The sequence below is a fragment of the Vibrio sp. ZOR0018 genome (assembly GCF_963865925.1).
In the GTDB taxonomy this organism is placed as follows: Bacteria; Pseudomonadota; Gammaproteobacteria; order Enterobacterales; family Vibrionaceae; genus Vibrio; species Vibrio anguillarum.
In genome coordinates this window covers 37,481-95,151 of record NZ_CAWMCN010000123.1, presented here as the reverse complement: position 1 = coordinate 95,151, position 57,671 = coordinate 37,481, and the positions used below count along the sequence as shown (strand labels likewise).

General features: G+C 45.6%; 52 protein-coding genes (1 of these 52 cut by a window edge). 21 read left to right on the top strand and 31 right to left on the bottom strand.

What is annotated here, in order from left to right; all coding sequences use genetic code 11:
* The 5 genes from AACR75_RS14825 to AACR75_RS14805 form a co-directional block, all read right to left on the bottom strand.
* A protein-coding gene (locus AACR75_RS14825; protein WP_047690762.1) for an Ig-like domain-containing protein crosses the window boundary here: on the bottom strand, positions 1-1,949 show its 5' portion. The gene continues 589 nt to the left of window position 1, outside the view; the window shows 1,949 of its 2,538 coding nt (coding positions 1-1,949); its start codon is at positions 1,947-1,949; its stop codon lies beyond the left edge, outside the window.
* A gap of 378 nt (positions 1,950-2,327) precedes the next feature.
* On the bottom strand, positions 2,328-3,533 hold the full coding sequence (locus tag AACR75_RS14820) for a NupC/NupG family nucleoside CNT transporter (RefSeq protein WP_047690759.1): 1,206 nt from the start codon (positions 3,531-3,533) through the stop codon (positions 2,328-2,330).
* A 218-nt stretch (positions 3,534-3,751) separates the two neighbouring features.
* Positions 3,752-4,699: a LysR family transcriptional regulator gene (locus AACR75_RS14815; RefSeq protein ID WP_017044581.1), complete on the bottom strand. Its 948-nt coding sequence runs from the start codon at positions 4,697-4,699 to the stop codon at positions 3,752-3,754.
* Between the two features lie 61 nt (positions 4,700-4,760).
* On the bottom strand, positions 4,761-5,729 hold the full coding sequence (locus tag AACR75_RS14810) for a lytic murein transglycosylase (protein WP_017044580.1): 969 nt from the start codon (positions 5,727-5,729) through the stop codon (positions 4,761-4,763).
* A gap of 23 nt (positions 5,730-5,752) precedes the next feature.
* Entirely contained in the window at positions 5,753-6,034 is a 282-nt protein-coding gene (locus AACR75_RS14805; RefSeq protein WP_017044579.1) for a YcgL domain-containing protein, read from the bottom strand.
* A gap of 199 nt (positions 6,035-6,233) precedes the next feature.
* On the opposite strand from AACR75_RS14805, the gene minC reads away from it, so the two are divergent.
* The 3 genes from minC to minE are packed head-to-tail and all read left to right on the top strand — an operon-like array spanning position 6,234 to position 7,999.
* Positions 6,234-6,896, top strand: coding sequence for a septum site-determining protein MinC (minC, locus tag AACR75_RS14800; protein ID WP_013857213.1), 663 nt, complete (start codon positions 6,234-6,236; stop codon positions 6,894-6,896).
* A 19-nt stretch (positions 6,897-6,915) separates the two neighbouring features.
* The gene (minD, locus tag AACR75_RS14795) at positions 6,916-7,728 is read left to right on the top strand and encodes a septum site-determining protein MinD (protein WP_013857214.1); all 813 of its coding nucleotides are present in this window, start codon (positions 6,916-6,918) and stop codon (positions 7,726-7,728) included.
* A 4-nt stretch (positions 7,729-7,732) separates the two neighbouring features.
* Positions 7,733-7,999, top strand: coding sequence for a cell division topological specificity factor MinE (minE, locus tag AACR75_RS14790; RefSeq protein ID WP_010317176.1), 267 nt, complete (start codon positions 7,733-7,735; stop codon positions 7,997-7,999).
* Between the two features lie 56 nt (positions 8,000-8,055).
* On the opposite strand, the gene rnd is transcribed toward minE, so the two are convergent.
* From rnd to AACR75_RS14750, 8 genes are all read right to left on the bottom strand, one after another.
* A complete protein-coding gene (gene rnd, locus AACR75_RS14785; RefSeq protein WP_017044578.1) occupies positions 8,056-9,174 on the bottom strand; it encodes a ribonuclease D in 1,119 nt (372 codons plus the stop codon).
* 97 nt (positions 9,175-9,271) lie between these two features.
* Positions 9,272-10,966: a long-chain-fatty-acid--CoA ligase FadD gene (fadD, locus tag AACR75_RS14780; RefSeq protein ID WP_026028639.1), complete on the bottom strand. Its 1,695-nt coding sequence runs from the start codon at positions 10,964-10,966 to the stop codon at positions 9,272-9,274.
* A gap of 102 nt (positions 10,967-11,068) precedes the next feature.
* Entirely contained in the window at positions 11,069-11,923 is an 855-nt protein-coding gene (locus AACR75_RS14775; RefSeq protein WP_047690757.1) for an alpha/beta fold hydrolase, read from the bottom strand.
* Positions 11,924-11,925: 2 nt separating this feature from the next.
* On the bottom strand, positions 11,926-12,489 hold the full coding sequence (locus tag AACR75_RS14770) for a Slp family lipoprotein (protein ID WP_047690755.1): 564 nt from the start codon (positions 12,487-12,489) through the stop codon (positions 11,926-11,928).
* A gap of 15 nt (positions 12,490-12,504) precedes the next feature.
* Entirely contained in the window at positions 12,505-12,810 is a 306-nt protein-coding gene (locus AACR75_RS14765) for a hypothetical protein (RefSeq protein ID WP_047690753.1), read from the bottom strand.
* A gap of 53 nt (positions 12,811-12,863) precedes the next feature.
* Positions 12,864-13,565 carry a tRNA (adenosine(37)-N6)-threonylcarbamoyltransferase complex dimerization subunit type 1 TsaB gene (tsaB, locus tag AACR75_RS14760; RefSeq protein ID WP_047690751.1) on the bottom strand — a complete coding sequence of 234 codons (702 nt, stop codon included), beginning with the start codon at positions 13,563-13,565 and terminating at the stop codon, positions 12,864-12,866.
* Between the two features lie 8 nt (positions 13,566-13,573).
* Positions 13,574-15,517 (bottom strand): ATP-dependent DNA helicase, encoded by a 1,944-nt coding sequence (locus tag AACR75_RS14755; RefSeq protein WP_047690749.1) that lies wholly within the window; start codon positions 15,515-15,517, stop codon positions 13,574-13,576.
* Between the two features lie 94 nt (positions 15,518-15,611).
* The gene (locus tag AACR75_RS14750; protein WP_013857222.1) at positions 15,612-15,812 is read right to left on the bottom strand and encodes a hypothetical protein; all 201 of its coding nucleotides are present in this window, start codon (positions 15,810-15,812) and stop codon (positions 15,612-15,614) included.
* A 187-nt stretch (positions 15,813-15,999) separates the two neighbouring features.
* Between AACR75_RS14750 and purU the strand changes: the two genes are divergently transcribed.
* Complete coding sequence (gene purU / locus AACR75_RS14745; protein WP_010317194.1) at positions 16,000-16,833, top strand: formyltetrahydrofolate deformylase; 834 nt, start codon at positions 16,000-16,002, stop codon at positions 16,831-16,833.
* 125 nt (positions 16,834-16,958) lie between these two features.
* Here the strand turns inward: purU and AACR75_RS14740 are convergent, their stop codons facing one another.
* A complete protein-coding gene (locus tag AACR75_RS14740; RefSeq protein ID WP_047690747.1) occupies positions 16,959-18,962 on the bottom strand; it encodes an NADPH-dependent 2,4-dienoyl-CoA reductase in 2,004 nt (667 codons plus the stop codon).
* A 212-nt stretch (positions 18,963-19,174) separates the two neighbouring features.
* Here AACR75_RS14740 and sppA point away from each other — a divergent pair, with 212 nt between their 5' ends.
* A complete protein-coding gene (gene sppA / locus AACR75_RS14735) occupies positions 19,175-21,025 on the top strand; it encodes a signal peptide peptidase SppA (RefSeq protein WP_047690745.1) in 1,851 nt (616 codons plus the stop codon).
* 120 nt (positions 21,026-21,145) lie between these two features.
* Entirely contained in the window at positions 21,146-22,159 is a 1,014-nt protein-coding gene (ansA, locus tag AACR75_RS14730) for an asparaginase (protein WP_013857225.1), read from the top strand.
* 92 nt (positions 22,160-22,251) lie between these two features.
* Here the strand turns inward: ansA and AACR75_RS14725 are convergent, their stop codons facing one another.
* Positions 22,252-22,536, bottom strand: a complete 285-nt coding sequence (locus tag AACR75_RS14725) for a YeaC family protein (RefSeq protein ID WP_047690742.1) — start codon at positions 22,534-22,536, stop codon at positions 22,252-22,254.
* A gap of 101 nt (positions 22,537-22,637) precedes the next feature.
* Between AACR75_RS14725 and AACR75_RS14720 the strand changes: the two genes are divergently transcribed.
* Positions 22,638-23,462 (top strand): DUF2989 domain-containing protein, encoded by an 825-nt coding sequence (locus tag AACR75_RS14720; protein ID WP_013857227.1) that lies wholly within the window; start codon positions 22,638-22,640, stop codon positions 23,460-23,462.
* Positions 23,463-23,509: 47 nt separating this feature from the next.
* Here AACR75_RS14720 and msrB read toward each other — a convergent pair whose 3' ends face one another.
* A complete protein-coding gene (gene msrB / locus AACR75_RS14715; RefSeq protein WP_013857228.1) occupies positions 23,510-23,914 on the bottom strand; it encodes a peptide-methionine (R)-S-oxide reductase MsrB in 405 nt (134 codons plus the stop codon).
* Positions 23,915-24,251: 337 nt separating this feature from the next.
* Here msrB and gap point away from each other — a divergent pair, with 337 nt between their 5' ends.
* The 5 genes from gap to AACR75_RS14690 all read left to right on the top strand — a co-directional run bounded on the left by gap (position 24,252) and on the right by AACR75_RS14690 (position 28,723).
* The gene (gene gap, locus AACR75_RS14710; protein WP_010317219.1) at positions 24,252-25,247 is read left to right on the top strand and encodes a type I glyceraldehyde-3-phosphate dehydrogenase; all 996 of its coding nucleotides are present in this window, start codon (positions 24,252-24,254) and stop codon (positions 25,245-25,247) included.
* A 155-nt stretch (positions 25,248-25,402) separates the two neighbouring features.
* The gene (locus AACR75_RS14705) at positions 25,403-26,287 is read left to right on the top strand and encodes a D-hexose-6-phosphate mutarotase (RefSeq protein WP_047690738.1); all 885 of its coding nucleotides are present in this window, start codon (positions 25,403-25,405) and stop codon (positions 26,285-26,287) included.
* A gap of 119 nt (positions 26,288-26,406) precedes the next feature.
* Positions 26,407-27,228, top strand: coding sequence for a 23S rRNA (guanine(745)-N(1))-methyltransferase (gene rlmA / locus AACR75_RS14700; RefSeq protein ID WP_017050211.1), 822 nt, complete (start codon positions 26,407-26,409; stop codon positions 27,226-27,228).
* Between the two features lie 58 nt (positions 27,229-27,286).
* The gene (locus AACR75_RS14695; RefSeq protein WP_047690736.1) at positions 27,287-28,222 is read left to right on the top strand and encodes a ChaN family lipoprotein; all 936 of its coding nucleotides are present in this window, start codon (positions 27,287-27,289) and stop codon (positions 28,220-28,222) included.
* A 150-nt stretch (positions 28,223-28,372) separates the two neighbouring features.
* Positions 28,373-28,723 (top strand): hypothetical protein, encoded by a 351-nt coding sequence (locus AACR75_RS14690; protein ID WP_013857233.1) that lies wholly within the window; start codon positions 28,373-28,375, stop codon positions 28,721-28,723.
* Positions 28,724-28,745: 22 nt separating this feature from the next.
* On the opposite strand, the gene AACR75_RS14685 is transcribed toward AACR75_RS14690, so the two are convergent.
* Positions 28,746-29,186, bottom strand: a complete 441-nt coding sequence (locus AACR75_RS14685; protein ID WP_010317229.1) for a YcgN family cysteine cluster protein — start codon at positions 29,184-29,186, stop codon at positions 28,746-28,748.
* 158 nt (positions 29,187-29,344) lie between these two features.
* Here AACR75_RS14685 and AACR75_RS14680 point away from each other — a divergent pair, with 158 nt between their 5' ends.
* Positions 29,345-29,593, top strand: coding sequence for a YkgJ family cysteine cluster protein (locus tag AACR75_RS14680; RefSeq protein ID WP_047690734.1), 249 nt, complete (start codon positions 29,345-29,347; stop codon positions 29,591-29,593).
* A 77-nt stretch (positions 29,594-29,670) separates the two neighbouring features.
* On the opposite strand, the gene recR is transcribed toward AACR75_RS14680, so the two are convergent.
* The 6 genes from recR to AACR75_RS14650 form a co-directional block, all read right to left on the bottom strand.
* Positions 29,671-30,270 carry a recombination mediator RecR gene (gene recR, locus AACR75_RS14675; RefSeq protein ID WP_013857236.1) on the bottom strand — a complete coding sequence of 200 codons (600 nt, stop codon included), beginning with the start codon at positions 30,268-30,270 and terminating at the stop codon, positions 29,671-29,673.
* Positions 30,271-30,320: 50 nt separating this feature from the next.
* Positions 30,321-30,650 carry a YbaB/EbfC family nucleoid-associated protein gene (locus AACR75_RS14670; protein ID WP_013857237.1) on the bottom strand — a complete coding sequence of 110 codons (330 nt, stop codon included), beginning with the start codon at positions 30,648-30,650 and terminating at the stop codon, positions 30,321-30,323.
* An 82-nt stretch (positions 30,651-30,732) separates the two neighbouring features.
* A complete protein-coding gene (dnaX, locus tag AACR75_RS14665) occupies positions 30,733-32,877 on the bottom strand; it encodes a DNA polymerase III subunit gamma/tau (protein ID WP_047690732.1) in 2,145 nt (714 codons plus the stop codon).
* A 21-nt stretch (positions 32,878-32,898) separates the two neighbouring features.
* Positions 32,899-33,444, bottom strand: a complete 546-nt coding sequence (gene apt / locus AACR75_RS14660) for an adenine phosphoribosyltransferase (protein WP_013857239.1) — start codon at positions 33,442-33,444, stop codon at positions 32,899-32,901.
* A 157-nt stretch (positions 33,445-33,601) separates the two neighbouring features.
* A complete protein-coding gene (locus AACR75_RS14655; RefSeq protein ID WP_017044101.1) occupies positions 33,602-33,967 on the bottom strand; it encodes a YbaN family protein in 366 nt (121 codons plus the stop codon).
* Positions 33,968-34,299: 332 nt separating this feature from the next.
* Positions 34,300-35,418, bottom strand: a complete 1,119-nt coding sequence (locus tag AACR75_RS14650) for a response regulator (protein WP_017044561.1) — start codon at positions 35,416-35,418, stop codon at positions 34,300-34,302.
* 256 nt (positions 35,419-35,674) lie between these two features.
* Between AACR75_RS14650 and AACR75_RS14645 the strand changes: the two genes are divergently transcribed.
* Entirely contained in the window at positions 35,675-36,550 is an 876-nt protein-coding gene (locus tag AACR75_RS14645; RefSeq protein WP_026027659.1) for a LysR family transcriptional regulator, read from the top strand.
* A 61-nt stretch (positions 36,551-36,611) separates the two neighbouring features.
* Here the strand turns inward: AACR75_RS14645 and AACR75_RS14640 are convergent, their stop codons facing one another.
* The 3 genes from AACR75_RS14640 to fadI form a co-directional block, all read right to left on the bottom strand.
* Positions 36,612-37,160 carry an NAD(P)H nitroreductase gene (locus AACR75_RS14640; protein WP_047690730.1) on the bottom strand — a complete coding sequence of 183 codons (549 nt, stop codon included), beginning with the start codon at positions 37,158-37,160 and terminating at the stop codon, positions 36,612-36,614.
* Positions 37,161-37,311: 151 nt separating this feature from the next.
* Entirely contained in the window at positions 37,312-39,435 is a 2,124-nt protein-coding gene (gene fadJ, locus AACR75_RS14635) for a fatty acid oxidation complex subunit alpha FadJ (RefSeq protein WP_047690727.1), read from the bottom strand.
* Complete coding sequence (gene fadI / locus AACR75_RS14630) at positions 39,435-40,742, bottom strand: acetyl-CoA C-acyltransferase FadI (protein WP_047690725.1); 1,308 nt, start codon at positions 40,740-40,742, stop codon at positions 39,435-39,437. The genes fadJ and fadI overlap by 1 nt, the downstream gene beginning before the upstream one ends.
* A gap of 670 nt (positions 40,743-41,412) precedes the next feature.
* Here fadI and AACR75_RS14625 point away from each other — a divergent pair.
* From AACR75_RS14625 to cobO, 5 genes are all read left to right on the top strand, one after another.
* On the top strand, positions 41,413-41,961 hold the full coding sequence (locus tag AACR75_RS14625) for a sigma-70 family RNA polymerase sigma factor (RefSeq protein ID WP_088717986.1): 549 nt from the start codon (positions 41,413-41,415) through the stop codon (positions 41,959-41,961).
* A complete protein-coding gene (locus AACR75_RS14620; RefSeq protein ID WP_017044335.1) occupies positions 41,954-42,679 on the top strand; it encodes a DUF3379 domain-containing protein in 726 nt (241 codons plus the stop codon). The genes AACR75_RS14625 and AACR75_RS14620 overlap by 8 nt, the downstream gene beginning before the upstream one ends.
* A 245-nt stretch (positions 42,680-42,924) precedes the next feature.
* On the top strand, positions 42,925-44,208 hold the full coding sequence (locus AACR75_RS14615; RefSeq protein ID WP_026027727.1) for an outer membrane protein transport protein: 1,284 nt from the start codon (positions 42,925-42,927) through the stop codon (positions 44,206-44,208).
* Between the two features lie 301 nt (positions 44,209-44,509).
* Positions 44,510-45,784 carry an outer membrane protein transport protein gene (locus AACR75_RS14610; protein WP_047690723.1) on the top strand — a complete coding sequence of 425 codons (1,275 nt, stop codon included), beginning with the start codon at positions 44,510-44,512 and terminating at the stop codon, positions 45,782-45,784.
* 129 nt (positions 45,785-45,913) lie between these two features.
* Positions 45,914-46,519, top strand: a complete 606-nt coding sequence (gene cobO / locus AACR75_RS14605; RefSeq protein WP_047690721.1) for a cob(I)yrinic acid a,c-diamide adenosyltransferase — start codon at positions 45,914-45,916, stop codon at positions 46,517-46,519.
* A gap of 61 nt (positions 46,520-46,580) precedes the next feature.
* Here the strand turns inward: cobO and AACR75_RS14600 are convergent, their stop codons facing one another.
* The 3 genes from AACR75_RS14600 to apbC form a co-directional block, all read right to left on the bottom strand.
* Positions 46,581-48,707 carry an AsmA family protein gene (locus AACR75_RS14600; RefSeq protein WP_047690718.1) on the bottom strand — a complete coding sequence of 709 codons (2,127 nt, stop codon included), beginning with the start codon at positions 48,705-48,707 and terminating at the stop codon, positions 46,581-46,583.
* 81 nt (positions 48,708-48,788) lie between these two features.
* Complete coding sequence (gene udk / locus AACR75_RS14595) at positions 48,789-49,430, bottom strand: uridine kinase (RefSeq protein WP_010320672.1); 642 nt, start codon at positions 49,428-49,430, stop codon at positions 48,789-48,791.
* A gap of 192 nt (positions 49,431-49,622) precedes the next feature.
* On the bottom strand, positions 49,623-50,699 hold the full coding sequence (gene apbC / locus AACR75_RS14590) for an iron-sulfur cluster carrier protein ApbC (RefSeq protein ID WP_017048342.1): 1,077 nt from the start codon (positions 50,697-50,699) through the stop codon (positions 49,623-49,625).
* 155 nt (positions 50,700-50,854) lie between these two features.
* Here apbC and metG point away from each other — a divergent pair, with 155 nt between their 5' ends.
* Together metG and AACR75_RS14580 are read left to right on the top strand one after the other, a co-directional pair.
* Positions 50,855-52,921 carry a methionine--tRNA ligase gene (gene metG, locus AACR75_RS14585; protein WP_047690715.1) on the top strand — a complete coding sequence of 689 codons (2,067 nt, stop codon included), beginning with the start codon at positions 50,855-50,857 and terminating at the stop codon, positions 52,919-52,921.
* 216 nt (positions 52,922-53,137) lie between these two features.
* Positions 53,138-53,950 carry a hypothetical protein gene (locus AACR75_RS14580; RefSeq protein ID WP_013857254.1) on the top strand — a complete coding sequence of 271 codons (813 nt, stop codon included), beginning with the start codon at positions 53,138-53,140 and terminating at the stop codon, positions 53,948-53,950.
* A gap of 127 nt (positions 53,951-54,077) precedes the next feature.
* Here AACR75_RS14580 and udp read toward each other — a convergent pair whose 3' ends face one another.
* A complete protein-coding gene (gene udp / locus AACR75_RS14575) occupies positions 54,078-54,836 on the bottom strand; it encodes a uridine phosphorylase (RefSeq protein ID WP_047690713.1) in 759 nt (252 codons plus the stop codon).
* 348 nt (positions 54,837-55,184) lie between these two features.
* Positions 55,185-57,479: a zinc/cadmium/mercury/lead-transporting ATPase gene (locus tag AACR75_RS14570; RefSeq protein WP_047690710.1), complete on the bottom strand. Its 2,295-nt coding sequence runs from the start codon at positions 57,477-57,479 to the stop codon at positions 55,185-55,187.
* Positions 57,480-57,671 lie beyond the last annotated feature (192 nt).

Genomic DNA, 57,671 nt, shown 5'->3' with positions numbered 1-57,671 from the left:
TGCATTAAGTTAGAACCACTTTCTAAATCAACATCCAAACCATCAAAACCCCACCCTTTGATCAACGCCGTCAAACTATCAACAAAGTGCGCTTCATCACTGTCAGTATTGAGCGTAATGTTGCCTTCAGCGCCACCAAGTGACAAAACAAAAACTTTGCCTTTGGCTTGCAAAGCCGCCATATCTTGCTTGAACTGGGTAGCATCTAAGGCGGGACAGCTACTATGCGCATCGCCTGCGAAAAGATTGAAATGCACGGTTCCATTACTGTTGCGGTCATTATCGGCAAATGCAATATCGATCACATCCCACGCATCAGACATATCAGCGAGACGCATTGGGCAGCCAGCAGCATTGACAAAATTATGCCAGTAACCGATCAATTTGTGCTTTTTCTGTGTCTGTTCAACCACCTTCACGGCAGCTGCGTCTGACAATACACTACTGCCTGCATCATAAGCTTGCGCAGCCACTGTGTATTCGCCGATAGCCGTAGGTGTCCAAGTGTAGGCATAAGGCGCACTGGTATCAGTTGCGACCACCGCTCCATTCACTAAGAAATCGACTTTAGAAACAGCACCAGTGAGTGACGTCGCATTGGCAGCAATATTGACTGGTTTACCCAAACCGACGGTTTGCCCTGACGTTGGCGATGTTAACGACACCACTAACGCTTGATCGCTCACTGAAACGTTAATCTGACTTTCAGCGCTATTATTGTCATTATCGGTTGCGATGGCTTTTAGTGCGGTACTTCCGACCTTGCTCGCAACCCACTCAACCGAATAAGGCGCTTGGTTTACTACGCCAAGGCTCGTGCCATCAACAAGAAATTCCACTTGTACTGCACTGCCATCGGCATCATTAGCTTGTGCACTGAGCAGGATGGTAGAACCAGCCAGAATCACTTCATTATCAGCAGGGCTTGTCAATGAAACGGTAGGTGGCGTGGCGCACGCGCCCATTCCTGTCCACGCTTCTTGCCAATAACTTCCTTTGCCCGGCTCATAGGCCCACGCTGAGCTAGAAGAGCACCAACCTGCGATATCACAACGGAACTTTTGATTATTGTTTTGCACCAGTTCGCCTGCAGCGTAACTGCTACCCGCCACATAGGTTGCTAAACCTGCACAACCACCACTTGAGCCTCCAGATACAACTAAGGCGACCTCTTGGCTATGAGTCGTTTGGTTATCATTATCCGTCGCTTTGGCTTTAAAGGTGTGAGAACCTGAGACAGCAGTCCAATCGTGGGCATAAGGTTCTGAAGTATCTGAAGCGACGAGTTGTCCATCCACATAAAAATCAACTTGCGTGACGGTTCCATCCGAATCGGTGGCATTAGCGCTTAGAGTCAATGAGTCACCAGCCGCTAGCTGCTCAGCACCTGTTGGGCTGGTTAAGGAGATGGAAGGAGGCACTAAACCACCAACAGGCGTAACCGAGATAGTTGACGCGGTTGACGTAGTCGCACCCTGATTATCAGTGGCAATTGCAGTCACTTGGGTTGCGCCTAAAGCGGCAGTCCAATCGGTTTGGAAAGGCGCTTGTGTGATGACGGCGATCGACACGCCATTAATCAAAAATTCAACCTGTGCCACGCTACCATCGCTATCAGACGCGGTGGCTTGCAGCGTGATTAAGCTGCCTTGTGGGATTTGTGCATTATTGGCAGGAGAAACGAGATTTAGCGTGGGTGGAACATTGCCACCGCTGTCACACTGCCCGAGTGATAGCCAAAATGCCCAGGGGCCGTTATTGCTTGCAGGATCATTTCCCTGCGTCCAATAGTTAGCTTGATAGGCTGCGTTAGATTGCGTCACTTTATCGCCGGACGTATAAATGGCGGCCGTATCCCAAGAGCCCAAGCCATCACAGTTATAGGCTTGAGCTTGGTAGCTTATCCCTAACGTTGTAATAATGGCGGCTCTGAGTAGATAAGAACTCATTGTTCTCTCCTTTGCTTATGAATAATTAACCCGTTCCCAAGTAACTTGACGTGGTGGCCTGCAATACGCGAGATAAAAACAAGGCAACATCAAGTAGGCAGGGTATATAACTAATAAGCTAGAGGACGAGAATTGCACTCTAAATAACTGATAATTTTAATTATCTCAGCTCAAAATCACGGCATAATTTCAACATCAACACCGCTTGCAAATCTTTTTCGGCGGACTTCACGAACTTACCTAATCACACGTCGTTGAGAAATTGATATGGTCAATATTATTTTGGTGAGATGGATGGATAAAAATGCCGGCTCTGTTAGCCGGCATCGAAGATACAAAATGTATGGTGGGTTTTCGTAACCAATAGAAACGCTACGTTTATAGCGACAAAATAACCCCAGCAAGTGCAGCACTCATCAAGTTAGCCAGCACGCCAGCGCTGATCGCTCGAAAACCATATTGAGAGATGAAGCTGCGACGCTCTGGCACCAAACTGCCCAAACCACCGATCAATACTGCCATGGTCGAAATATTGGCAAAGCCGCACAGAGCAAAAGTTACAATCGCTTGAGAATGTTCACTGAGCGAATCTTTTACGTCCATCAATTGGATAAAAGCGACAAACTCGTTCACGACAATTTTATTACCAATCAGTGAGCCTGCCGTCATCGCTTCGCTCCATGGAATGCCCACCAGCCACGCAACTGGAGCAAATAGGTAGCCTAAAATCAATTCAAAACTAAGGGTTAAGCCAAACAGCCCCCCCACCCAGCCCAATAGGCCGTTGAGTAGCGCAATCACACTGATAAAGGCCAGTAACGTTGCCCCAACCGCAACCGCGATACGAAGCCCAGACATTGCACCATCAGCCACGGCTTCAACCACATTGGTTGCTTTTGGTATCTCAACCTCTTCATTGACCACCTGCTGACTTTGCGCTTCGGTTTCCGGCACCAAAATTTTCGCCATCAACAAACCGGCTGGAGCTGACATAAATGCCGCCGCAATAAGATAGTTAAGGTTAACGCCCAGTGAGGCATAGCCAACTAACGTTCCGCCCGCAACCGAGGCTAAGCCACACGTCATCACCGCAAAAAATTGCGAATCACTCATGTGCTTTAAATAGGGCTTAACGACTAACGGCGCTTCAATCATGCCGACAAAAATGTTCGCCGTGGCTGACAGTGACTCTGCACGCCCCGTACTCAATAATTTTTGCAAACCACCGCCAATCAAATTAATCACTTTAGGCATCAAACCAATGTGGTACAAACCGGAGATCAAAGCGGAGAAGAAAATGATGATGCCAAGCACATTAATCGCAAACACAAAACCAACGCTACCATTGGCTAAACCGCCAAAGAGAAAGCCAATTCCCTCTTGCCCATAATTGATCAAATTCGATACCGCACCCGTGACACTGTTGAGCACTTCTTTCCCCATAGGGACATACAGAACCAATAGTGCAAAGCCTACTTGCAATAAAAAAGCGAGCGACACGGTTCTAAGTTGGATGTTTTTTCTATTGGTAGAAAGTAGCCAAGCCGTAAATAAGATGGCGACGACGCCAAGTAATGAGTTCATTTGCTGTCAATCCAGATAACGGGGATAGGAAAGGCGCGCATTCTATCGTGCGAAAACGAATGCGCAAGTCGCAAATGTTACAGAGGTGTGCTTAAAAATAGCAGCCTTAACCCTCTTGTTTCAAGCTGTTGATTTGTAACAAGCTAAACGATTGCCTAGGCTTATATTTTCCATATAGAAAAGATGTTTCTGAGTTTGGAAATAATAATTCGTACTCATTACACTTTTGTCAAACGGATGTAAGGCTCTAACTGAGTATCCCAGTAGCAAGGTGTACCGATTAAAGCCTTGATAAATTCAATCACGGCTGAGGTTTTCTTCGGCATATGTTGTCGGCTCGGGTAAACCGCATAAAAAGGCATGCTTTGATTTGCGTGCCAATCTGGCAACAACTGGATCAGTTTACCAGTTCGAAATTCATCTCGAATTAAATAAGTCGCCAAGTAAGCAACACCCCACCCTGCCACGGCGGCGTCACGGACGGCTTCGGCTAAATCCACCGAATAGTTACCCGACACATTGATGTTGACCTTTTGCTCTGGATTGGCAAACGACCAACTGGTGTAATCTCGCTCCCAACTACGGTAGATAAGACAGTTGTGACCTAACAGATCACTGGGTGTCTGAGGGGGTGAATGGTTTAATAAGTATTCCGGTGACGCCGCCAGCACAAATTGGCAATCGGCGAGACGTTGCGCCACGTACCCTTCCGGCAAATGTTCGTTGTTGGTCACCCACAAATCAAGCCCTTCTTCGAGCATATCGACTCGATAATCGAACAAATGCACTTCCACTTGCAGTTTTGGATAACGCTGACGAAGCGCCTCCAGTGCTGGCAAAATGTGCAAAGAACCAAACGACTGTGAAAGACCAAGCTTAATTAGCCCAGACACCTCATCACGCTGGCTTTCCATTTCAGACTGCGCAGCATCCATCAACCCAACGACCGCAATACAATGGCGATAAAAAGCCTCTCCAGCCTCGGTTGTGGTGAAGCTGCGAGTGGTTCGCTGAACGAGCTTCACCCCGAGCGAGGCTTCCAGTAAGGCCAACTGCTTACTAACATGCGATACTGATACGCCTAAGCTTTTGGCCGCAGCGGTAAAGCCTTGATGTTTGATTAACGCAGCAAATATCACCATTTGCCCTGCACGTTCAACTAGCACACACTCTCCAGAAATAGCAAAGGGCTCATGATGAGCCCTTTGCGTTCAATTAAGGTTCAAATCAATAGGTAATTCTATCCGCCAAATGGCTCACCGCGAGGGCGAAATAATATGAACGGTTCCACTTCATCAACACATTATAGTTGTTGTATACCAAGTAAACGCGGCCATTTTCATCATCTGGCATGATAAGCCAAGCTTGAACGTTGTCTAAATTAGGCAGTGGTTTACCTTCGTAACGGGTAATACCGAGCTTGTTCCACTCTCTCAATGATTTCCCTTTTTCGGGCTGTCGCCCTTCTAAAGTGCGGTCAAACCCATGCGGAATTTTAACTTGACGGCCCCAAGTGTATTTATCATCCCATCCTGATTGGCTGAGATAATTGGCCGTCGACGCGAATACATCTTCCTTTGAGCGCCAAATGTCTTTTTTGCCATCGCCATTACCATCGGAAGCGAACGCCAAAAACGAACTCGGCATAAACTGGCATTGTCCCATCGCGCCAGCCCAAGACCCTTTCATCTCATCAGCTTGGATATGACCTTGCTGTAGAATTTGCAACGCGGCCATCGTCTCCTTGCGGAAAAACTCTTCTCGACGACCGTCATAAGCCATAGTCGTCAGCGCATCAATAACACTAAAACCACCGGTCAACGCACCAAAATTACTTTCTACGCCCCACAAAGCCACGATAAAGCGCGGCTGCACGCCATACTGCTCGCCAATGCGGCTAAGCTCTGCATAGTGCTTTTCATACAGCGCCTTTGCTTGGTTCACTTTCCATTCTGGAACCGCGCGTGGGATATATTCATCCAGCGTCAGTTTCTTTTCTGGTTGATTGCGATCGGCCGTCACAGCACGTGGCTTGTACTCCACATTTTTAAACGCATCGATTAAAATTTGCTCTGAAATGCCTTCATTTCGTGCTTGCTGCTTCAAGCCTTCGACATAGTGTTCAAAACTAACCTCATTCGCCATCAATGGCGTGGAGAGGCTTAATCCCAATACGACTGACAATAACTTTCTCAAATCGTCCTCCTTGAGCTGAAAACTTAGCTATCTTTTTGCTGAGCCTTTTGCTGCTTATATTGTTCTAATAAATTTTGTGGCGGTGGCGGTAACTGTAGGAAAAAGCCCTCATTTTCTAGAGACTCTTTTACTTTTTCAATGTTCACTTGGGCAAGTGTACGCCCTTCCAGTTTCACTACCATGACTAACGTAGGTTTACCGAACATCGCCATTAATGTGTCAGGAACCTGTGAAAAGTCATCCTTTTTGGGGATATAGAGATAGGTACCTTCTTTTTTAGAGCTTTTGTAGATAGAGCAAAGCATGACAAACCTTTTATTGTAATAAACTGGCTTTTCGAGCCAATTAAGTTAGAAACGTTAAACTTTTACCAAATTTGAGATTAAAACAAACATTTGACCGCAAGATAACTTGCTGAGCTAAGTCAGGGAATATAACATGACAACCCTAGTTTCAGGCAACGCCCTTTCTAGTGAAGCCATTAGTTATTGAGGTCAATATAAGATGTCGAATACTCCTGACCTAAAAGGTAGCAGTTTTACTTTGTCAGTGTTACACCTTTGCGACAGTGAAGTTGCCAATACCGTTGAGTTTCTCAAGGAAAAAGTCGCCCAAGCTCCTGCTTTTTTTGCCTCTGCACCTGTGGTGATCAATATTGCTAAAGTGATTGGCGATATTGATTTTGCGATACTTAAACAAGGCATCACTGAAGCGGGAATGATCCCGGTCGGTGTGACAGGTTGCCGTGATAAACGTAGCCAAAACTTAGCCTCAGAAGCTGGCTTTGCCGTGATGGCAGCAAGCAAGTCGCCTTCTCAAGCTCCCGCTCAAATAGCGCCAACCAAGGTGATTCGCACGCCCATTCGCTCTGGCCAGCAAGTGTATGCCAAAGATAGCGATTTAGTGATCCTCAATCACGTCAGCGCGGGGGCCGAAGTGATCGCCGATGGTTCAATTCACATTCATGGTTCACTGCGCGGAAGGGCCATTGCCGGTGCCAGCGGCCAAACGGAAGCAAAAATTATTTGTCACGATTTACAAGCAGAGCTGGTCTCCATTGCTGGAAATTATTGGCTTAGCGATCAAATTGAAAGTGAGTTTTGGCAGAAGAAAGTGATGCTCAGCATGGTTGATGATTCACTGCATTTTGAAACGCTCACGATTTAAAATTAACAAGGAAAACATAATGGCACGCATTATTGTTGTAACGTCAGGAAAAGGCGGCGTTGGTAAAACAACCTCAAGCGCAGCAATTGCTTCTGGCTTGGCTTTAAAAGGTAAAAAGACAGCGGTCATCGATTTTGATATCGGTCTGCGTAACCTTGACTTAATCATGGGTTGTGAGCGCCGCGTGGTGTACGACTTTGTTAACGTCATCAACGGTGAGGCGACACTTAACCAAGCGATGATCAAAGATAAACGCACCGAAAACTTGTTTATTCTGCCTGCCTCACAAACCCGTGATAAAGATGCGCTCACCAAAGAGGGCGTAAAGCGCGTTTTGGATGAACTCGATACGATGGGCTTTGATTTCGTCATTTGCGACTCACCAGCAGGTATTGAGCAAGGCGCGTTGATGGCTTTGTACTTTGCTGATGAAGCGATTGTAACGACGAACCCTGAAGTCTCTTCCGTGCGCGACTCGGACCGCATTTTAGGGATTTTGGATTCCAAATCAATGCGCTCAGAGCAAGGGTTAGAACCTGTTAAACAGCACCTTTTATTAACTCGTTATAACCCTACTCGCGTGACACAAGGTGAAATGTTGAGCGTGGAAGATGTTGAAGAGATTTTACATATCTCTTTACTTGGCGTGATCCCAGAAAGCCAAGCGGTGCTTAATGCCTCCAACAAAGGTGTTCCGGTTATTTTTGACGATCAATCAGACGCAGGCCAAGCTTATGCTGACGCTGTCGAGCGCTTATTAGGACAAGAAGTCGAGTTTCGTTTTCTAACGGAGCAGAAAAAGGGCATCTTTAAACGACTTTTCGGGGGTTAATATTATGTCTCTACTTGAGTTTTTCCGACCACAAAAGAAAACGACCTCAGCAAGCCTTGCCAAAGAGCGTTTGCAAATTATCGTCGCCGAACGTCGTAGTGAAAATGACCCTGCACCGACCTATTTGCCTCAATTGAAAGAAGACATTCTCAAGGTGATCGCCAAATACGTCGCGGTTGACCCTTCGATGGTTGAAGTCTCTTTTGAGCACAAAGATGATGATATCTCTGTGCTGGAATTGAACGTGAAACTGCCAGACGAAGAAAAGTAATCCTTATGATAAAAGAGCCTGCAAAATTGCAGGCTCTTTCTCTTTACTAACCAATTTTACTCAACCAATTTGTTGAGCCGTTCACCGAGAATAGGTAAGCGCCAACTCTGCATCACATCCGGCAATTGCGCGGGATCTCTCTCTTTCTTCCACACCCAACTCAATAGCTGGTTGAGCTGTTTTTTAGAGGCTAAAAATTCAGTCGCTAAACCCGTGGTTTGAGACACTGATTTAACTTCATCTTTCAACCGTTTAAACAACTGTTTATAGCCGGGATAGTCCATCAAAGGGTCGATTTTAGGTGGGTATTGATCAGCCGGAGTCTGCTGGCCCGCTTTCACCAATGCAATGATTTTGGCACTGTGACGTTGAATCGATCTCGGATCGGCCCCTTCATCAATCATACGGCTTGCACTCGTCAATCCCAAACGAGCGATAGTCAGCAAATCTGTTTCTTTGACCACAAAATTGAGCGCCAAATCACGGCGTACCGCCTCTTCGTAGCGCCAAGTAGCTAAGGGTTTGAGAATCGCTAATTCTTGCGGTGTTAGTTGCCATGCCCCTTTGATATCTAAATAGGCCAAATCGGGATTAGTCTGTTTAATGCGTTTGACGCTCAATAGTTCAGATTCTTGCTGCGCCGCTTGCCACCAGCCCGCCTGCGTCACTTTATCGAGTAATTTCTCGTAAATCGGCAGCAAATAAAACACATCGGCGGCAGCGTAATCCAACTGCTTTTGCGATAAAGGCCTTGCTAACCAATCAGTACGCGATTCACTTTTATCAATTTCAATCCCTAAGAATTCATTGACCAATGCGGCAAATCCGGTAGACAGTCCATGACCGAGAAAGGCCGCCATTACTTGTGTGTCGACCATTGGAAACGGTGTGCAGCCAAATGCATTATGAAACACTTCGAGATCTTCACCACACGCATGCAGCACTTTGAGCACGGAGGTGTCTTGCAATAGCTCGACAAAAGGGGCCATGTCATCAAAGGCAAGTGGGTCGATTAAAGAAAGGTTTTCACCATCATAAAGCTGGATCAATCCGAGCTGTGGGTAAAAGGTACGCACTCGGACAAACTCGGTATCGAGCATCACCACATCGGCATCTCGCGCGGCAAGGCATACACGTTGTAGGTCGTTAGGCTGGGTAATTATTTGGTAGTTCACTAATGGCTCACTTTGGGCAACCCTACTAGAGGGGACATAAAAATGCCGACGGTTTGAGTCGGCATTCTAGCACTATTTTTTCATACTGACTTGATGCTTAGGCACGTTTTGTTTGTTCAATTGCCGCATCATTTTCTTCACGAAGTACGCGGCGTAAAATTTTACCCACATTACTTTTTGGTAAATCTTCCCTAAACTCAATCAACTTAGGCACTTTATAGCCAGTCAAATGTTTACGGCAATGGGCAATGATTTCATCTTTGGTTAAGCTCGGATCACGCTTAACCACATAAATCTTGACGATTTCACCAGACACTTCATGAGGCTGGCCGATAGCGGCCACTTCTAATACTTTGCCATGCAGTGCAACCACATCTTCAATCTCATTAGGATAGACGTTGAATCCAGAGACTAAAATCATGTCTTTTTTGCGATCGACAATATAGACCATTCCTTGCTCATCAAACTTGACGATATCGCCTGTAGAGAGCCAACCATCGGCATCAATCACTTCTTTCGTCGCTTCCGGTCTTTGCCAATAACCTTGCATCACTTGTGGGCCACGCACTTGCAACTCACCGACTTGATCATAAGCCAACACTTTGCCTTCATCATCAACGATACGCACTTCGGTTGAAGGAACGGGTAAACCAATGGCTCCCGAATAATCACTTAAATCATAAGGATTACCTGTCACCAGTGGTGCACATTCAGTCAAACCGTAACCTTCAAGCAGGTGGATACCCGTCACTTTTTTCCACTGATCGGCCACCGCGCGCTGTACCGCCATGCCACCACCAACAGAAAGCTTAAGATTTTTGAAATCAAGTTCATGGAAATCTTCGTTGTTGACCAACGCATTAAACAGCGTATTCACCCCCGTAATGGCAGTAAATGGGTACTTTTGCAGCTCTTTGACAAAGCCTGGAATATCGCGTGGATTAGTAATCAATAGGTTACGCCCACCCATTTCGACGAACAGTAAACAGTTTACGGTCAGTGCAAATACGTGATAAAGCGGTAATGCCGTCACAACCAGTTCGCGGCCTTCGGCCAATACTGGGCCATATGCCCCTTTTGCTTGGAGCACATTCGCAATCATGTTGCGGTGGGTCAGAATTGCCCCTTTTGCCACACCGGTTGTACCACCGGTATATTGCAAAAATGCAATGTCGTCGCCAGACATAAAAGGCTTCACATACTGTAAACGGCGACCTTTGTGCAACGCCTTACGCATGGAAATGGCACCTGGTAAGTCATATTTTGGCACCATCCCTTTCACATATTTCACAACGAAATCAACCAACGTCCCTTTTGCTCTAGGTAACATCTGTCCAAGGCTGGTCAATACCACATGTTTTACCGAGGTATTTTCAACAATTTGCTCTAAGGTATTGGCAAAATTCGAGACGATGACGATCGCCTTTGCATCGGCGTCATTCAGTTGATGTTCAAGCTCCCGCGGGGTGTACAACGGGTTAACATTCACCGCAATCAACCCAGCTCGTAATACGCCAAATAACGCGACCGGATACTGCAATAGGTTAGGCATCATTAAGGCGACACGATCACCTTTTTTCAGCTTTAGCTCATTTTGCAAATAGGCGGCAAATGCTCGGCTGCGCTCTTCCAGTTTACGAAAAGTCATGACCGAACCCATATTCATAAAGGCTGGTTGATCGGCATATTTATGAACCGATTGCTCAAACATTTCGACCAAAGAGAGGTACTGATCAGGGTTGATGAATTCAGGTACGTCAGTTGGATAGCGTGAAAGCCAAGGTTTCTCCACGGTAATACTCCTCGTTATTGGCGGCTGCTCTACGGCGATATTTTTATGTGCGCTATTACAGCACAGCCAAAGCGCTTGAGCACGAAACACTCAAACACTTGTTTAAATTTTGTTAACTAAGCCAAAAATTAGTTCGGCGACTTGCGAAGGTTGCTCAAGATGGCAATGATGACCACCAGAAATAGTGAACATCTCTTGCCGATCATCGGCGAAATAGCCTCGAGCGGCTCGTAACTCAGAAAAACCGTGTGTACCGAGAATCACACGTTGTGGGCATTGGATGTGCGCCATTATGTGCTGAGCATGCTCATACGACATGCGATACAAGGAATCGCTGTTTAACTTCTGATCATGACGCCAATACCACTCGTCATTGCGCCGCTCAATCCCTCGAATAACGATGGGTTGGATCAAGGCTGCTTCTAACTGGTTGACTTCGGCTCGGCGAGCAATAGCGTATTCTAAATTCGGTAACCTACGACGAGGCTTACGCCGGATCCGCTGGCGGCTGAGTACGCCATTGCGCAGCCTGGCCACACTCTCTAGTGGCGATTCAGCCAATGGAGCCATTCCTTCGATTTGAACTAATCCTGCGACTTGCTCAGGAAAGGCGGCACTATAGCAACTTGCGATTAAAGCACCAAGGGAATGCCCTACGATCACTAACCTGTTTGGCGATAAGTTGAGCAAAAATGAGTAAATATCATCAATATAGTCATGAAATGGGTAAAAATGACCGTCGGCTTTATGGCTTGAAAGGCCATGTCCCGGTAAATCGATTGCGCAAAGGTGTAACTGTGGATTAAGGTGACTTAACGCTTTGATAACGGTAAGAAAACTGGATGAATTATCTAACCAACCATGCAAAAAAACGACCGATAAGTCGGCCGTTTGTGCGTTTCCCACCTCTTGAGTCGCAATCATTCCTTGCGCAAGAGAGTACTGTTTTTGTTGCATCGCTATTTCACTTCTTGTACCACGCGCCCTTCACGAGCACCAATGTACATTTGACGACAATATAAGCTGTGGCAAGGGTACATATAAGTACCGAGATCATTCACGACCACTCTTTCTTCAACTCGCCACAAATGTAGTCCTTTTACGGCCATGGTTGGGAAAGTGTATTCAAACTCACCCACTTTGGCTTTTTCTGGAGCAAGGCTGGTTCCCACTAGCGTCACCAAACGATCTTTCGCATAAGCCACTGGGTCAACAAACCCGTCAACATAGCCAACAAAACGCCCTTGCGGTTCGCGGTCGATATCAGGTCGGCCTGATGAGCTAATCGGCAAATTGACTATTTCAATCCGTGTTTTATCCGCCAAATTAGTCACACTGGCGATGACGCCGCCCAGCCGGACTTCATCTTGTTCATTGGTTGGCGTATTGACCCAAGTGGCGTAATCGGTGATCACGGCATCACTACGGGCACGAAGATCATCCGGTAAGCTTGAGCATGCACCAAGCAGCAATGTGGACGATAACAATAGTAGCGTTTTAGAAGTGGAAAAAGATCGCATCATAATGACCTTGTTAGGTTAGATGTAGATATCGACTCCAAGCAGTTGAGCAAGTTCCTCTTTTTTTGCTTGGTTCATCACGTCCATGTACTCTTCCATCGCCTTTCTTGATCGACCTTCAGGAAGATCGTATTCCAGATTAGCCCGATGAATCTCTGATGGATCGACATGACGAATTGAATGAGAAACAGCATTCGCCACCTTAGTAGGTTGGCCTACTCCGGTTTTGGCATCGCTTTTCTTTACCCCATTGTTCTTATTTGCGCGATTAGCCCTATTGCTACCGGACACTATCGCAGGAGGTAAACCGTTAATTGAAACCATACTGTTCCTATTCAATTAGAGCAAGACGAATGCAACGCCTTGCCTTTCACTGATTATTCTCGGCCCGGTAACTTCTTCCAAGCCACGTTATCACGCAGGTAAACAGGGCTCGACTCTTCCACTGTTAGCGTGTTTCCTTTGGCAAACTCATACTGAGCAAGAAACACCATATCCTGTGCATCTGGGTACAATACTTCACCCATTTGACATGAGATAGGCAACGTATCTAACTCTTCTTTATAAGCCGCCCAACCGGTTCCAGCGCAGCCCCAAGTGATGCTGTCAGCTTTGATTTGCTCAGTAAGAGTATTAGGAGCAATGACGCACTCTGCATCTATCTCTTGCCAAGAGCCATCTTCTTGACGTGTATAACGACCCCAGTAAATCTCACTCATTCTGGCGTCAATTGCACACGCCACCTGCTGGTAACCCTGTAAACGATAGCTGCCTTGCGCCATCGCGGCTAGGGTTGAAATACCTATCATAGGTAAATCAGCGCCGAACGCTAAACCTTGTGCAATTCCAATGCCAATCCGTACTCCGGTAAAACTGCCCGGACCACGGCCAAAGGCTAGCGCGTCTAGTTCCTGTAAGGTGATGCCTGCTTCTTTGAGGACGGAATCCACCATGGGTAGAATTTTCTTGGTGTGATCGCGAGGGGCAACTTCACTGCGAACGTACAGTTTGCCGTTCATCATTAAAGCAACAGAACAGTTCTCTGTTGCTGTGTCTAAGGCAAGGATCTTTGCGCTCATTACTGTCTCTAATTGTTGTTAATAGTTACGGGTGTCGTGACTGAAATTTGACTTAAGAAATCTTTTACTTTGTCCAAATCCCGCGTACGTGGAATGGGCGGTAAACTGGCAAGAAATAGCCCACCGTAGTCACGGGTGACTAAACGGTTATCACAAATGATCAGTACACCTTTGTCATGTTTATCGCGGATCAAACGCCCGACCCCTTGTTTCAAGGTGATGACGGCATCGGGTAGTTGTACTTGCGCAAATGGATCGCCACCGCGCATTCGGCAATCTTCAATTCGCGCTTTCAACAGCGGATCATCCGGCGCGGTAAATGGAAGTTTGTCGATAATAACACAGCTTAATGCGTCACCTCTAACATCTATCCCTTCCCAAAACGCCCCTGTCGCGACCAATAAGGCATTACCTAATTCCATAAATTCAGCCAACGTTTTTTGTTTGCTCGTCTCCCCTTGCATCAGCACTGGCACGCTTAACACTTCTCGAAAACGTTCACCTAACTCGCGCATCATGCTGTGGGAAGTACATAAAAAGAAGCAGCGGCCTTGGTTTTGCTCAATCACTGGCGACAAAATACGCACCAATTTATCGGCAAGGCCTGGGCTATTGGGTTCAGGTAAATAGCGTGGCACACACAGCCGTGCCTGCTGCTGATAGTCAAACGGGCTTGGTAATGAAAACTGAGCTTGGGGCTTTAGCCCTAAACGCTGAGTGAAATGGCTAAAATCGTCGTTTACGGCCAAAGTTGCGGAGGTGAAAATCCATGCGCCCTGCTTTTGTTGCACCTGTTCGTGAAATTTATCGGCCACCGAAAGTGGGGTGATGTGTAAACTAAAATGACGCGGCGTGGTGTCATACCAATAGGAATAACCGGTAATAGAGACATCACACACTCGATCAATTCGTCCTTTGATTAAGTTGGCGCGCTCAAATGCGGTATCCAATAACTGGCTGCGACCTAACGCGAGTTTTAACACATCGATAGCAAAATCTAAGCTGTCTCGCAAACGCGCTAATTCTCGCGAAATCGATGGTGAAGCTAACGCCTCACGCCAGTTGCCTCGAAAACTGGGTTCACCCAACACAATGCGTAAATCCATCGCTGACTGCACCAGTTTATCGCCGACTTTCTGCAATTGGCGCATATCTTTTGCTTCAGTGCGATAGCCGATTTCAATATCTTTCGCCAGCTCTTGAACTTGGCGACTGGAAACTGATTGACCAAAATATTGGCTGGCGATATCCGGTAACTGATGCGCTTCGTCGAAGATAAAGACCTCGGCTTCGGGGATCAACTCACCAAACCCGGTTTCTTTGATCGCCAGATCGGCTAGAAAAAGGTGATGGTTGACCACGACAACGTCGGCATCCATCGCCTTTTTGCGCGCTTTAGAGACAAAACAGTCGACGTAACTTGGGCACTCTTTGCCAAGGCAATTGTCGTTGGTTGAGGTGATGGTTGGAATGACTGCACTGTCTTCAGGCAACTCTTCACATTCGCCTAAATCACCACTTTTGGTTTCCGATGACCAACGACGCACTTTCACTAATTGAGTCAGCAGCTGTGGATCAGATTGGTTGGTGTGGCTTTCCACCATTTGGCGGCTTAGCCTATCAAGGCACAGATAGTTTGCTCGGCCTTTTAATAGCGCAACATTGCCATAGAAACCGAGCGCATCAATCATCAAGGGTAAATCACGATGAAAAAGCTGCTCTTGTAGGTTTTTAGAACCCGTACTGATAATGACTTTTTTACCACTGAGCAGCGCAGGCACCAGATACGCAAAGGTTTTGCCTGTACCAGTCCCTGCTTCAACCACTAATTGCGATTGTTGGGCAATCGCTTTAGCGACCGCTTCAGCCATGTCAATTTGCGCTTGTCGAGCTTGAAAACCGGCAATGGCCTTGCCTAATGCGCCTTGTGAAGAGAAGGTTTTTGCAATCATCAAAAAGTGGAGGTAAGTGTTCGTTGCGGGGCATTATGTCAGGTTTGATGAGCTGGCGCGAATCCAAGTGCAACCCGCGCCAGTTAGGTGTGTTCTATTTGCGATTGAGGTAACGAGATAACCAAGCTGGTCCTTCGTACCCATTCTCCGTTTGGGTCATTGCTTTTGCCGCCTCGGCGGGTGACGCTCGGTTCTCCCACATGTCTTCCAAAATGATTTCGTCAATTTGATGGTCTCCCATCAATGCACTCACTCTTTCCATATACAGCTTTCGTGCGAGGAGTTCTCTATCCATAAATACCGCCTTAAGACACTCTGTGAGGAAGAAAATTAGTAAAAGCCTAACGGTGAACCCGTTTATATATTGAAACCAACTTGATAATAGATTAATTATAGCCCTTATATTGCGGGGCGCCTCACCGTTCACACGCTCACGAATTAGTTTTTAGAACGAAAAAAATCATGCACGGAAGTAATTAATAATGGAAAGAAAAACACTGCTCACTCATTGTAGTGATGCGCCCGGACTTATCTCTAAAATCACGAACATTTGTTATAAACATCAACTCAATATTATTCATAATAATGAGTATGTTGATAACATCAGTGGTCACTTTTTTATGCGTACTGAATTGGAAGGCTACTTTAACGACACCACCCTTTTAGCCGACCTTGACCAAGCCTTGCCTGCACACGCAAAACGTAAACTGATTGATTCTTCGCGCAAACGCATCGTTATTTTGGTGACTAAAGAAGCACATTGCTTGGGCGATATTTTGATTAAGAATTATGATGGCAGCTTGGATGTCGATATTGCTGCAGTGATTGGCAATTACGATACGCTGCAAAATCTGACCGAAAAGTTTGATATCCCGTATCACCATGTTTCTCATGAAGGGCTAAACCGCGAGGAACATGAGCAGAAATTGTTAGAAGTGCTGGACCAATATCACGCCGACTATTTGGTCCTCGCCAAATACATGCGGGTACTCACTCCTGGTTTTGTCGATAAGTACCATCACAAAATTATTAATATTCACCACAGCTTTTTACCGGCATTCATTGGTGCAAAACCTTACCAGCAAGCATACGAGCGCGGTGTAAAAATCATTGGTGCGACGGCGCACTTTGTCACTAATGATTTAGATGAAGGCCCGATTATTAAGCAAGATGTAATCCCGGTTGATCACACATTCAGCGCGCAAAACATGGCGCAAGCTGGACGGGATGTTGAGAAAAATGTGCTGAGTAAAGCCTTGAACAAAGTCATCAACGATCACGTTTTTGTTTATGGCAACAAAACGGTCATTTTATAGCAAAGCGAAGAGTGTTCTTCACGAACATAGCAAAGACAAAAGGCGCGATTTGCGCCTTTTGTTGTTTTACGATTGCTGGCTGATCACTCCAAGTGATAGCACCACCGGCTAGCTTGGACCATAGATTATAACTTAATCGCCAGCTCTACCCCCTGACGAATCGCACGCACAGCATCAAGCTCACCAGCATAATCGGCACCACCAATCACATGCATCTTCTCACCCAATGATGCCCATTTATCTTCAAAAGGACGTACCGATTCTTGCCCGGCACAAATCACAATTTTGTCGGCGTCTAACAACAAAGGATTACCGTCAAGCGTGATATGTAAACCGTCAGCGGCAATTTTTTCATAACCGACACCACCCAGTAGATTCACTCCACGCTTTTCTAAGGTGCGTTTATGGATCCAACCTGTGGTCTTACCAGGGCCTTTACCTACACGCCCTTTTCTACGCTGCAATAGCCACACCGTTTTCTCACTCATACAATCGGGAAATGGGTACAAACCTCCGGGATAAGCAATCTCTTTATCGATGCCCCAATCATGCAGCCAATCATCAAGCGTATGCTCTGTCGGCTCAGTCAACATAGTGGCGACGTCAACACCAATTCCACCAGCACCAACAATCGCGACTTTTTCACCAACGGGTGTTTTTTCACGGATCAGCGTTTGGTAATCCACCACCTTTTCTAGGTTATCAATACCATCAATTTTTACTTTTCTCGGCTCGACACCCGACGCCATCACCACTTCATCGTACGGTTCGAGCATCTCAAAATTGACGTCAGTATCTAAATGCAGATGCACACCGGTTTGATCAATACGATTTGCAAAGTAGCGAATGGTTTCTCGAAACTCTTCTTTGCCGGGAATTTGCATCGCCAAACGGAACTGGCCACCAATGCGATCATTTTTTTCAAATAGATCAACATGATGCCCACGCTCAGCCAATGTAGTAGCACAAGCAAGCCCCGCCGGACCTGCGCCAATCACCGCCATTTTTTTCGGCTGAGCCGCAGGGCGAATAACCATTTCCGTTTCATAGCAGGCCCGCGGGTTGACGAGGCAACTGGCCCGTTTGCCTTTAAATACGTTATCTAAACAGGCTTGGTTACAGCCGATACACGTATTGATCAGCGCGGCTTTTCCTTGCTCGGCTTTGGAAACAAATTCTGGATCGGCAAGAAACGGACGCGCCATAGACACCATATCCGCTTGACCCATTGCTAATATTTTTTCTGCTTCTTCTGGAGTGTTGATGCGATTACAGGTCACGACGGGCACAGAGAGATGTGGGCGGATTTTTTCCGTTACCCAAGTAAAAGCAGCACGGGGTACTTGAGTCGCTATCGTTGGAACGCGCGCTTCATGCCAACCGATGCCCGTATTGATAATGGTCACGCCAGCTTGTTCAAGTGCCTTCGCGAGCATTAAAACCTCTTCGAAAGTGCTGCCCTCTTCGACTAAATCCAGCATTGAAAGACGGAAAATGATGATGAACTCTTTACCAACCACTGCGCGAATCGCTTTCACTATCTCAATGGGTAAACGGATACGATTTTCGTAACTACCGCCCCAATCGTCGTAACGCATGTTGGTACGTTTACAGATAAATTGGTTGATCAAATACCCTTCCGAGCCCATCACTTCCACACCATCGTATCCTGCAAGGTGAGCTAATTCAGCACTACTGGCAAAGGCATCAATGGTTTTTTTTATCTGACGAGCACTCATTTCACTCGGTGCAAAACGCGCAATAGGTGCTTTAATCGCCGAAGCACTTTGGGCAAAAGGGTGCATTGCGTATCGGCCTGCGTGCAGCAATTGCAAGGCGATTTTTCCACCTTGGCGATGCACTGCCTCAGTCACAACTTGGTGTGCACGCGCATGTTTTGCCTTGCTAAATTCAGCACTGAAAGGGTGAAGTCGACCGCGCAAATTAGGCGAAAACCCGCCCGTCACAATCAGCCCAACCCCACCTTTTGCACGCTCTTCATAAAAAGCGGCCAGCTTATGGAGCCCTTCCTTGTGCTCTTCTAATCCCGTGTGCATTGATCCCATCAATACACGGTTGCGTAACTGAGTAAATCCTAAATCCAAAGGCTCTAACAGATGTGGGTACATGGCGACTTCACTTTTATAATTATGCGTTATGGTCTGACCAGAATATTATTGCCCACAAAAAAAATCAAACAAGTGTTTACATTTTTGTAACACCGATCAATCTTGCGGTTGTTTGGGTATACTAGATCACGTAGGATGTAAGCCATTAATATCTCAAGGTTAATCCCTTGATTCATTTAAACACGCTTGCGAATAGCCGCAGTGGAGAAACAATGAAATCACTATTTCGATTTATCGGTTTGATATTTAAAGGTTTTTGGAAAATCATTACCTTTATTCGTTTAACCTTAACCAACCTGTTCTTTTTGCTCAGTATTGCACTGATTTATTTCTTGTATGTGCATGCCGATTCTCCCCTGCCTACCATAGAAAAAGAGTCCGCATTAGTAATGAACTTATCGGGACCGATTGTTGAACAGAGTTCTTACATCAATCCGATGGATTCAATGACTGGTTCATTTTTTGGCAAAGACTTACCCAAAGAAAATGTATTATTTGATGTAGTAGAGACCATTCGCCATGCGAAAGACGATGCGAAAATCACAGGCATTGTGCTCGCTCTCGGAGAAATGCCTGAAACCAACCTCACTAAGCTACGTTACATTGCTAAAGCGTTGAACGAATTTAAAGCCACGGGCAAACCCATCTACGCGGTGGGAGATTTCTATAATCAAAGCCAATATTACTTGGCAAGCTACGCCGATAAAGTCTATTTGGCACCGGATGGCGCAGTGATGCTGAAAGGCTACAGTGCCTATTCAATGTACTACAAAACTTTGCTGGAAAAGCTGGACGTTAATACGCACGTTTTCCGTGTCGGGACTTATAAATCAGCCATTGAGCCATTTATTCGTGACGATATGTCCGACGCGGCGAAAGAGTCCGCCTCTCGCTGGTTAACGCAGTTGTGGGGAGCGTACGTTGATGACGTAGCGACCAACCGTAAGATTGATGGGAAAACGTTAAACCCATCAATGGATGAATTTCTGACCCAATTAAAAGCGACCGAGGGTGATCTCGCTGCTTTATCATTAAAATTAGGGTTAGTAGATGAATTGGCCACTCGCCAACAAATGCGCCTATCGCTCGCCGAAACATTTGGCAGCAATGGAGAAGATAGCTACAACGCCGTAGGTTACTACGAATATCAAGCCACCATTAGGCCACAGTTTAACGCTGATATGGACGATGTAGCCGTGATCGTAGCTAGTGGTACCATCATGGATGGAGATCACCCACGAGGCACAGTCGGTGGTGATACCACCGCCGCATTACTTCGCCAAGCGCGTAACGATGATAAAGTCAAAGCCGTCGTATTGCGTGTGGACAGCCCAGGAGGCAGCGCCTTTGCCTCCGAAGTTATTCGTAATGAAATTCAAGCATTAAAAGACGCAGGCAAACCGGTTGTCGTCTCAATGTCGAGCCTTGCAGCGTCTGGCGGTTATTGGATTTCAATGAGTGCGGATAAAATTGTCGCGCAGCCAACCACGTTAACCGGTTCGATTGGTATTTTTAGTGTCATCACCACATTCGAAAAAGGACTCAATAAATTGGGGGTTTATACCGATGGCGTAGGAACCTCACCTTTTTCTGGTGTCGGTGTCACCACAGGGCTAACAAAAGGCGTGGCCGACGCACTACAACTGGGCATTAACCATGGTTACCAGCGTTTCATCAGTTTGGTGGGAGAGAACCGTGGCCTTTCATTGGCGCAAGTCGATCAGGTCGCGCAAGGCCGCGTATGGACAGGACAAGATGCGATGGATCATGGTTTAGTCGATCAAATGGGTGACTTTGATGATGCCATTAAGCTCGCAGCACAACTGGCAAAATTAGAGACCTACAATATTTATTGGGTAGAAGAACCCCTTTCACCCGCTGAGCAATTCTTGCAAGACATCATGAATCAAGTGCAAGTTCGCTTCGGTTTTGATGTATCAACACTAGTGCCAGCGTCGCTGCAACCTGTAGCAAAACAATGGGTGCAAGATGCCAGCCTACTCAACCATTTTAATGATCCGAAAGGGCAATATGCGTTCTGCCTAAACTGCCAAGTTCAGTAGCAATATCAATCTGTAATGACTAAAAACCATTGGGGCGCTTTGTGTTGAGCGCCCCTTTTTATATTAAGTGAATACGCTATAATCCCCCGCTCTGTTCCCCTACACGAGTGATTTCTAGCTATGGCAAGAAAACATATCTACATCGCCTACACTGGCGGTACTATCGGCATGCTAAAATCCGACCATGGTTATGTCCCTATTGCGGGCTTCATGGAAAAACAACTCGCAGGTATGCCTGAGTTTCAGCGCCCTGAAATGCCTGAGTTCACCATTCATGAATATGACCCTCTGATTGACTCCTCGGACATGACACCTGAAGATTGGCAACAAATCGCCAACGATATTCGAGATAATTATGATAAATACGATGGCTTTGTGATTTTACATGGTACGGATACCATGGCTTACACAGCATCGGCACTCTCTTTCATGCTGGAAAACTTGGGTAAACCCGTCATTGTGACAGGCTCACAAATTCCGTTGGCCGAATTGCGCTCTGACGGACAAGCGAATTTACTTAATGCATTGCACATCGCCGCTAATTACCCCATCAATGAAGTGACGTTATTCTTCAATAATCAGTTGATGCGGGGTAACCGCAGTGTCAAATCACACGCCGATGGTTTTAATGCGTTTACCTCGCCGAACCTTCCTCCGCTGTTAGAAGCTGGGATCAATATTCAAATCAGCAGTAACGTTAAAGTTGGCGAACAGCCGCAAGGAGCCTTCCGAGTCCATAACATTACACCACAACCGATCGGTGTGATTACCATGTACCCTGGCATCTCTCACGAAGTGATCCGCAATACCTTATTACAGCCAGTCAACGCGATGATTTTGCTGACTTTTGGTGTGGGCAATGCACCTCAAAATGCGCAACTATTAGCGCATTTAAAAGAAGCCTCTGAACGTGGCGTGATCGTCATGAACTTAACTCAGTGCTTAGCAGGTAAAGTCAACATGGGCGGTTACGCAACTGGCTGTGCACTTGCAGAAGCAGGCGTGATCAGCGGCTACGACATGACACCCGAAGCCGCTTTAGCCAAGCTTCACTATTTACTGAGCCAGAATCTTTCTTATGAAGAAGTGAAGCAGAAAATGCAGGAAGTATTACGTGGTGAAATGAGCTTATAGCTTTAAACACCCACAATATATTTTCCCATCATTAACAAAATCCCCAACTCAATGAATTGGGGATTTTTGTATTCTGTACAAGTCAAATAGACTCATTCGCGGTTTGGATTGACTCGAACAATATCGTCTTGTCCGTTTTGAAAGCGCTTTTTAAGCTCATTTTTTGACTTAAAACTGATTTCTCCACCAGCGGCAACTGTCATATGGTCCGCTTCTACATTATGCTTAGATTGATACAACATCACAGCTTGCATGCATGAATCTCGCTGTGTTTGTGAAAGTGGTGTACCTTCAGGCCACTTACCCGTTTCAACAGCGTGCATTAATCGCTTGTAAGCTTCGGGGGTGATGGCGTTAATGAGTTGATCGGCATCCATGGTCTATCCTTAATTAACGAATTCGTCACAAACATAACTTGCCATGATATTGAGTCAAGACAAGCCCAATAAATAAGTGTATTTGATCACAAGCTAATATTATGAATTTGATAAAAGTGCCCATGATTCTCAGCCTATCACTTCTTATAAGTGGCTGCTTTGAGAATAACAGAGATACCGACAAGCTATGTGCAGATAATCCTAATTTGCGCTGTGAAAGGCTCAATATAAATGATGGGCAATGTAGAGTTCCACGCACGGACCTCATCTGGCATCGATTTGAAGTACTTAAAAATCCAAGCGATAGCAACAAGATTAAAGAATACGGATTAGTTCAAGCTTATCGAAAATGTCTCGAGCTCGCTTCACAAATTCAAGCGATTGATCAAACGGAACTGAAACAACGTCGATTTTCAGCACTCGTCAATACAGGGAAAGATTTAGAGCAGATTGAAAAAGAGCTTCAGTCATCCAGCTCCGCGGAAACCTTATACTTTCTCTGGAGTCAGATTGGTGATAAAAGTGCACAAAGAAAATTCTTACAACGTGAAGGTAAACCCGAGCTAGATACAGCAGAAATGCAATACGCTCTCGCTACTTTTTATGTTCAACGGGATCGAGAAAAAGCAATCTATTTGCTCCATCGAACCTTAGAACTCAGCCCAAAAGGCAGTATCAACCTTGATGCTATCAAATCTCTTGCCAGTACCAACCAAATTCTCAAACAGAAAGAAAAAGCTTACATTTGGGCGATGGTAGGAAAAACATTCAATGTGCCGGTTGCTTCAGAGACAGAACTCAAATTGCTGTACGGGTTTGATCAAGAAAAATTTGATGCACTCGACGATATCGCCGAAAAAATCGTTGACGCGATCAAAAATGGACAGTTTAAACCAGAGCTCATTCCTCTCGACTTTGCCAACTAACAAAATGTAATCATAAAACAAAGAGCGGTGATAAGTTCACCGCTTTTTCACTTTTTGTTGAAAATTAACGACACTGAATTGACACAAAATCGCTCACCTGTTGTTTGAGGTCCATCGGGAAAAACATGCCCTAGATGGCTATCACACACCGCACAACGGATCTCAGTTCGAATCATTCCATGCGTTAAATCTTCAAGATAGCGGATTGCAGTATCATTGATCGGTGCATCAAAACTTGGCCAACCACACCCCGAATCATACTTATTGTTGGAGACAAATAACGGGCTGCTGCAACAGGTACACGCGTACACACCTGTGTCACGATTATGTAATAACTTGCCACTAAACGGGGCTTCTGTACCGCGTTGACGGCAAACATAAAACTCATCATCCGTTAGTCTTTCACGCCAGTATTCATCAGGCTTAACATTATTCTCAATCTTCGATTTCACTTACAAAACTTCCCTTCTTCTCAATATTGAACTGGTACTTTTTATGCCAAAAACTTGCATACTCCACTCTTTGTAGCACATACTTTCTCACCATGAAATGGTAGGTATGTAATTTCTAACTGCCTTAGAAGGCTAAAGTATTTTACGCCAACTGAAAGTAAACAGAAGCGGTATAAAGTTTAAAATTTAATCACTTACGATTAATTGTGAAAAAAAGCGACGCTTTTTTTTGACTTTAAACAAGTTAAGTCCGATTATCTGTTGCAGACATTTACTGGATTCTGTAATTTTACTACCAGTTATCTTTAATCAGAAATTAAGTTGTGGAGCAACTATAATGACTATCAAAGTAGGTATTAACGGTTTTGGCCGTATCGGTCGTTTCGTATTCCGTGCAGCGCAAGAGCGCAACGACATCGAAGTTGTAGGTATTAACGACCTTATCGACGTAGATTATATGGCATACATGTTAAAGTATGACTCAACTCATGGCCGTTTCAACGGTACTGTTGAAGTTGAAGCTGGCAACCTAGTTGTAAACGGCAAAACTGTACGTGTAACAGCTGAGCGTAACCCAGAAGATCTAAAATGGGATGCAATCGGTGTTGACGTGGTTGCTGAAGCAACAGGTCTATTCCTAGACGATGCAACAGCTCGTAAGCACATCACTGCTGGCGCGAAAAAAGTTGTTCTAACTGGTCCTTCAAAAGACGCGACTCCAATGTTCGTAATGGGTGTTAACCACGCTTCTTACGCTGGTCAAGACATCGTTTCTAACGCTTCTTGTACTACAAACTGTCTAGCACCTATCGCTAAAGTTCTTAACGACAAGTGGGGCATCGAGTCTGGTCTTATGACTACTGTTCACGCAACTACAGCGACTCAAAAAACTGTAGATGGTCCTTCTGCGAAAGACTGGCGTGGTGGTCGTGGTGCTTCTCAAAACATCATCCCATCTTCAACTGGCGCAGCTAAAGCGGTTGGCGTTGTAATCCCAGAACTAAACGGCAAACTGACTGGTATGGCTTTCCGCGTACCTACAGCGAACGTTTCTGTAGTTGACCTAACTGTTAACCTACAAAACCCAGCATCTTACGCAGAAATCTGTGCTGAAATGAAGCGCGCTTCTGAAAACGAATTCGCTGGCGTTCTAGGCTACACTGAAGATGCAGTTGTTTCTCAAGACTTCATCGGTGAAATCAACACATCTGTATTCGATGCTAAAGCTGGTATCGCACTGACTGACAAATTCGTTAAAGTTGTATCTTGGTACGACAACGAAATCGGTTACTCAAACAAAGTTCTAGACCTAATCGCTCACGTTTCTAAATAATCGTAGTGTTTAGCGAAGAAATTCGTTGAGAACAAAAAGGCGACCATTGTGTCGCCTTTTTAGTATCTGTCCCTTTCCTTTGTGGGACTGCGTTAGACAATCCGAGCCGTTCCTCACTTATTTATCCGGTAGGAATGGTATGAGGTATCGAATTTATGGATCTGCAATCTCTCCCTACCCTGACTTATCTTTCTGACAACGTCACCATCGTTGAGAAAGAGGGCGTTAAAATTGTTCGCGTTATTCATGACAAAGCGACCGCCGGAATTACACTGCATGGCGGCCATGTCATCTCATTCACTCCTAAAGGACAAAATGAGCTCATTTGGATGAGTGACACGGCCATTTTTGACGGTAAAGCCGCTCTAAGAGGCGGGATCCCTGTTTGTTGGCCATGGTTTGGCCGTATTGCTGCACCAGCCCATGGTTTCGCACGCACCAGTGAATGGGCATTGATTGAACATAGAGAAAACGAGCAGGGCGTCATTATCGTGCTAGGGCTCGACCATTCGCCCCAAACACTGGCTATTTGGCCATTTCAATTCCAAACCCGTCTTTATGTTGAAATCGGTGACAAGTTAAAAGTCACTTTAGAAACGACCAATACGGATGAGAAAGCATGGACGTTTTCTGCAGCACTGCACAGCTACCTAAAGGTTGGTAATATTACCCAGACCACTACTACAGGTATGGGCGTTGAATATATAGACAGCTTACAAGATGCAAAAATGTGTCAAGGTGGTTCAACACTCATCCTCACCGATACGATTGATCGCGTCTATACCGCGCCTGAAGCACAAATTCAGGTCCAAGATCCTGTTTTGAATCGCACGTTAGTGGTTGAAAACACTGGACACAACTCTGCCGTCTTGTGGAACCCATGGGCTCAAGGCGCTCAATCAATGGCAGATATGCCTGACGATGGTTATCAAACGATGCTGTGTGTTGAATCTACACTGCATGCCCCTTGCTTGTCCGCAGGAAAAACCTTGCAACCAGGTGAAAGCCATCAGCTCGTCACGACGGTTTTTTCCAACTAAGCTTTTTTGGCGAATTTTCCGTCATCATACTCATGCTGAGGGCAGTGAAATCACGCTGTCCTTTTTATTTCTAGCCGCAGACGCTAAACTGGCACCTTTGTTTTTCAAGCGAGATCTTCATGGCGTATCTGTGCCCCCTTTGCCAGCAACCTCTGTTGCAACAGCAGCAAATATTGAAATGTGAAAATAATCATCAATTTGATATAGCCAAAGAGGGCTACGTCAATTTGATGCCTGCACATCATAAACGCTCAAAAGATCCGGGTGATAATAAAGAGATGATGCAAGCTCGTCGCCGTTTTCTTGAAGGTGGACATTACGATCTGATGCGTCAGACGGTCGCTCAGTTGTGCAGTAAGTATCTGCAAGATTCTTCTTATCAGTTTTTAGACATCGGCTGCGGCGAAGGTTACTACACCCAATTTGTCGCTCAAACGCTTGCACAACACTCGATACAATCGGTCACCTATGGGTTAGATATCTCTAAAATCGCCGTCCGTTATGCAGCAAAGCGCTACCCTATGGTCAACTTTGTCGTTGCCTCCAGCCACCGCTTGCCCTTTGACGATGCTTCCCTAGCCGGTATATTACGAATTTATGCACCCTGTAAAGCGCAAGAGCTTTACCGCTGCATTCAAAACCAAGGAGTGGTGATTACCGTTACACCCGCGGCAAGGCACCTCTATCAGTTAAAAGAAGGGATCTATCCTAATGTTCAACTGCATGATGAAACCGCAGAAGAGATAGCTGGGTTTACATTAGTAGAGCAACAAAAACTGCACTACACCATGGCATTAAGCGGTAACGATGCTTTTGATTTATTACAGATGACGCCGTTTGCATGGCGGGCCAGTGATGAGCTAAGAGCGCAATTAAAGCAAGCTGAGCAATTTAATTGTGAGGCCGATTTTATGATCAGCGTTTACCGCAAAGTTAGTTGATAATAATTCTCATTATATTGCAAATCCATAGTGTCTCCATTATTATGCCAAATTCAAAATGGAGACCCTCATGCGCTTAGTTACTTCTCTGGCTCTACTATTACCACTTTTTGGCTGTGCTTCGCACCAGCCGAAGCCCATTGCTCACTTTTATGACTACCAATTATCTACCCCTAGCGGCAAACCATTGAATCTCAATTCGCTGCCGAATGAGATAAAAAATGCCGATATCATTTTAGTCGGTGAGTGGCATACACACCCAGCCATTCATCGCTTCCAAACCGAGCTATTGGCACAACTCAGCCGCGAAAACACCCATGTAGCCTTGTCTATGGAACAATTTTCACGCGATGAACAAGAGATACTGAACCGCTATCTAGCAGGAGAAATCGGCGAACAATACCTTATTTCTCAGACCAGAGCGTGGCCAAACTACCAAAGTGACTACCGCCCACTGGTTGAATTTGCAAAATCACAGCAGTTGGATGTCATTGCCGCTAATGCGCCTAAACCTTTCGTACGTTGTATCGGCAAAGTGGGAATCAAATACCTTGATAAATTAACGCCAGTAGAGCGGGCTCAGGTTGCACACCAAATTGACACCTCAGCCTCTCCCTACAAAGCGAAGTTCATGGAATCAATGCACCACGGTTCAAAAGAGCAAACTGAAAAACAGTACGCAGCTCAGCTCACTTGGGATGAAACGATGGCAGAAAGCATGGTGGATTATTTACAAAACCACCCGACAGCTCAGGTGATGCACATCGCAGGCAAGTTCCACACCGAGCAGGGTTTAGGCACGGCGCATTCTATCCTTCGTCGAAATCCTGATTTAAAGATTGCCATCATCACGCCCGTAGAGGATACCCAGACGTCGTATCCTGATTTCCAACTCACTGTACTGCCAATTCCCACCGCCTATGTTCAAGCAGAGCATCGCATGCAAGCCTATCAACAGATAAAGAATCGCAATACAGATCTCACTTGCGACTAATTAGCGGTGAATAACGGGCCTGCTTATTCTTTTCATATAAAGTAGGCGCGCTTTTTGCTTGTACATACCTCATACAAATTGCGAATTTTTTGCACAAGTTTTTCATAAATCTGTCGATACATTAACTGATGGCATTTATAGGAGAGAAGTATGACACCGGTAGGGACAAGCTCAGCGCAACTGCATTCACTCCAGCAAGTTAAAGCTCAAGCAAATTCTACAGCGGCATCCGCCCCCTCTGCCCCGCTCAAAGTGGAGCAGAATACCGTCACTTTGTCTGATGAAGGCAAAGCCTTGCTCGCAGCGCTGCAACAACTCGACAAAGAGAGTAAGTTAGAAAACAAAGAGAAAACCGTGACTGGCAAAGTGGAATCATTTGCTCATGGTGCTTTAGGATTAGATCATCCAGATAAAAAACCAGAAGAAGATGATAGCTCCTATTCCGCAGGGAAATATTTTTCCGCCGCGGCAACAGTAGGAGGTTTGTTACTGCTTCTCTAATCTTTTAGATTTCTATTGGATATTAATTGCGGTTTGGATGATTGATGATGTGGTCCTCCCAGTCGATAACATCAATCTCATAAACGACTTTGTTGCGAACACTTTCTTGCGCGGCGTGCATCGCCTCTTTGGAGCCGGTAATCAAAGGGTGCCATTGCGGCAATGTCTTGCCTTCTGACAGTACACGATAGGCGCACGTATCCGGCAACCAGTTAAATTCATCAATTTTATCACGCGTCAGTTTTAAGCACTCCTCACCAGAATTGAAACGGTTTGGATAATCCTTGCATGAGCAGGTATCGCTGTTTAACCAACTGCAAGCGACATTGGTGTAATAGACCTCATCACTATCTTCATCCATTAACTTGTGTAAGCAGCACTTACCGCATCCATCACAAAGCGACTCCCACTCCGATTCCGTCATTTGTTCTAATTTCTTATTTTGCCAGAATGGTGTGCTCATGAGTCTCTATCTTACTTAACGAATGGGGTGCGTGTTATACCTCCACACCAAGCAAAGTTCAAGGATAAAAACGGCTGGTTAATTTAGGAAGCTATTGCTGTACACTTCGGTCACATCTGCTAGGATCGCCATCCTTTTCTTTTTACTGGTACTCAATTATGGAATGCAGACTTGGTTGTGGTGCGTGTTGTATCGCTCCTAGTATTTCTTCCTCCATCCCGGGTATGGAGCAAGGAAAGCCAGCAGGTGTACGTTGCATTCAACTTAATGACGCTAATTTGTGCAAGTTATTTGGTAAGCCTGAACGTCCAAAAGTATGCCACGAATTTAAGCCTTGCCCGGTGGTCTGTGGCAACACGAATCAAGAAGCTTTGAGCAACATTACCGAACTCGAAAAAATCACTTGATGGCACTGCTTTGTTTGCCTTAATTGATGGCGTAACTCAAAATTGCCCCAGCAGCTAGGGCAATGATTCGAAAGGTACTACAGCTTTTGTCTGCCAAGCAAAGAGTGTGATAGCGTCGTGCCATCAACAAGCTCAAGCTCACCGCCAACAGGCACACCATGAGCAATACGGCTCGCAGAGACTTGATGGGCGCGACATAATTCCGCAATGTAGTGCGCGGTCGCTTCCCCTTCAACGGTTGGGTTAGTGGCAAGAATGACTTCGGCAATGCCACCACGTTGCAAACGGTAATCCAGAGTATCTAAACCAATATCACTCGGGCCGATACCATCTAAAGGTGATAAGTGTCCCATCAGAACAAAATAACGTCCAGAATATTGGCCTGTAGCTTCAATGGCCGCAATATCAGCAGGGCTTTCGACTACACAGAGTTGGCCATTATCCTGCCGCTTAGGGTTGCTACAAATATGACAAGTTTCTTCTTCAGTGAAAGTTCGACATTCACTGCAATGTCCAATTTCTGTCATGGCTTGGCTTAAAGCATCGGCGAGCTGTAAGCCGCCTTTTCTATCGCGCTGTAACAAATGAAAGGCCATACGCTGTGCTGACTTGGGACCCACCCCAGGCAGACAACGTAAGGCCTCCATCAAATGCTCCAGCATATGACTGGTACGCATTAGTAACCTATTTTGTTTGTTAAAAAGGTTGTTTGTTAAAAAGTCGTTCGTTAAAACGGCATCTTCATACCTGGTGGTAATTGCATACCGCCAGTGACAGAAGCCATTTTTTCTTTTTGAGTCTCTTCCACGCGGCGCGCAGCATCATTGAAAGCGGCGGCAATCAGATCTTCTAGCATCTCTTTGTCGTCTTCCATTAAGCTTTCATCAATCTCTACACGGCGTACGCTGTGGCTACCAGTAATGGTCACTTTTACCAGACCAGCACCAGACTCACCAACCACTTCCATATTCGCAATTTCTTCTTGTAGCTTTTGCATGCGCTCTTGCATTTGTTGGGCTTGCTTCATTAGGTTGCCCATACCGCCTTTACCAAACATGTTTATCTCTCTGGTTGAATTGAGTGTTTCACATAAGGTGGGGTCATAACATATAGATTCAACCCCACACTCGCTTAATTGATTAAATCGGCCGCACACTGTCGCGATCAAGTTCCGCATCAAAACGTCGCTTGAAGAACATTACGTGAGGGTCGGCCTCCAAGCTGTTCAATGCTTGCTCTAATTTGAGTTGGTAAAGACGCTCTCTAAGCTCCAATGGAGTCTCACCTTGCTCACCAATTGTCACGCTAAGGTCGCACTCTTCAGCTAATCTCTCATTGAGCGCTTCTAACAACTCGCTTTGTGCTTTATCGGTATTAAGATGGGCCTGACTTGGCCGCAGCACTAGCTCAATTGATGAGCCCGATTTGTGGTAGACAGAATTAAGTGCTAATTGTTCCACTAACTTGGCAATATCGAGCTGGTGGATCAGAGCTGCCCACTCATCTTGTTCTATCGATTCTGCAAGTAACTTTTCTGCCATCTCTGGCGTTTTAATATGTTCTAGCGCTTGCTTAATTTGTGTTGGTGTCAGCTCTGTTTTTTGTTGTTCAACCACCACAGGTTGCAGCGTTGGACGCCACTGATAAGGCTCGTTGTCCAAGGTTGGGGCGGCTTCAGGAGCGGATGTTGACAAAGGCGACACTCGAGCTGATTTTCCATGCGAGGCAACACGCTCAAGCACAGATTCAGATTTAGTCGATGCCGCATTAGGCTTTTTTGTCTCGTTGCTCTTTGTTTCATTCACTCCTTTTGCTGACTGAGCAACCCCTTGGCGCTGTGAACGCAACTGGTGTCGCAGCCCTGCAATCGGTGAGGGACGTGGAGCTGAAGAAGGTGCCTGTGGTTGAGGTACTGGTGCAGGCTCATACGATTCTGGGGCATATTCCATTGCACTGGACATGTCATCATTCATATCCGCATAGCGGTTATCGTAATCTTGAACGATGCCATAATCAGGCTGAGTATCCTCATGCCTTTGTGGCTCATTAACCTGACTGTCCGATACGGGAGCCGCCGACGTTTGCTTAGGTTCAGTTAGAGGCGTTGCCGCTGATGCGGGTTGTAGTGAAGGAGTGCCGTGGCTTGGCACTGCGACATCTGAACTCACTTCAGTACTGAACGTATTCACCAACGATACAGAAGCAGGACGAAACGCCATCATACGTAGCACAATCATTTCCAGCCCCGTTCGAGCGGTTGGCGAGAGTGCTAAATCTTCACGCCCTTTTAAAGCAATTTGATAATAGAGCTGCACATCTTGTGGGCTCAGTGCTTTGCTAAGCAGTTGCACTTTCTCTGAGTCAGGTTGGGTTTTGTCCAGTGTTGCTGGCAACGCTTGATACATCGCAATACGGTGTAACTGCGCCGCGAGTTGTTGTAGTAATCCATCCCAATCCACACCATTTTGTGCTAAATGTGCAACGCTATCCATCGCCGTTTGAGGCTGTTTACTGCTAATGGCTTGCAGTAAATGGAGTGCTTGATCTGTGTCTAGCGTGCCAAGCATTGGGGCGACTACATCGGCCATCACCTGGTTATTACCTAGTGCTATCGCTTGATCAGTTAAGCTAAGTGCATCACGCATACTGCCATCGGCAGCATGAGCGATCATTCTTAATGCTCTCGCTTCACAAGGGATCTGCTCTGCCGCTAAAACATGCTCAAGCTGATCGTGGATATTTTCAACACTGATCGGCTTAAGATGAAACTGTAAGCAGCGCGATAAAATCGTAACCGGCAGCTTTTGCGGATCTGTCGTAGCGAGCAAGAATTTCACATACTCAGGCGGCTCTTCCAATGTTTTAAGCAAAGCGTTAAAACTGTGGCGCGACAGCATGTGTACTTCATCGATTAAGTACACCTTGAAGCGACCGCGAGCAGGCTTGTACTGCACGTTATCAAGTAATTCGCGCGTATCTTCGACTTTGGTTCGTGATGCCGCATCTATTTCTAAAAGATCAACAAAACGGCCTTGGTCAATCTCTCGGCAAGTATCACATTGGCCACAAGGTGTGGCCGTAATACCGGTTTCACAGTTTAACCCCTTGGCAAACAAGCGACCAATCGTCGTCTTGCCGACACCACGTGTACCGCTGAATAAATACGCATGGTGCAATCTATTTTGGGCCAACGCATTTTCTAGTGCAGTTAAGACATGTGCTTGTCCCACCACCTCATTAAATTTTGTTGGTCGCCATTTTCGCGCTAAGGCAAGATAACTCATGAGTACGTCCAGTTGATTAGCTTAGTGACCTTCAAATTCACAAATACTATAAACGTTCAGGCCCAAACCTTGTAAACGTTTGTCTCCGCCAATTTCAGGCAGGTTGATGACAAAAGCCGCGTGCTCAACTTCACCACCAAGCTGGCGGATCAATTTAGTCGTCGCTTCAATCGTACCACCCGTTGCCAGTAGATCATCCACCACCAGCACTTTATCACCTTGTTTGATCGCATCAACGTGAATTTCTAATGTGTCAGTACCGTATTCCAATTCGTAAGATTGGGCTAACGTTTCGCGTGGTAACTTACCCGGCTTACGTACAGGTACAAACCCCAAACCAAGCTCTAAAGCCAATGGCGCACCAAATAGGAAACCACGCGCTTCTGTACCCACAACTTTGGTAAAGCCCATGTCTTTATATTTTTCGACTAATAAAGCAATGGTTGCTTGATAGGCTTTTGCATCCTCTAGCAGGCTAGTTACATCACGAAACAAAATGCCAGGTTTTGGGTAGTTAGGGATGCTTTGAATGCTCGATTTGATCAAAGAGATAGTTTCGGTTGTCATAACTTACATTTACTTAGATTGGCTCTTCATTTCTCACGATACATTTACATATCAGAATGATAGAGCGTGAGCTCTCAGCAACATAGATAAGCCACAATATCTTAGCCGCTGAAAAAACAAACGCCCATTCGAAGAATGGGCACACTTCCCCATAATGCTAGTGATTTTCTTGTTGGTTAGCAACCTGCTCATGAGTGGGAAGTCGAATAAACCAAGTGATCAGGACCACAAGCATAGTAAACAACATAATTTTGAGCCAAAAGTGTGGGACAACCCAGATGGAAAAAATAAAGCTTAGAATAATCCACAAACATCCCCGTTGTTTCACTTGCCGCGAAACAGCGCCATGTTGCTGCCAATTATCCAGTATTGGGCCTAGCGTCTGATGTTGATGCAACCAAGCATGAAAACGAGGGCTACTTCGTAAGAAGCAAGCGCTAGCAAGAAGTATGAAAGGGGTTGTGGGGAGTAGCGGTAAGAATATGCCTATCACGCCTAACAGAAGGCAGAGCCCACCAGCCACCGTAAGAAGAAAATGACGAATATTGATGGTGAACTCCCAACGTACTATCCAACTCAGAAAGTTGAATAACCATTAAACACACGGATCCAAGTCAGTATTGCTGGCAATGTAGGGATCGAAAGTACGGCAATAAAGCCTAAAAAATAAAAAATGTTGTAAGGTTCTTTAAAATTCTGCTCTTCCATCATAACTTCTCTAGTGTTGGATGACTCCGTTCGTTTTTGGCACCATAAACAAAGTTAATGTAACGTAAACGAATTGGGTGATTGTTGTTCTAGACGCGAACTATACCTCAAACAAATCACCGCAAACACCGACTAAAGATAAGGTTATTAACTGCTGCCACCTTGGTAAATATTGAGTTTGAAACTACTCGAACCTAAGCGATTAGTTGATAGCTGACAAGTTGAGTTGATCGGTAAATCTTTAGTGATAAAGTTTTTTAAACAGTTCTGCCCAAGGCTAACACCCGCGGCAATATGTTGAGTTAAGTAGCCATTTGACCATTGACTGTCGAGCCCAGCTGGCAGGATAGAGAGTGTACCTTCGCTTAAATCCGCAATACCGAATACTGCGTTGATTGGATTAGCACACTCTGAGCATTCAATACCTTTTTCCAGTATGTCAGCAAGGTCTTTCAAATCGGCACTGAAGCTTTTTAAGTTGCGAAGATAATCGTGAAACAGAGCACGAACGAGCAATGTTGAAGCCACACTATTTTCATAATGGGCATCTGAATCGACCAAGTAAAAGGCAAACTGCCCGTTCATCAACCACGCATAGTCAAATACCAGCGGCATTACATCCGCCGATTGTAAAAGACGGTAACTACACTTCCAACTGCCTTGTGAAGTATCCTTTTCTGGTAATAACGCGTGCAGCAAATCTTTCGCGGTACTGGGGTTTTCTCGTAAATACTCCAGATGCCAATGCAACTCTTGTTCTTCTGGAATATCACCACCATCATCGACCCGGAACCATTGAGTCGAAAAATCACGCTGATCAGATAAACGACTAAACGTATCTTCGAGCGTACTTTCTATTGCACTGCTTAAATACTGGTGGTTACCAATCGGTTTAGGAAGAAAATCCTTAACACCAAATCGCAGCACTTTTGCAACATCAGCCATTTCATCAGTTGCAGAGACCACAATCAGTGGCAGCGACGGATACTCAAGGCTCACCTCTTCGACAAACTCAATGCCGTTCAGTACTGGCATTGCTAAGTCACACACAACAAGGTCAGGCTCCGCATCTTTTAACTTGCGTAACCCCTCTAAGCCATTTTCAGCTTCAAGCACTTTATAGCCTTGAGCCGACAAATAACCACTGGTTATTCTCCTAAAAATTGGGTCATCATCAACGAGCATGATCAGTTTTTGCTCGACATGCTGATTATCTGAAGGTTTTTTCGCCAAGAACTCACTAGCCTGAATGTGAGATTTATACATAATCCTGCCTCACAATGCTTTTAAAAAGCAGTCATTTTATTGTTATAGGATAAATTGATAGGTTACTTTATAAAGTAGTCGCAAAATAAGATTTATACAAATGTTCCACTTTGTAACTCGGTTGCATACTATATATATGGGCTATGTATGGATTGTACGGAATGTTACTTTCGTCAAACAAGTTGATATGACTCAAGATTTGACAAATGATATACGTATAAATTACTCAAATTCGAAAAATAATGTGTCAGGAACAATGAAATTAGATGACCTAAACCTCTTTCGACTGGTTGTCGAAAATGGAAGCTATACCGCAACTTCTCGTAAAACAATGATCCCCGTTGCGACCATTACCCGACGCATTCAAGCATTGGAAGATTCTCTGAATCTTAGGTTGTTGAATCGCCATGCTCGAAAACTTTCGTTGACTGAAGCGGGTGAACGTTTTTTTCAAGAGTGTTCACCGTTGCTGCATCGCTTAGCTGCAACAGCAGAAGAGCTCACCGATGAATGCCGTGGCGCTTCAGGCAAACTAAGAATATCGTCACCATCTAATGTCACGAAACGCATGATGATGCCTATCTTCAATGCCTTCATGATGCAGTACCCAGATATCAACATAGAACTGACCACCAGCAATCAGGCCGATCAACTCGACCCAACCGAATGGGATGTCATTTTTAGAGTTGGCCCTCAACGAGACTCCAGTTTGATTGCGCGAAAAATTAATGAAGTGAAAGATGTGTTAGTCGCAAGCCCAGGGTATTTAGCGAAACACCCTGCACCAACTCATGCCGAAGAGCTCAGTAATCATTCATTATTGAAGGGATATCCTCTAGTAAAATGGCAGTTGACCAACAATAAAGGGGAATGCGTGGTCAATTGTGATACTGGTCGTTTTCAGGCCAACGCTTTAAACGTAGTGCGCAGCGCTTGCTCTGAGGGGCTGGGTATCACCTTAATGCCAGACGTGATGATTAAAGAATTTATCGAAGAAGGCAGCTTAGTCAGAGTACTGGAAGACTGGGTTTCCAACCCTCGTGATATTTATATGCTGTACAACCACAAGGATCATCTACCTGAAAAAGTCAGGCTATTTATTGATTTTGTGATTGCCTATCACATCCACTAGATTTTAGGCCCAGCATTGCTGGGCCATGAGTTATCGCAGCGGCAGATAGTCAATAAACTCGCTATAGAAACTCAATAAATTTACTCAAATCACGTTCAGGCACTTTCATTGGCGTGCACCCTGCGGTTCCTAAGTATAAGAAACCAACGATTTGATCGTCGCCCTTAGCACCTAATGCTTGCCGAACGTGAGAGTGGAACATCCAGCTTCCCGAACGCCAGAAACCTTGAAAACCTTGGGCTACCGCAGCCATTTGCATCGCTTGTACTGCGCATCCCGCAGAGAGATGCTGTTCAATCGCTGGTACCTTTTCATGCTCCGTTACTTTCGCGATCACTGTGATTACCATCGGTGCTCGAAACGGTGCATTTTTCGCTTTTTCTATCTCAGCATCACTGCCGCTATCCGCTCGCACAGCAGACGCCAAAATACCCGACAACTTTTGCAAACCCGCTCCCTGAGCAATCACGAAACGCCAAGGGGTTAAACCGCCATGATCGGGCGCTCGCAAGCCTGCTCTAATAATATTTTCCAAGACCAGACCTTCAGGTGCAGGCGATGTGAGATTGGCGATTGAACGACGGTTAAGCAGCAACTCTAGTGCATCCATTTCGATTCCTTATTGATGATTTTCCATAATCTTATACCAAACTGAGAATAACTCGCATAAAGAGATGACCTCATTGGCTATAAATGAAAAAAAGCGAGGATATTCCCTCGCCTAATTTAAGCAAACATATGAATGAAAACAGCCGAGATGACTACGGATAAAAACGTGCTTCAACCCCAGCGCGAGTCAGTAGCCCATCACAAGGAGCGAACTTATCGCCATACTTCTCAGCATGTTGATTCATCATTTCCACTAATTTCTTGATACCAATTTGGTCTATGTAACGGAATGGGCCGCCCAAAAACGGCGGGAAACCGATACCGAAAATCGCACCAATATCGCCATCTCGCGCACAACGAATTACGCCCTCATCCAAACAACGTACGGCTTCATTCAGCATAAGTAGCACGCAACGCAGCGCGATCTCCTTATCACTCTGTTTGGCATCTGGCGTTATTTTCAGCAATTTATAGATAGATTTGTCGATTTCTTTTTTCTTACCTTTATAGGTATAGAATCCCTTACCACTTTTACGCCCTTTGCGATTGTCATTGAGCAGCAAATCAAATACGTCTGGTCCTTGAAAACGTGGGCCGAGTTCTTGCACTAGAATTGGCATGATTTTCGAGCCAACATCAATGCCCACTTCGTCCAATAACGTGATAGGGCCGACTGGGAAACCGAAATCGAGCAAAGCCGTATCTATCTTTTCAATCGACTCACCCGCCATCAGGATCTGCGCCGCTTCATTCATGTAAGGTGCAAGGATACGGTTAACATAAAAACCAGCGCAATCTTTGACCACAATCGGCGTTTTGCCCTGTTTTTTCGCCAAGGCCACCACTGTGGCTATCGTCTCTTGCGATGTGGTTTGATGAGGGATCACTTCCACCAGAGGCATTTTTTCAACAGGACTGAAATAGTGCAATCCAATCACATTCTCTGGACGCGCCGCCTTCGCTGCAATTTTCTGGATTGGAAGCGAAGAAGTATTCGTCGCAAAAATGGTGCTGGTTTTGGCATTCGCTTCAACATCAGCCACCATTTGCTGCTTAAGCGTGAGCTCTTCAAATACCGCTTCAATGACAACATCGATATGCTGATAACTGGTAAAATCAATCCCGCCAGACAATTGCGCCATTTTTGTCTGCATCTGCGCTTTGGATAAAATGCGACGCTTGCGCTGTTTATCGAATAATTTGTAGTTGTAATTGAGCGCGTTTAATACCCCATCATTCGAAACATCTTTGATTCGTACAGGAACCTTGGCTTTTGCAACGCTAACATGGCTGATCCCTGCCCCCATTAAACCACCGCCCAATACGCCGATACGTTTCACGGTTTGAGGTTTTGCGTCGCTGCCCGTCTCTTTTTTCATTTCTGTGGTGGCAAAGAAAATCGAGCGCAGTGCTTTGGATTCCGAGCTCATCACCAAATCACCAAATCGCTTCGCTTCAAGCTCTAACCCGGCTTTAAAACCACGATCTAAACCGTGGCGGATCACCTCTAAAATCGCGTCTGCAGCTGGGTAATTACCTCGTGTTTTTTGCTTAGTCTTTTTAGCGGCCTGATCAAAAATTAATTTGCGACCAAGCTGCGTATGAGAAATTAATTTCTCCTTGGTCGACGTATTGACCTGATGACGTTTTTTCCCAGAATTATCGAGCACATACTTCTTGGCCACATCCAGCAAGATAGTCTCTGCTACGCAAGCATCAATAACACCCAGCTGTTTTGCTTTTTTTGCGCGCAGCTGTTTACCCGTCAAAATCAAGTCAAGAGAAGGTAACAAACCAATCAAACGCGGCAACCGCTGCGTTCCACCGGAGCCTGGCAGCAAGCCTAATTGCACTTCGGGCAAACCCAAACGCGTGATGTCCGCGTCGCTGCACACCCGGTAGTGGCAAGCCAGCGCCAGCTCTAAACCACCACCTAAGCATGGGCCATGAATCGCGGCAACCACTGGGAATGGCAAATCCGATAAGGTTTGAAACATCTCCTGACCTTGCTTGGCCAATGCTTGTGCTTCGCTGGCCGATTGGCAAGCGTTCAGCATACGGACATCCGCTCCAGCAATGAAATTATCTGGCTTAAGCGAGTGAATCACCATCCCCTTTAGGCTGGTTTTTTGTGCCTCTAAGGTCGCAAAAACCTCTTGCATCTCTTGGGCAAACGCCGCTTGTAGCGTATTCATTTTTTCGCCGGGAACATCAATCGCCAGCCACGCAATATTTTGTTCATCAATCGTTAAATGAAAAGCTCTCTCTGTGCTCATTATTCAACCTCCAAAATCATTGCCGCGCCCAAACCACCCGCTGCGCAAGCGGTATTCAGCCCTAAACCACCGCCACGTCGTTTTAGTTCACGCAGCGTTTGTGTGATCATGCGCGCACCCGTCGCCGCGAAGGGGTGACCATACGCAATAGAACCACCTAGCACATTAAATTTATCCATATCAATTTCGCCAATCGCTTTTGCTCGACCAAGATGTTCCTGTGCAAACTTATCACTGGCGAACATTTTCATATTAGAGAGGGTTTGCGCAGCAAACGCTTCATGCATGTCAATCAATGTGAGATCGGAAAGCTCAATACCTGCACGTTGTAAGGCTAACGGTGTCGCATAAGACGGCCCCATTAACATATCGTGTTCAACACCAATCGCTGAAAAAGCGTAAGAACGGATATAACCCATAATCTCCAAACCAAGCTCTTTAGCACGGCCTTCACGCATTAATAGAATAGCGGCAGCGCCATCGGTGAGTGGTGTGCTGTTGGCGGCCGTCACGCTACCATATTGCCTATCAAACGCTGGACGTAACTTGGTATAACCTTCCAGAGTCGAGTCATGACGAATATTGTTATCTTCAGCGATCCACTTTTTATAGGGCTCTGGGAATGCCGTCATGACTTCGCCTTGGATTTTGCCCTCTTTCCAAGCTTGTGAAGCTAAAGAGTGAGAACGATGTGCCAAAGCATCTTGATCCAGTCGGCTTATGTGATGAGATTTTGCCATCTGCTCAGCCGTTTGCCCCATCGAAAGGCCCGTTGAATATTCAGCGACCGCGGGGGGGACTGGCATTAAATCTTTAAAAGATAATGATTTTAAGATACTGAGTTTCTGAGCAACGGTTTTGGTTTTACTTAAAGCGAGTAAGCTAGCGGCTAATTTTTTAGACACTCCAATCGGCAAAACGGAAGACGAATCGGCACCACCAGCCATACCAATATCAATCGTGCCAGCCATTATGCTTTCAGCCACATTCACCGCCGCCTGAAAACTGGTAGCGCACGCTCGTGTGACGCTGTACGCATCGGTATGGATGTTCATTCCTGTGCCTAAAACGATCTCACGCGCGATGTTTGGTGCCTCAGGCATTTGCACGACTTGTCCAAAGACGAGTTGTTCGATCAATTTAGGATCGAGTTCCGTTCGCGCAAGCAGTTCACTCACCACCATCTTGCCTAAATCGACTGCAGGAACTTGACTAAATTCGGTACTTTGACGCGCAAAAGGGGTACGCAACCCCGCAACGATAGCCACACGCTCACCAGAGCGCGTTTTGACTTCCTGTTTGCCCATTGTTTCTCCTTAGAATAGAGGTCTGACCTGGTGCATTGTAACGAGATTGTTAAAACAATCAAACAAGTGTTTAAATAAACGTGATATTCGCATCGAATCGAAGAAAGTAATGTAGGTAAAGGAGATGGATAATCACTTAATCTTTAAATGAATAATGGAGTTATACCCAAACAACTTGGAGTTGCAGGTAGGCGGCAAGTGAGTGAGTCCCAATAAGCATAGGCAAACGAACGTAGCCAACACCGCTGCGGCTTCAAGTAGGAAGGGTATATAAGCAAAAAAAAACCACACAATAATGTGTGGTCGGAATATATAAAGCAATTAACTTACGCCAATTGAAATAATCAGTTTCCTGATTAGGAGAAAGTAAAGTCAGCCTTCAAAAGGAAGTGTCATCTTGCTCAACATGTTAGTCGCAATGACTAACGAGATGACAAGGTGTACTATAGCCACTTCGTGCTATGAGATTTTGAAGTAGATCAATTTTATATTGATTTATTCCATACTATGAAATTAAAAAGCCGTCGACGCTTGAATTGATATTACCGAACAACTTGAACGGATCGAAAGCGAACGAATACGCGAAGCATTCATCGCAAGACGACCATAAAATGGCCTAAACAAAGAAGAAATCACAGAGCAAACGGAGACTCATGTGTCGATAATAACCATGTTTGGAAAGAAAAAGTCCAGCAGCCCGGTCAATAGTAATATTGACAGACAGAGAAAATATGAAACGCTTGTGCGTGCTTATCACCGAGATCTTTTTCGTTATGCCTATTGGCTATGTAAAGATAAAAGCATTGCTGAAGATTTAGTCCAAGAAACCTGCTTGAGGGCTTGGAAATCTCTCGATAGTTTGCTCGACGAGAAAGCGGCCAAATCGTGGCTTATAACTATTCTTCGTCGCGAGAACGCGCGCCGCTTTGAGCGCAAGCAGTTTGAGTTGGTCGATATTGATGACTACAGCGGTGACGTAAAAGTCAACGATGATCCTCATCATCAACAAGAATGGTTGCAGGCACAGATAATGAAGCTGGATATTGAATACCGCGAACCTCTTTTCCTACAAGTCATTGGTGGTTTTAGTGGTGATGAAATTGGCGAGATCCTCGAACTCAATAAGAACACGGTCATGACTCGTCTGTTTCGAGCTCGTAATCAATTAAAAGAACAATTGGATTCATCAGAAGCGTATAAGGGGCAGCAAAATGGATGAATTAGAATTTCGCCGCCGAGTTATGTCCGATCCAAAACAGCATGATCAAGAGATTATCCAAGCGGCATCCACTAGTGATACTAATCGTCAGTTCCTAGAGGACATATTGAGCTTAGATGCAACGATTGCTACTGCAATGAATGTAGACGTGCCTGACGATCTCGCAGACCGTATTCTATTTAGTCAAACCACAATGGCAAGCAATGTCATCCGCCCAACTTTTGCCAAGCAAGCGATGACATTGGCTGCATCGATTGCTTTTGTGTTTGGTTTATTGGTTGGCCAAATCAATTGGCGAAATGTGCTCATTCCACCAGCGCAGGCAAGCCTAATGGACACCGCCATCAAACACGTCATTGATGAAGAAGGCTTTGTCAACCAACTGGATGAACAAGTGAATTCAACGCAGATCAACGCCAAAATGCTGCCATTCGCTTATCAGTTAAGCAGTAACTTCCCTTACCACGTTTATTACCTAAACCACTGTGGGTTTGGCAAGGCAAACGCTCTGCACATGGTTTTTCAAGGTGAAAGCGGGAAAGTGACGCTCTTTTTCACAGGCATTGCCAGTGAACAAGCCGTGAACTTTAATGAGCAAGGCATGGCAGGAATCATCGAACCCGTCGGTGATGCTAGCCTGATCCTTGTCGGTGAAAATGGCGAAGATGTCACGAACATCGCTAAAAAACTAATGCCTATGCTAAAACCTTCCCATTAAAACCATTCCTGGCCTGTATATAATGCAGGCCAGGTTTCCTAGACAAAAGTAGAGCTTAAACTCTATAAATAAGCATTTTCCGCCTTTTTCCTGCCAAATAGACATCATTTCTGCAATTTTATCATTCAATTAGACAATGGTCGGATTTCTATCTTCTATACTTGCCTCTAGTATCAGCCACCAATTGAGCATTTGCTCAAAAACAACGTCCATTAGAGGCGATGAAATCAAAAAGGAAAAGCACCATGAACAAGACGCGTCTGTTTAAAAAATCGTTACTTGCCGTAACGGTAGCTCTCGCTTCACAACAAGCACTGGCAGCGGGCTTTCAGCTCAATGCACAATCTGCGACTGGCCTAGGTCGTGCATTCGCTGGTGATGCTGTTATTGCCGATAACGCATCGGTGATGGCTCGTAACCCTGCCGCAATGGCGTTGTTTGATGAAACCTCACTCTCTTTGGGCTTTGAATCCATCACAACGATGATTGATGTAAAAAACACTCAATATACAGGCGTTTTCAAAAACGCTATCGATATCGAAGACACTGATGACGTTGGCGGAACATCCATTGCACCAAACATCCATCTAGTTGTTCCTGTGGACGATAAATTTGCTTGGGGTGTAAACGCTTATACTAACTTTGGTACCAAAACAGAATTTTCTGATAACTACCCTGCGGCAGAGTATGGAGGCTTAACCGATGTTAAAAGTTTTAATTTCGGTTTGGCTGGTTCATACCGTATAAACTCATCATGGAGTATAGGGGCCGGGTTAGATTTAATTTATGGTCAAGGCACCATGAAGCGTACAACAGGCGAGGGATTTCCTGCCAATACAATGATAATTGGAAGTAAGGTTATTCCAGCTAAGGGAACCTCATTAATAAATGTCGACAAAGCTGATGGCTGGGCGGTCGGATTTAATTTGGGTACGGTGTATGAATTAGATGAAAATAATCGATTTGGCTTCGGATACCACTACAGTCCTGAATTCACAGCTAAGGACGATTATGGACAAGAAATTACCCTACCATTGCCTGATATTGCTGAATTCTCTGGTTTTCATAAAATCAAAGAGACACAGTTTGCAGTGCATTATAGTGTCCAATGGATTGGTTGGAGTTCATTCGACAAAATTGATTTTAGAAATTTAGATTCTTCTCGTTCAACAGTAGGTGCTCTAACTAATGGTAGCTATGATAAAGAGTATAAATGGCAAGATGGTTGGCACTATGCGATAGGTGGAACTTACTACCTAAACAGCGATTGGACTTTACGTGCTGGTTATATGTATGACACCAGCGCACAAGATTCTTTAACTTCAGTCTCAGTGCCAGACTCAGATCGCCAATGGCTCTCTGCTGGTTTTACTTACGAAGTTGATGAGCGATCTAATGTAGACTTTGGTTTCACTTACCTACTTGGTAAGGATGTACAAGTGACTGAGAATTCGGCTGGTACTGTTTTGACGGCAACGACTCACGCAGATGCAATCCTAGTCGGCTTACAATATAGCCGCAGCTTCTAAGCGCAACGTTTATTAGCATAGCGTCAATAAAGGGCTGGTTTTCCAGCCCTTTTTAATGCTTGTAATATCATCTCCTCGCCTAATTCAGCTAACAACTGTACCTTTGGGGTCTTAAACCACACTACAAGTGTTCGCCAAAAATCAGAAACACTTTCATAACAAGCAGAGTATTACGCTTATAATTAAGCCTTTAATGGATTTTAATTTCAAAAACAACAAATTCACTGCTTTATATTTTTAAAGCATTAGCTCTAACCTTAAAATCCCCACACCGAATTCAAATATTTCAGCGAACATTATAATGAAATCAAATAAAACTCTTCTTTCACTTGCAGTGGCATGTGGGCTATTCAGCGTATCAAACGCATCTCAAGCCGCCGGTTTCCAATTGGCAGAATACTCTGCAACGGGCCTTGGGCGTGCTTACGCCGGTGAAGCGGCTATGGCTGATAACGCCAGTGCACAATGGCGTAACCCTGCCATGCTGACTTATTTGAAAGGTACGCAAATTTCTGTTGGTGCAATTTACGTTAATCCGAATGTTGATGTGAATGGAAAAATCAACGGCGCATTAGAAGCAAGCTCAAATGACTTCGCAAATGATGCCGTCATCCCCAATTTTTACCTCTCACATCAAGTGAACGATAAAATGGTACTAGGTTTAGCACTCGGTACTAACTATGGCATGGAGACCGAGCTTGACCATAATTTCAGCGCGAGCCACTTTGGTAATCAAGCGATGGTTAAAACAATGGAAGTCAATGCCAACATCGGCTACCAACTCACTGATGCGGTTACCGTTGGCGGTGGCATTCGTTATGTGATTGGAGAAGGCCATTTCGGTGCGACCTCTCCGGCTCAAACTAAGCCTCTTCCACAAGGTACAACACTGAAGTACATGGAAGGTGAAGATAAAGCTTGGGGTTGGCAAGTGGGTACGGCATGGCAGATCAATGATAGCAATCGCATAGGCTTTACTTATAAATCAGAAGTTGACCTAAAGCTTACTGGCACAGCGAATATATTTTCGAAAGAATCGGGCAAGGTAGTGAATGATACAGGTTCAATGATGCTCACTATGCCTGCCACCGCTGAACTGGCTAGCTACCACCAACTAAATGAACAGTTGGCACTACATGCCAGTATTAACTGGACCGATTGGAGCAGTTTCGAAAAGCTTGAAGCGGATTTAAACACTCTTGGCTCAGTGATGGTTAAAGAAGAAAACTGGGAAGACAATTACCGTTTTGCTCTGGGTGCTACTTACCAAGTCGATGCAAAATTAGCACTGCGTACAGGCATTGCTTACGATATGGCGGCAGTTAACGATAAAAACCGTACCATTACCATCCCTGAAACTGATCGAACTTGGTTAAGCGTTGGTGCGGAGTATGCCTTCACGGAACAATTCACCGTAGACACTGGCTTTACTTACATTTTTGCCAAAGATGCCAACATTGTGGAATCTCGTGGTTATGCTTCAGATGATGCAGCGCAAGCCGTTGGAGGCCAATTTTCTGGTACAACGACGGGTAATGTTTGGCTTATCGGCGCACAAGCCAATTACCGCTTCTAAACTCATTAGAAACACTCCAGAAGGCCAGAGCACTGCTCTGGCTTTTTTATTCCTTGTAATTTCGATGGTTTTTGCTGCCGAGTAGTTGAGCTATGATAGCGGCAACGCTATTAATGAACAGGATTGAGCATGTCGACTGAAGAAATTAAAAATGAACGCCATAAAGCGAGACAACAGAAAGTAAAAGAGCAAGTCGATGCACGAATTGCCGCGGCCCAGCAAGAGAAAGGGTTGTTATTGATCATTACCGGCAATGGCAAAGGGAAATCTACTTCAGGTTTTGGCACCATTGCGCGCGCTATTGGCCACGGTTTGAAATGTTCGGTAGCCCAGTTCATTAAAGGAACCTGGGAAAACGGTGAACGTAATCTGCTTGAAAAACTGGGCGTCGAATTTCAAGTCATGGCGACGGGCTTTACTTGGGAAACACAAAACAAAGAAGCCGATACCGCAGCGGCGCAAGGGGTTTGGCAAGAGTGCAAACGCATGCTTAAAGATGAGTCGATTGATGTGGTGTTGTTTGATGAGCTGACCTACATGGTGAGCTATGGATATATCGAATTAGACGAAGTGATTGAAGCCTTAACAACACGGCCAGCAATGCAGTCGGTGGTGATCACGGGCCGAGGAGCACACCGCAGCTTGATTGAAATCGCCGATACGGTGTCGGAAGTCAAAAATGTGAAACACGCATTTGAGTCGGGCATCAAAGCACGAAAAGGCATCGACTGGTGATAAAAAAGCCTCCTCTAAATTGAGGAGGCTTGATCAATCATAATGAAATCAACCCAGTAAATTACTTAAAAAGACTTTTTAATAAACCATCAACCGCTTTCTTGGTTTTCTCGTCTTTTATCTCAACGCCGAGCTTTTCCAAGCCACGGTCAATCTCTTTTTCCGCTTTTTGTCTTAACACATCATCAAAAACCAATTTGAATTTAGGATCGCTCCATTGCCCTGAGATGTTGATAGGAATCGTGACGTCTCGCAGCTCATCGATGTCTTTGCCACCTTGCCCCTCTAGCGTTCCCACCACAGAAGTGCTCACCAAAAAATCAACCGTTTGTTGCAGATAATTCGCTTTACCCTCACCACGAATACGCAACAGTGGTGATTGCATGGCGAGGTTATTGGTGGTGACTTCCCCTTTGTTCAATTTCAGCGTAGCGGTCATGGCGCTAAAATCGGTTTTCTTCACTGGGTCATCATCAACTTTCTTACCTTTAATTTTGGCGTAATTGCTACGGATAAGGTGAGCGACGTTAATACCGTTGACTGCACCATCGGCAAAGTTGATGTTCACGGTTCCGACAAGGTTTTGTTGAATGCCCGTTGGCGTCAAACTGCGGCCCTTTACATCCACATCAATGTTACCCGTACCTTGTAACATCTCATTATTGAGTACATCTTTTAATAGCGGCAGCACCTGTACTCCATTAACGCTCTTTTTAGCGCTATAAGTAGCAGGTACTTTGGTTGCATCCAGTTGAGCGGTCGCCTGAATCGTACCTTGGTAAAGGTTGGCACTGAATGAGGTTAAATTCACGATGCCACGATCGACACTAAAGCTGGTTTGCACATTCTGTAATCGAGCATTATTGGCTTTGAACTTGTCTATGGTGACCTTGCCTTGCACATCCAACGTTTTTAATGCACTGAGATCCGGTTCCACTTCAGCACTCACCGTAGCAGGCGCTGCTGACGTTGAGCCTGACGATGCCTTACTTTCACTCACGGTACTGCTTGCCGTTGCTGGATTCGCAAGCCCTAAAAATTCATCCAAATCGATATTTGGGCTATGCATATTGAAGCGGATTTTAGGGATCTCAGCCAACGTCACTTTGACATCACCATCAAATTCTAATGCATTTGCGGTTAATTTACTGAGTAAGACATCCAGTTGGTTTTTAGAGAGATCAAAATGAATGTTCGAAGTTAAACCGATCTGCATTGGGCTTTGTGGCAAACTGGTTCCTTCTAGATTGGTATCCAGCACCAGCGTATCAATCTTCACCAAGCTCATGGCTTTATCGAGAGTCAGTTGCGCACTCCCCTTCGCATCAAGTTTTAAATCCGCTACCTTTCCTTTCACGCTGAATGACAGCGCATTCTTCTTATCAAACTCGAACGTGGCTAATTCAATCTTCGCAGAATCAATCTGGTTTGATGGGTCACTAAAGCTCGCATCAAGCACAACGTTCTTCAGCGCATAATCCTTGAAACTGGCGGCTAATTTGAATTCAGCTCGCCCTTCTGCGGCAAAGCTTTGTTGATTATTTTTACCTTTGGCGGCAAAAGTCGCTGACGTCCATTTATCCACCGCAAACTCTGAAAGATTGACCGCCACGTCATACAGCTTGGTATGTGTACCGACTTTGCGGTCTTGTATTTCCAGTAATGCGTTTTCGACGCTAACGCCCGCTAAGTTAATCGTCCACTCTTGAACAGGGTTGCTCGCATTGACGCTGCTTGTCTCTTCTTGTGCTGGTTTTGTTTCGTTTACGGCGGAAGAGGCGGCTGGTTGAGGCGCGGCTTGAGTTAAGCTATCTAAGTTTGAACGGCCATCTTTAAGGGTTTCAAGATGGAACTCAGCACCATTTAGGCGGATGTTGCCAATTTCCAGTTGCTTATCCAGCAATGGCATCACCGAAATTTCAATACCAACTTGATCGACTTTAAACAGGTTTGGAGCGCTGAAACCTTGTGGGTTTCTGAGTTCAGTTTTGCCCAGCTCAAAGCCAAGCGAAGGGAAGAAACTCCAACTGATATCTCCTTCAATGACTAAGTCCAACCCCGTTTTCTGTTTGGCTTGTTCTACAATCAAGGGCTTAAATTGGTTAGGATTGACCAACAGGACAAGTGCGAGCGCGGCAGCGATTAACGCACCGATAATAATGGCAATGAAAAGAAACAGTTTTTTCATCAGCTTTTTCCTTGCTTAATTAGAAAAAGAAAGTGGCACCTAAAGTGCCACTTGTCTGCTTAAAAATAAAGACCACAAAAGTTAAGATTTCAACAATTTCGCGATGTGGGCTTTTAATACATCAATGGCGATACGGTTTTTACCGCCACGAGGAACGATAATGTCCGCGTACTGTTTTGACGGTTCGATAAACTGCATAAACATAGGGCGAACCGTTTTTTGGTATTGCTTCAATACCGAATCCATGGTGCGGCCACGCTCTTCTACATCACGCTTCACTCGGCGTAATAAACAGATATCCAGCGGAGTGTCCATAAATACGGTCGCATGCATTAAGTCACGTAAACGTGGGTCTGTCAGCAGTAAAATACCTTCTAAAATAATCACTTTCTTGGGTGTTAATAGCGTTGTATTCGCGGTGCGAGTATGCTCAGTGTAGCTGTACTCTGGCACTTCAACCGCTTCGCCACGGGTTAATTGTTCTAAATGTTGGCAAAGTAGATCATGGTCAAGTGCATTCGGGTGGTCATAGTTTGTCTTAACGCGCTCTTCCATACTGAGATGGCTTTGGTCGTTGTAATAGCAATCTTCCGTAATCACACCAATTTGGTGGTCGCCTACTTTGGCACGAAGTTCGTTATAAATCGTACTCGCAATCAGGCTTTTTCCAGAAGCTGAAGCGCCAGCAATACCTACGATGACGCATTGATTATTCTCAGACATTATTTTTGCACCCGGTGATAGTTTGGTGATGAAAATAGATAAACTGCCCGATTATAGGGACTTCAACCACCTGATACCAGTCTCGATTGAGACTTTGGAAGAGGTTTGAATAACAAACTACCAAGCAAACGTTTTCGTCGTATTTCAGAAGAGATCACCGCAGTGCTACTTTCATAGCACTGTGGACCAACACTAGTCTACCAATGTAAAACTGATTGCATCTGGCTTAGGCTTTCCTTGCCAATATAGGCTTGAACAGACTCGTTCCGCCAGTTGAAGATAACGCTGTGTATGCTCACTTTCTGGTTGAGCAACCACGGTAGGACGACCTTGGTCGATGTCTTCACGCAGGGCAATGTGCAGAGGAATTTGTGCAAGCAGCGCCAACCCATATTCACTGGCCAGTTTCTGCGCGCCACCGACACCAAAGATATGCTCTTTCTCTCCACAATGACTGCAGATGTGATAGCTCATATTTTCAATAAGCCCGATAACCGGAACGTCGACTTTTTCGAACATGGCCGCCCCTTTGCGCGCATCCGCTAGTGCCAGATCTTGCGGAGTGGTGACGATCACCGCGCCCGTTACCGGAATTTGTTGTGACAAGGTGAGTTGAATATCACCTGTCCCCGGTGGCATGTCGATGACCAGATAATCCACATCTGGCCACTCGGTTTCATTGAGCAGTTGCGCCAGTGCTTTCGATGCCATCGGCCCGCGCCAAATCGCCGCTTCAGATTTATCAACCAAATAGCCAATCGAATGGCTGAAAATGCCAAATGCCTCAACGGGCTGCATCCACTTATTATCACGCACATCTGGCTTTGCTTCTTGCTTGCCAAGCATCATCGGTACTGAAGGGCCATAAATATCCGCATCCAACAAGCCAACTTTCGCCCCAGATTGAGCAATGGCTAGAGCAAGATTGACGGCGGTGGTTGATTTGCCGACGCCCCCTTTGGCTGAAGTCACCGCAATAATATTTTTAACACCATTAACACTATGAGCGACCGTCGTCGCTAGCGCTTTCGGCGCAATGATTATCTCAACACTGAATGGAGCAAGCGCATCGGTTTGCTGCTTGGAGACGACCCATTCGGAAAGCTCATTCAGCAGATTTTTAGCGGCAAATGGAATATGAACCGTCAAACGTCCCGCTGTTGTAACCGAAACCCAATGAGGCTGGTTTGCCCACCCCGCAATAAGATGAGGGTGTTCAAATTGGTTTAACCAATCGCAAAAATCTTGTTTAGATGTGAACGGCTGCATAGCTTCTCCTTTTTGCTCATGCTATCACTCTCTATTGTCAGACTGAACCCCAAAAAAGTTGCGGGATTCCTTAGGCTCACGCCTTGGAGTCGCTCGCTGCATAAGGTAGTATTGGTCTCTATTTTTCATACCTATCAAAAAAGCGAATATTAAGTATGGCGACTGACCCAAGAAACGTTTCTTCAAGGAAACTGCTGGTAACTTGTGCCCTTCCGTACGCTAACGGTTCGATCCACCTTGGTCATATGCTTGAGCATATCCAAGCTGACATTTGGGTTCGTTACCAACGCCTACGCGGCAACACTGTAAACTTCATCTGTGCAGACGATGCTCACGGCACGCCAATTATGCTTAAAGCACAACAGATGGGTATTACACCTGAAGAGATGATCGCCGCAGTAAGTGAAGAGCACCAAAAAGATTTTGCAGGTTTTGATATCAGCTTTGACAATTATCACAGCACTCACAGCGAAGAGAACCGCGAACTGGCTTCTCACATTTATCTTGAGCTGAAAAAAAATGGCTTCATTTCAAGCCGCACCATTTCTCAGCTGTTTGACCCAGAAAAAGAGATGTTCTTGCCTGATCGCTTCGTGAAAGGCACTTGCCCAAAATGTAAGTCAGAAGATCAATACGGTGATAACTGCGATGCGTGTGGCGAAACCTATAGCCCAACAGAGCTTATCAACCCGAAATCGGCCGTTTCTGGCGCGACGCCAGTAATGAAGGATTCCGAGCATTTCTTCTTTGACCTTCCTCAATTTGAAAGCATGCTCAAAGAGTGGACTCGCTCTGGCTCGCTACAAACAGAAACCGCCAATAAAATGCAAGAGTGGTTCGAAGGCGGCCTGCAACAGTGGGATATTTCACGTGATGCGCCATACTTTGGCTTTGAAATCCCCGGCGAAAAGAACAAATTCTTCTACGTGTGGTTAGACGCGCCTATCGGCTACATGGGTTCATTTAAAAACCTATGTAACAAACGCGATGACTTAGACTTTGACGAATACTGGAATAAAGAAAGTAAAACCGAACTGTACCATTTCATCGGTAAAGATATTGTTTACTTCCACAGCCTATTCTGGCCAGCGATGCTTGATGGCAGTGGTTTCCGTAAGCCTAATAACGTCTTCGTACACGGTTATGTCACAGTCAATGGCGCGAAGATGTCGAAGTCTAAAGGAACGTTTGTCAAAGCAAGCACTTACTTAAACCACCTAGACCCAGAATGCTTACGCTATTACTACGCCGCAAAACTCAATAGCCGCATCGACGATCTTGATTTGAACCTTGAAGATTTCACCCAACGTGTGAACGCCGATGTGGTCAATAAAATCGTCAACCTGGCATCGCGTAATGCAGGCTTCATCACCAAACGTTTTGAAAATCAGTTGTCTGCAACCTTTGCCGAACCAGAGCTGTACGCAGAATTTGCCGCTGCAGCGGATCGCATTGCTGATCTTTACGAAAGCCGTGAATTTAACCGTGCCATTCGTGAAATCACCGCATTGGCGGACAAAGCGAACCAATACGTGGATGAAAAAGCGCCTTGGGTTGTGGCTAAACAAGAAGGTCAAGAGCAAGAGCTACAAGACATTTGCTCAGTGGGTATCAACCTATTCCGCGTGTTAATGACTTACTTAAAACCTGTGATGCCAGCACTAGCGGCGCGCACCGAAGCATTCTTAAACCAAGAACTCACTTGGGAAGGCGTACAAACACCGTTAACAAGCCATACGCTCACGCCATTCAAAGCGCTGTTTAATCGTATTGATCCGAAACACGTTGAAGCGATGATTGAAGCGTCTAAAGAAGAAGCGGCAGCAGAAAAAGCCGCGATTGAGAGCGCGCAACCAACCACAGTTGAAACTGAGCTAAGTAAAGACCCTATTGCAACTGAAATCGAATTTGATGATTTTGCTAAAGTGGACTTACGCGTTGCTAAGATCATCGCTTGCGAAGCGGTGCCAAAAGCGGACAAATTGCTCAAATTCCAATTGGATATTGGTGGCGAAACTCGCCAAGTGTTTTCAGGTATTAAAGCCGCTTATTCACCCGAAGAGTTAGTAGGCAAGTACACTGTCATGGTAGCGAACCTCAAACCGCGTAAAATGAAGTTTGGTATGTCAGAAGGCATGATCTTAGCCGCAGGCCCTGGTGGCAGCGAGCTATGGATTCTTGAGCCACATGAAGGTGCTCAAGCTGGCATGCGCATCCTGTAATACATCAATCTTCACGATAGCATCCCCAACACACTCTGTGTTGGGGATTTTTTATCACCATACTGCTCAAAATCGATCCAGCTCACACTTTTAGTTCAAAATGCACCAATAAGATGCATCACTTCAACGCAAAAATACATAAACAATTGAATTTAAACAAATAAAAAACTGGCATTAACCCTGCTAACTCTAGATTGGTATAACATTAACAAGGAGTTGGTTATGTTTGTTTTTATCTCAATGCTTATCTCTATCGGTATATTGTGGCTGATGTTTTATCTGGCAAAACAGCGTGAATCCACATTACAACGTAAATATCAACTGCTGATCGACCTTCGCCAGCTACTGTTTTTATGCCGTCAGCACCGTAACATTACCCATCAGACGCTAGCCTCTGGTCAAAGACGCGACACTGAGTTGAATGAATTGCAAGATACGCTATACGAAAAAAGTAATCACTTAATTGCTATCGCACATTTTGACAACAAACCAATGTACCGTGTGCTGCAAATTAAGCTTAAAGCACTCATGAAGGAGTGGCCAGAGCGCTCTGTGGCTCGTAACCAAATGATGCATGGTAAAATAATTCGTCACTGTATGTTCTTAATGGATGAGGTGATACTGGCTTGGTTGGTGGAATCCAACCGCGAAGATCTCAGCGATGAATACCATATTAATTGGCAACAGGTCATTGATGCGATGGACGCGCTAACTCAGTTGCGCATCAGCATTGATGAAATGGATACTCAAGATGGCCGCATACGCTTGCAGCATTATAGTGAGGTTGTCAGGCGTAGGATGAATCAACTCGCCTTAATCAGCCCTTTAACGGTAGCTTCGCCAAGCTGCTCAGCCGCGCTGCATAGCCTGAGCGAACTGCATGATCATCCTGCCTTTCAAATAGAAGCTGGCGCGATGTACCAAATCACTTCGGATATTTCACTCAGCATCTCTCACGTTTACGACCAGATGCTCAGCGACTTAACCGAGAGCTTGTACATTCCGTTGCCTAAATTGGCGATTGCTTAGTGAGTAATTGTTTAGCTGGTGACTGTTTGACTGGTGATTATTTAGAAAGTAAAAAGGCCACTTTATTCAAAAGTGGCCTAATCACTCACCGTGTACATAGATACATCAGTGTAAATTCAGAACTCAATTACAGCATTTTACGCGCAGCTTCGACAACCACTTTGATTGAACGAGCCTCGGTCTCTTTGAGTGTCGCGTGATCTGGGATCTCTTTTTGAGTACGGTTGATGATCACACCAGCCACACAACCTGCTTTCAAACCTGAGCTCGCACACATGGTTAGCAAAGTGGCGGATTCCATCTCAAAGTTCAATACGCCCATATCTTGCCACTCTTTCATCGAGCCTTGGAAACGACGCACAACACGACCAGTGAAAGTGTCATAACGCTCTTGGCCTGGGTAGAAAGTATCACTTGATGCGGTAACGCCCATGTGCACGGTTGCACCACTTTCAACTACAGCCGCTTTCATTGCAGTGGCGACATCGAAATCAGCCACAGCAGGGAATTCCATTGGTGCAAAGTGCAAACTTGCACCGTCAAGGCGAACCGAACCTGTGCTGACAATCATATCACCCACATTGACATGAGGTTGGATTGCACCAGTAGTACCTACGCGTAGGAAAGTACACACGCCAAGTTGAGCAAGCTCTTCAACCGCAATAGACGTAGAAGGACCACCGATACCAGTAGAACAAACAACGACTGGCTTACCGTCTAACTCTGCGCGGTACACAGTGTATTCACGGTGGCTAGCAAGAAAGACTGGATTTTCCATCTCTTCAGCGATTTTTTGTACGCGAGCTGGATCCCCAGGGATAATGGCCAAAGTAGCACCATTCAGATCGGCTTCGGTAACACCTAGATGGAAAACGGCTTGAGACATAAGTGACTCCTTATTGCGGCTTGTTCAGCTCATAGATATACATCGGGTATGCAGCTACTCTAGCGGACCACGCGCCAACAAAGAGTGATCAAATTCACAATGAATGACGCAATGTAACGAACACATTCTCATAAAAACGGTTTGCATCACAAAAAACAGCAAGATTGATGAAATAACACCCACCCCTAAAAGATGATTTCCAACACTGCATAACAAAATACAAGCGCAATATCGACGCATTTCACACTATTACCACAATAGGGTGCAAACCCAACAGGCATGAGAGATAACGACCCGCCATGCCTTGCTGAGCTTTTTGGTTTTTAGTTTTTAGTTTTTAGTCTCGGACTATTTTTTAAATTTCAATAGACGCAACGCATTGAGCGTCACTAACGCGGTAGCTCCACTATCGGCCAGCACCGCTACCCATAAGCCCGTAATACCGAGTAAACTCGTGACTAAAAAGATACTTTTTAAGCCTAGCGCTAGCGTGACATTCTGGCGAATATTGGCGAGGGTTGCTTGTGATAGCTCGATCATGGTGGCGAGCTCGACCAATCGATTATGAGTAATTGCCGCATCGGCCGTTTCCAACGCAACATCGGTACCACCCCCCATCGCAATACCAATGCTGGCTGCTTTCATTGCTGGTGCATCATTAATGCCATCCCCGACCATCGCCACTTGTTTTTGTTGCGCCAACTGTTGAATGTATTCCACTTTATCTTGCGGTAATAAACTGGCTTTGAAATCTATCCCTAATTGAGCACTCATCGTCGCAGCGCTTCTAGGGTTATCGCCAGTGAGCATAATAGTATCGATCCCCAAACGGCGCAGTGCTTCAATGGCGGCTTTGGCATCTTCACGCAAGGTATCTTGCCATGCGATTAAACCGACAATGTTCTCTTGCTCAAAAACCACCACCACTGTTTTGCCTTGCGTCTCTAGCGCTTCCACTTGCGCGCTAAATGCATCAGAAAACGGAACATTCGCTTTGCTTGGCGCTAATACGCGCAGTGATTTCCCCTCCACAACCCCCGAAACCCCACTGCCAACTAACGCTCGCTTCTCTATCGCTTCTGGAATGGGCAAAGCCATCGCTTGCACTTTTTTCACTAAAGAGGTTGCCAGAGGATGGCTCGAGCCCATTTCAACCGCTGCGACATAGCGCAACAATTGCTCTTCATCCCAGCCATTGAGCGCAACCACATCCGTAACTTCCGGTTTACCTTTGGTCAAAGTACCCGTTTTATCAAAAGCAATACTCTCTATTTTTCCAAGCTGTTCGAGCGCCGCGCCCCCTTTGATCAGTGCACCACGACGCGCCGCTGCGGCAAGGCCAGAAGTAATGGCCGCCGGAGTTGAGATAACCAACGCACATGGACAAGCAATCAGCAGTAAGGCTAAGCCACGGTAAACCCATGTTTCCCATGGCTGCGCAAACAGTGTCGGCGGTATCACAACCACGGCTAATGAAACCAACATCATTAATGGGGTATACCAACGACTAAATTTATCAAGAAAACGTTCTAACGGCGCTTTGCGAGATTCCGCTTCTTCAATCAGATGCAAAATGCGGTCAATCGCGTTTTCACCCTGTTTGGAGGTGATGGTGAAACGCACCACCTGATCCGCGACCACAGCACCCGCCATGACACTGTCACCTTGATAGCGTTCGACAGGCAGTGATTCGCCCGTTAACGCGCTCTCATCAAAGCTGGCCGACGCTTCGTGCAATTGACCATCCGCAGGTAGCCGAGAGCCGGGAGAAACTTCCACTACATCCCCCGGTTTTAGCTCATGTGCCGCCACCGTGATGCGTTCTCCTGCCACAATTTTTGTTGCCGTTTCAGGCACCAGTGCCATTAAAGCTTGTACACCGCTACGCGCTTTAGAAGCGGCAAAAGCTTCTAGCCGCTCTCCGATGAGGAAGAGTAATAGCACCATCGCTGCTTCAACCGTTTCACCAAGATAGAGCGCTCCGAGCGCCGCAACGCTCATTAAGGTTTCAATCGCAAAAGGTGTGCCTGAGCGTGCCAGTTGAATCGCTTTTTTACCGATAGGATACAAACCGGCAAGGCAGGTCAAAATGAACATCCCATCGCTGATTTGAGGGAAATAAGGCTGCACAATAGCGGCGAGTATCATAGCGCCAGCAATGGAGAGGATCTGCGCGTTCTGTTTTATGACCGACTTCCAATCGCTACGAATGGGGGCAGAAACTGGATTAGCCGCATCAATGCGGTGAGCCGTAAAACCCGCGTTACGAACCGCTTGCTCTATTTCAAGCGCTGCCTCTTCGGTATTAAACTTGACCACCAATTTTTCAGTGGCAAACAGCACTTTGGCGTCGATCACATTACCCACTTTTTTAAGCGCCGTTTCAACCTTACGTGCGCAAGATGGGCAATCCATCCCTTCAATTTTCCAGCTTTGGTTAAACTGTGTTTTAACGGATGTGAGCTGCGCGGGTTCATCATCAGGATCATTGCTTGTGCACTCTTGTGACCCACAGCACCCCTCTTCATTTGAATCAACGCCCGCAGCCCTAATCGCGGTAATTTTAAGACTAGAGCATGACACCGCCTGCGGGTTTGCCATGCTATTTTTTGTAGTACTGCAAGCTTCATGTTTTGTGCACATAGGATTCTCCTTCTCTGATGCACAAAGCTTAAACCTTAGAGTCAACTCTAAGGTCAAGCGCATTTTTATCAAACCTGCACTTAACGCACATTCACCTTGATTAGATGGAAAAGAGGTGCACTGCACCTCTAGATAGAATTTTATTTATTACTGCTGATATACCCAAACAACTTGGAGTTGCAGGTAGGCGGC

Coding starts and splice junctions, on each gene's coding strand:
- AACR75_RS14820 (WP_047690759.1), bottom strand. CDS start 3,533: ATGAACTCATTACTTGGCGTCGTCGCCATCTTATTTACGGCTTGGCTA.
- AACR75_RS14805 (WP_017044579.1), bottom strand. CDS start 6,034: ATGCTTTGCTCTATCTACAAAAGCTCTAAAAAAGAAGGTACCTATCTC.
- minC (WP_013857213.1), top strand. CDS start 6,234: ATGTCGAATACTCCTGACCTAAAAGGTAGCAGTTTTACTTTGTCAGTG.
- minD (WP_013857214.1), top strand. CDS start 6,916: ATGGCACGCATTATTGTTGTAACGTCAGGAAAAGGCGGCGTTGGTAAA.
- minE (WP_010317176.1), top strand. CDS start 7,733: ATGTCTCTACTTGAGTTTTTCCGACCACAAAAGAAAACGACCTCAGCA.
- AACR75_RS14775 (WP_047690757.1), bottom strand. CDS start 11,923: ATGCAACAAAAACAGTACTCTCTTGCGCAAGGAATGATTGCGACTCAA.
- AACR75_RS14770 (WP_047690755.1), bottom strand. CDS start 12,489: ATGATGCGATCTTTTTCCACTTCTAAAACGCTACTATTGTTATCGTCC.
- AACR75_RS14765 (WP_047690753.1), bottom strand. CDS start 12,810: ATGGTTTCAATTAACGGTTTACCTCCTGCGATAGTGTCCGGTAGCAAT.
- tsaB (WP_047690751.1), bottom strand. CDS start 13,565: ATGAGCGCAAAGATCCTTGCCTTAGACACAGCAACAGAGAACTGTTCT.
- AACR75_RS14755 (WP_047690749.1), bottom strand. CDS start 15,517: ATGATTGCAAAAACCTTCTCTTCACAAGGCGCATTAGGCAAGGCCATT.
- AACR75_RS14750 (WP_013857222.1), bottom strand. CDS start 15,812: ATGGATAGAGAACTCCTCGCACGAAAGCTGTATATGGAAAGAGTGAGT.
- purU (WP_010317194.1), top strand. CDS start 16,000: ATGGAAAGAAAAACACTGCTCACTCATTGTAGTGATGCGCCCGGACTT.
- AACR75_RS14740 (WP_047690747.1), bottom strand. CDS start 18,962: ATGTACCCACATCTGTTAGAGCCTTTGGATTTAGGATTTACTCAGTTA.
- sppA (WP_047690745.1), top strand. CDS start 19,175: ATGAAATCACTATTTCGATTTATCGGTTTGATATTTAAAGGTTTTTGG.
- ansA (WP_013857225.1), top strand. CDS start 21,146: ATGGCAAGAAAACATATCTACATCGCCTACACTGGCGGTACTATCGGC.
- AACR75_RS14725 (WP_047690742.1), bottom strand. CDS start 22,536: ATGGATGCCGATCAACTCATTAACGCCATCACCCCCGAAGCTTACAAG.
- AACR75_RS14720 (WP_013857227.1), top strand. CDS start 22,638: ATGAATTTGATAAAAGTGCCCATGATTCTCAGCCTATCACTTCTTATA.
- gap (WP_010317219.1), top strand. CDS start 24,252: ATGACTATCAAAGTAGGTATTAACGGTTTTGGCCGTATCGGTCGTTTC.
- AACR75_RS14705 (WP_047690738.1), top strand. CDS start 25,403: ATGGATCTGCAATCTCTCCCTACCCTGACTTATCTTTCTGACAACGTC.
- rlmA (WP_017050211.1), top strand. CDS start 26,407: ATGGCGTATCTGTGCCCCCTTTGCCAGCAACCTCTGTTGCAACAGCAG.
- AACR75_RS14695 (WP_047690736.1), top strand. CDS start 27,287: ATGGAGACCCTCATGCGCTTAGTTACTTCTCTGGCTCTACTATTACCA.
- AACR75_RS14690 (WP_013857233.1), top strand. CDS start 28,373: ATGACACCGGTAGGGACAAGCTCAGCGCAACTGCATTCACTCCAGCAA.
- AACR75_RS14685 (WP_010317229.1), bottom strand. CDS start 29,186: ATGAGCACACCATTCTGGCAAAATAAGAAATTAGAACAAATGACGGAA.
- AACR75_RS14680 (WP_047690734.1), top strand. CDS start 29,345: ATGGAATGCAGACTTGGTTGTGGTGCGTGTTGTATCGCTCCTAGTATT.
- recR (WP_013857236.1), bottom strand. CDS start 30,270: ATGCGTACCAGTCATATGCTGGAGCATTTGATGGAGGCCTTACGTTGT.
- AACR75_RS14670 (WP_013857237.1), bottom strand. CDS start 30,650: ATGTTTGGTAAAGGCGGTATGGGCAACCTAATGAAGCAAGCCCAACAA.
- dnaX (WP_047690732.1), bottom strand. CDS start 32,877: ATGAGTTATCTTGCCTTAGCGCGAAAATGGCGACCAACAAAATTTAAT.
- apt (WP_013857239.1), bottom strand. CDS start 33,444: ATGACAACCGAAACTATCTCTTTGATCAAATCGAGCATTCAAAGCATC.
- AACR75_RS14650 (WP_017044561.1), bottom strand. CDS start 35,418: ATGTATAAATCTCACATTCAGGCTAGTGAGTTCTTGGCGAAAAAACCT.
- AACR75_RS14645 (WP_026027659.1), top strand. CDS start 35,675: ATGAAATTAGATGACCTAAACCTCTTTCGACTGGTTGTCGAAAATGGA.
- AACR75_RS14640 (WP_047690730.1), bottom strand. CDS start 37,160: ATGGATGCACTAGAGTTGCTGCTTAACCGTCGTTCAATCGCCAATCTC.
- fadJ (WP_047690727.1), bottom strand. CDS start 39,435: ATGAGCACAGAGAGAGCTTTTCATTTAACGATTGATGAACAAAATATT.
- fadI (WP_047690725.1), bottom strand. CDS start 40,742: ATGGGCAAACAGGAAGTCAAAACGCGCTCTGGTGAGCGTGTGGCTATC.
- AACR75_RS14625 (WP_088717986.1), top strand. CDS start 41,413: ATGTTTGGAAAGAAAAAGTCCAGCAGCCCGGTCAATAGTAATATTGAC.
- AACR75_RS14620 (WP_017044335.1), top strand. CDS start 41,954: ATGGATGAATTAGAATTTCGCCGCCGAGTTATGTCCGATCCAAAACAG.
- AACR75_RS14615 (WP_026027727.1), top strand. CDS start 42,925: ATGAACAAGACGCGTCTGTTTAAAAAATCGTTACTTGCCGTAACGGTA.
- AACR75_RS14610 (WP_047690723.1), top strand. CDS start 44,510: ATGAAATCAAATAAAACTCTTCTTTCACTTGCAGTGGCATGTGGGCTA.
- cobO (WP_047690721.1), top strand. CDS start 45,914: ATGTCGACTGAAGAAATTAAAAATGAACGCCATAAAGCGAGACAACAG.
- AACR75_RS14600 (WP_047690718.1), bottom strand. CDS start 48,707: ATGAAAAAACTGTTTCTTTTCATTGCCATTATTATCGGTGCGTTAATC.
- udk (WP_010320672.1), bottom strand. CDS start 49,430: ATGTCTGAGAATAATCAATGCGTCATCGTAGGTATTGCTGGCGCTTCA.
- apbC (WP_017048342.1), bottom strand. CDS start 50,699: ATGCAGCCGTTCACATCTAAACAAGATTTTTGCGATTGGTTAAACCAA.
- metG (WP_047690715.1), top strand. CDS start 50,855: ATGGCGACTGACCCAAGAAACGTTTCTTCAAGGAAACTGCTGGTAACT.
- udp (WP_047690713.1), bottom strand. CDS start 54,836: ATGTCTCAAGCCGTTTTCCATCTAGGTGTTACCGAAGCCGATCTGAAT.
- AACR75_RS14570 (WP_047690710.1), bottom strand. CDS start 57,479: ATGTGCACAAAACATGAAGCTTGCAGTACTACAAAAAATAGCATGGCA.